Here is a 47463-nt window from a genome sequence, read left to right on the forward strand (position 1 = left end):
GGCGCAGCGGGCCCTGCTGCGCCCGCCGCCGGAACGGATCGGACCACTGCGGGTGGCCGTGCGGTACGCCGCCGCGGCGGCCGAGGCGCGGATCGGCGGGGACCTCTACGAGGTGGTGGACACCCCGCACGGGATCCGGATCCTGCTGGGGGACGTCCAGGGCCACGGGCTCCCGGCGGTGGAGACCGCCACGGACGTGCTGGGCGTGTTCCGGGAGGCCGCGCGGACCGAGCCCGACCTGGTCCGGGTGGCGGAGCGGCTGGACGCCGCGCTGTCCGAGCGCCGGGTCAACGAGCGCTTCGCGACCGCCTTCCTGCTGGACGTGGCCCCGGCCGGCGGGCCGGCCCGTTTCGTCAACTGCGGGCATCCGCACCCGCTGCTGCGCCGCGCCGGCCGGGTGACCGAGCTGGCTCCGCCGCTGCACGCCCCGCCGCTGGGCCTGCTCGGGCTGATCGGCGGGCACTACCGGGCGGGCGGCTTCGAGCCGCTCCCGGGGGACCTGCTGATCCTCTACACCGACGGCGTCTCGGAGGCCCGCGACACCGCGGACCGGTTCTACCCGCTGGCGGAGCGGCTCGCCGCGCTGCCGGCGACCGGCCCCGGGGACGTCCTGGACGCGCTGCTCGCCGAGGTCGGCGACTGGGCCGGCACCGCCGGGCCGACCGACGACGCGGCGCTCCTCGCCCTGCGCTGGGAGCAGTGAGCGCTGTCCCGGGAGCGGTGAGCCCCGGCCCGGGTACGGTGGATCACCGGCACCTTCGAGCTGTCGGTGGACGACGAGGGCGGCCACACCTACGCCCTGGAGTACGACCTGGGCTGACGGCACCGGGCGCGCACCGGCCCGGCCTCCGCGCGGCGCCCGACCGTTCACCCGGGCCGGCTGTCACGATGATGCGATCAGTGCACGATCGACATCGGAGGGTGACGCATGCCCGGTACGGCGGCCTCGGTGACGGGGGCGGGAGCAGGGGCACCGGCAACGAGGACGGTCGACGAGGTGCTCGGCCGGCTGCGGGCGATCGGGGCCGGACTGCCCCCGGACGACGGCGTGGCGGTGTTCAACCGGATGTACCTCACCGTCACGGACGCGGTGCGCCGCCGGCTGGCGCGCCCGGAGCGCTCACGCGGCGCCCCGGACCGCCCCGGCCGCCCGTACTTCGCCGACCCGGCCGGGATGGCCGAGCTGGACGTGGTCTTCGCCGGGCGCTACCTGCTGGCCCTGGACGCCGAGGCGGCCGGGCGGCCGGTACCGGCCTGCTGGCGGCCGCTCTTCGCCCTGCGGGCGCACCGGGGCGTGCACCCGCTGCAGTTCGCGCTGGCCGGGATGAACGCCCACATCCAGCACGACCTGCCGCTCGCCGTGCTCGACACCTGCCGGCGGCTCGGCTGCGGGCCCGAGCGGCTCGCCGGGGACTACCACCGGGTCAACGACCTGCTGGCCGGGGTGGAGACGGCCGTCCGGGAGCAGCTGATGCCCGGGCCGGACGCCCTGGAGCGGGCCGAGCCGCTGACGCACCTGCTGGGCACCTGGTCGGTCGACACCGCCCGCGAGGCGGCCTGGGCGACCGTCCGCGCGCTCTGGCAGCTGCGCGGCGTGCCGTCGGCCGCCGCGGCGCTCGCCGCCGCGCTGGACACCTCGGTCGGCCTGCTCGGCCGTGCCCTGCTCACGCCGCTCGGCCCGGACCGGCCCCGCGCCGGGGGCGCGGCACCCCCGGCGGACGGGCCGCTCGCTCCCGAGCGGCCGACGGCCGGCCGGCTCCCCGTGGCGAGGAACCGGCCGGCCGTCGGTTGACCGTGCGTCGGGCGCCTGGTCCCCACTCGGTCCGGACCGCCGCGATCAGGCCCAGCTGGAGTGCAGCGGCTTGCCCTCGGCGTAGCCGGCCGCGCTCTGGATGCCGACCACGGCCTTCTCGTGGAACTCCTCCAGGCTGGAGGCGCCCGCGTAGGTGCAGGAGCTGCGCACCCCGGCGACGATCGAGTCGATGAGGTCCTCGACGCCCGGGCGGGCCGGGTCGACGAACATCCGGGAGTGCGAGATGCCCTCCTCGAAGAGCGCCTTGCGGGCGCGGTCGTAGGAGGAGTCCTGCGAGGTGCGGTTGCTCACCGCGCGCGCCGAGGCCATCCCGAAGCTCTCCTTGTACTGGCGGCCGTCGGCGGTGGTCTGCAGGTCGCCCGGGGACTCGTACGTCCCGGCGAACCAGGAGCCGATCATCACGTTGGACGCGCCGGCGGCCAGCGCCATCGCGACGTCGCGCGGGTGGCGGACGCCGCCGTCGGCCCAGACGTGCTTGCCGAGCCGGCGGGCCTCGGCCGCGCACTCCAGGACGGCGGAGAACTGCGGCCGGCCGACGCCGGTCATCATCCGGGTGGTGCACATCGCGCCGGGGCCGACACCGACCTTGAGGATGTCGGCGCCCGCCTCGACCAGGTCGCGGACACCGTCGGCGGAGACCACGTTGCCGGCCACGATCGGGATCCGCGGGTCGAGCCCGCGCACCGCGCGCAGCGCGCTGATCATGGACTCCTGGTGGCCGTGCGCGGTGTCGACCACCAGCACGTCGGCGCCGGCCTCGATCAGCGCCTTGGCCTTGCCGGCCACGTCGCCGTTGATGCCGACGGTGGCGGCGACCCGCAGGTGGCCCCGCGCGTCGACGGCCGGGGTGTAGAGGGTGGCGCGCAGCGCGTTCTTGCGGGTCAGGATGCCGACCAGGCGGCCGTCGGCGTCGACCACCGGCGCGAGCTTGCGGTGCGCCTCGGTGAGCTTGTCGAAGGCGGCGCGCGGGTCGATGCCCTCCTCCAGCAGCAGCAGGTCGCGGGACATCACGTCGGCGAGGCCGGTGAAGCGGTCGACGCCCTGGCAGTCGGAGTCGGTGACCACGCCGATCGGCTTGCCGTCCTCGACCACGACCAGCGCGCCGTGGGCGCGCTTGTGCAGCAGCGAGAGGGCCTCGGCGACGGTGGCGCCCGGGGCCAGCGTGATGGCGGTGTCGTGCACCAGGTGGCGCTGCTTGACCCAGCCGATGACGTCGGCGATCACCTCGGTCGGGATGTCCTGCGGGATGGCGACCAGACCGCCGCGGCGGGCCACGGTCTCGGCCATCCGGCGGCCGGCGATGGCGGTCATGTTGGCCACCACCAGCGGGATGGTGGTGCCGGTGCCGTCGTTCGAGGAGAGGTCGACACCCTGCCGGGAGCCCACGGCGGAGCGGCTGGGGACCATGAAGACGTCGTCGTACGTGAGGTCGTACGAGGGCTTGAGGTCGTTCAGGAAGCGCATGAAGAAAGGGCTCTCTGGCTGGGAGAAGGTACACCTCGGGTGCGGTTGCGGCGAGGCCGCCGGGCGCACTCGGGCGCCCGGCACCCAACGTTCGATTCTCCGGTACGGGGCGGGCAAAAGCCAGTTCGACCCCGATCGCTGGCACAGTGCACAACACATGATCAGCAGCGCGGGCCATGCCTTGGAGCTTCCTCCAAGTGATCGCCTTTTCGCCCCGGCCAGGGCCGCTCCCGTAGCATTCACGCGGTAACGGCGAGGCAATCCAGGAAAGCGGCAGCGGGCATCATGACGGCGGGCGTGGACATCGAGCAGGGCATCGAGCAGGGCGGCGGCACGGAGGTCAGCACCGAGGAGGAGCTCGACTACGGTCCCGGCCTCGACCCCGAGCGGCTGCGGCTCTGCCTGGACGTGATCGCCGAGCTGGACCAGCTGCACGTCGACCACCCGGACGCGATCACCGTCCGCCAGGCCGTCGGCGGCATATTCCGCACGCTCAAGCAGCGCCGCCGCCAGGAGACCCGGGCCCGCAAGACCGCGAACGACCGCGCGGTCACCGCCCGCACCGCCACCGGCGCGCCCAGCCGGATCGACGACGAGACGGCCGGCGCGTTCGGCCTGACCACCGTCACCACCACCGAGATCGCCGGCATCCTGGAGCGCCCGCGCTCCTGCTACACCTGCAAGCAGCGCTACGTCGAGGTGGACGCGTTCTACCACAACCTCTGCCAGGCCTGCGCGGTGAAGAACCGCGCCCGCCGGGACGCCCGCGCCGACCTCACCGGCAAGCGCGCGCTGCTCACCGGCGGCCGGGCCAAGATCGGCATGTACATCGCGCTGATGCTGCTCCGCGACGGCGCGCACACCACCATCACCACCCGGTTCCCCAACGACGCCATCCGCCGCTTCACCGCGATGCCGGACAGCGCCGACTGGCTGCACCGCCTGAAGATCGTCGGCATCGACCTGCGCGACCCGGCCCAGGTCCTGGCACTGGCCGACGAGGTCGCCGCCGACGGCCCGCTGGACATCCTGATCAACAACGCCGCGCAGACGGTGCGCCGTCCGCCGGAGTCGTACCGCGAGCTGGTCAACGCCGAGTCCGCGCCGCTGCCGGCCGGCGAGCTGCCGCAGTCCACCACCATCGGCCGCTTCGGCAGCGGCAGCGTGGACCTGCCCGCGCTGCCCGCCCAGGCGACCGGCGGCGGCGAGCGGATCTCCGCCGAGGACGTCACCTCCCTCGCCCTGGTCACCGGCTCCGCCACGCCCGCCCGGATCGAGGCCGGCACCGCGATCGACGCCGGCGGGCTGGTGCCCGACCTCGCGCCCACCAACAGCTGGGTGCAGACCGTCAACGAGGTAGGCCCGGTGGAGCTGCTGGAGGTCCAGCTCTGCAACTCCACCGCGCCGTTCATCCTGATCAGCCGGCTGCGCCCGGCGATGGCCGCCTCGGCGTCCCGCCGCAAGTACGTGGTCAACGTCTCCGCGATGGAGGGCGTCTTCGCCCGCGGCTACAAGGGCGCCGGCCACCCGCACACCAACATGGCCAAGGCCGCGCTGAACATGCTCACCCGCACCAGCGCGCAGGAGATGTTCGAGTCCGACGGCATCCTGATGACCGCCGTCGACACCGGCTGGATCACCGACGAGCGCCCGCACCCGGACAAGATGCGGCTGGCCGACGAGGGCTTCCACGCCCCGCTCGACCTGGTCGACGGCGCGGCCCGGGTGTACGACCCGATCGTCCGCGGCGAGCAGGGCGAGGACCTCTACGGCTGCTTCCTGAAGGACTTCGACCGCGCCGCCTGGTAGGCCCCACCGTCCGGTGGCCCCCGCCGCCCGGTGGACCCCGCCGTCCGGTAGACCCCGCGAGGAGGACCGAGTTGACCACCGCACCGCTGATCGGCGCCGGCGTGATCGTGCCCACCGGTGACGGCCGGGTGCTGCTCGGCCACCGGATCACCGCCGGCGAGCCGCCCACCTGGAGCCTGCCGGGCGGCAAGGTGGACGACCCGGGCGAGTCCTTCGAGCAGGCCGCGGCGCGCGAACTCGCCGAGGAGACCGGCATCGTGCTGCCGGCCTCGGCGATGCGGGTGCTCGCCGTGCTGCTCGACCACGAGCTGGGCCGCCCCCGGCTGACCGCGGCCGTACTCGCCCCGCCGAGCCTGGCCGCGGCCCTGGTCACCGAGCCGCACGCCTGCGCGGGTTGGGAGCGCGTCGCGATCGACGCCCTGCCCGAGCCGATGTTCTACCCGTCGGCGCTGGTCCTCGGCAGCTGGCTGCCGCACCTCCCCCCGGTGATCCGGGCCGGGACGCACGCGTACCCCGTCGCCGGGTAGGGCGACGGGGCACCGCGGCCCGGGCGGGCCCTCCGCGGGCAGGTTCGGCGGTGAGCGGGTGAAGCCGTGGGCGGGTCGAGCCGTGGGCGGGCCGGCTGAGGGCGGGTCAGCCGTTGCGGGCCGCCTCCGGGCCGGTCAGCCGCCTCAGCAGCGGGAGCGTCGAGGCGATGATCCCGAGCGAGGCCGCCAGCCCGAGCGCCACCAGCGCGAAGTACACCGCCCCCGGTGACACCAGGTCGTAGTGCATCTGCGACGTGAGGAACATCGCCGCCGCCCCGAACCCGGTGCCGGTCGCGATCACCGACACCACCAGCAGCGGCAGCGCGCTCTCCAGCCCGACCACCCGTCGCAGCAGGCCGAGCGGCGCCCCGGTGAGCCGCAGCATCGCGAACGGGCGCCGACGGTCCGAGAGGCCCGCCACCACGCTGACCGCGAGGCTGCACCCGGCGATCGGCAGCGTGGTCAGCAGCACCACGTTGGCCAGCTGCCGCCAGCCGGCCAGCTGCTTCTGCTGGCTGGAGCCCCAGTCGCCGACCGTCCGCGCCCGGTACTGCGGGTACGCCTCGGTCAGCAGGGTGCGGGTCCGCTCCATGGCCGCGACGGAGCCGTCGGTGGACACGTAGACGTTGCGCACCGGGAGCGCGGCCGCCTCCTCGGCGGAGACCGGCGCGGCCGGCCACTCGTGCGCGGCATTGGACCTCAGGTCCAGGAAGGCCCACTGCGGGACACCCGCGACGCTCGCACCGGCCGGGCAGTGGCCGGCCACCGGGGTCTGCGCGAGGTCGCCGCAGAGCACCAGGCTCGGGGAGAAGCCGGGCCGCTCGCCCGGCTCGGCGCCGAGCGCCCGCGGGTTGTCGTGGCCCACCGTGAGGCCCCGGAACCCCGGCACCGCCCGGAGGTCCGCCAGCAGTCGCTCCGGCAGCGCGTCCGTCATCGGCGGCTCGTCGACCATCGCGCCGTGCTCCACCACGACCCGGGTCTGCGGATCCCCGCTGAGCGCGCCGCGGTTCTCGTTGATGGTGCCGATGATGCAGACCGTGGCCGTGGTGACGAAGAGGGCGAGGACGAGCCCGGCGACCGAGCGGAACCCGGTCCTGGGGTCGTCCGCGAGCCGCCGCACCGCGATCAGTGTGGCCGGGCGGCTGGTGCGGGCGGCGACGGCCCGGGCCGCGACCATGGTGAGCCAGGGCCCGGCGACCACCAGCCCGAGCATGATCAGGAGGAAGCCGGTCAGATAGGCCGCCGTCTGCTGGCCGGTGGTGTCCGGGCGGCGGTTCACGAAGAAGCCGAGCTCGGCGAGGCCGGCCAGCAGCGGGACCAGCCGCCAGTGGGTCGGCGGCTTGGGGGTGACCCGGCGGGTGACCCCCAGCGGGGAGACGGTGACCCGACGCAGCGCCAGCCGGGCCGCGACCGCCGCCGCCACCGGAACGCCGACGGCCACCGCCACCGCCTGGAGCGGGGTGAGCGTCAGGTCGTCGAGGAAGAACCGGTCACCGGTGAACGGGACGGTCGCCGCCAGCGGGCGCAGCGCCAGGTGGAGGCCGAAACCGAGGACCGTGCCGACGGCGGCGGCCACCGTGGACTCGACCGCCGAGATCAGCGAGATCTGCCCCGGGGTGGCGCCGACCAGCCGCATGGCCGCGTAGCGCTGCTCGCGGGTGGCGGCGGAGAGCCGGGTGGCGGTGCCGATGAAGACGACCACCGGGAAGATCAGCGCCCCGGCCACGACCGAGAGGATCAGCGTCATGGCGTCGCCGCGCGTGCCCGGCCCCGGGCAGTCGTTGTCGCAGGTGGGCGGCAGGGCGGTGGCGATGGTGGTGACCTCCCGCGCCCCCGGCACGGTCGAGATCTCCGCCGCCGTCCGGCCCGCGACCACGAACAGGGAGTCCGGGGAGGGCAGCGCCGCGTCGCCGAGGACGCCGGCCAGCCGGCCGGGGAAGCGGTCGCCCAGCTCGCCGGCCGGGGTCCTGCGCAGCAGTTCGGCCAGCGCGGGCGAGACGTAGTACTCCCCGGGCGCGGGCACCGCGTCGAGCCCCGGCGGGACGGGCGCCGTCGGCCCGGTGGCGGCGACGTCGACCCGCAGGATCTGCTCGCCGTCGTAGTAGTCCCCGTGGGCCCACCACCAGAGCGGGTCCACGGGGGCCGTCTCGGTCCGGCTCGCCGCGCCGGTGTTGGTCCACACGGCCCGGTCGTTGGCCTGGCCGACGGCGTTGATGCTCGCCAGCGTGGAGAGCAGCAGACCGACGCCGATCGCCACGGCGGCGGCGATGACGGCCAGCCGGGCCAGGGCCTCCCGCCCGCCGCTGACGGCGAGGCGCAGCGCGAAGGCGATCATCGGCCCACCGGGTCCGCCGAGAGCGAGGTGGCCCGGCCGTCGCGCACGATCGCCTCGCGGTCGGCGTAGGCGGCGACCCGGGGCTCGTGGGTGACCAGGATGACGGTGGTGCCCTGCTCGCGGGCCGCGCCGACCATCAGCTCCATCACCTGCTCACCGGTCAGCGAGTCCAGCGCGCCGGTCGGCTCGTCGGCGAACAGCACCCGGGGGCGCGCCACCAGGCCGCGGGCGAGCGCGACGCGCTGCGCCTGACCGCCCGACAGCTCACCGGAGCGGCGCTTCCCCAGGCCGTCCAGCCCCAGCCGGGCGAACCAGGGCCGGGCCTCGGCCAGCGCCGCCGCCCGCCGGGTGCCGCTCAGCAGCAGCGGCAGCGCGACGTTCTCCTCGGCGGTCAACTCGGGGACGAGCTGGCCGAACTGGAAGACGAAGCCGAACCGGTCGCGCCGCAGGGCGCTGCGCCCGGCCTCGTTCATGGTGTCGATCCGCTGCCCGTCGAACAGGACCTCGCCGGAGGACGGGGTGAGGATGCCGGCCAGGCAGTGCAGCAGCGTCGACTTGCCGGAGCCGCTGGGGCCCATGATCGCGAGCACCTCACCGGCGCCGACGGCCAGGCTCGCGCCGCGCAGGGCCGGGGTCTCGCCGTAGGCGAGCGTGATGTCGCGGGCCTCGATCAGCGACGTCATGACCGCACCGCCTCGGCGAGCGCGTCCAGGCGGGCGGTGGTCAGGTCGATCCAGCGCAGATCGGCCTCCAGGTGGAACAGCCCGTGGTCGGCGAGCAGGGCGTCGACCAGCTCGCCGCCCCGGCGCAGCTCGGTGAGTTCGCGCATCCGCCGCAGGTGGGCGGCGCGCTGGGTGTCGAGGTACACCTCGGCGTCGCGGCCGAGCATCAGGGCCAGCACCACCTTGGTGAAGAGCACCGTCTGCAGGCTGGGCTCGGGCGCGACGGGCTCGGTGAGCCAGTGCTCGAACTCCGTCACACCGGCCTCGGTGATCACGTAGCGCTTGCGCTCGGGGCCGTCGCCGGGCTCGGCCTCGCCGGGCACCACCTTGCCGTCCCGGGCCAGCCGGCCGAGCGTGGCGTAGACCTGGCCGTAGGGCAGGGGCTTGCCCCGGCCGAAGAAGGTGTCGTAGTCGCGCTTGAGGTCGTAGCCATGGCTCGGCTCTCGCTCCAGCAGCCCGAGAAGGGTCAGGGGAACACTCATGAGAGGACCATACACCCGACGTATACCCCGAGTGTATAGCTGGCGAGAATACGGCTCCGAGCTGCGAAGACGCTGATCCGTTGGAGGGAATTGGCCTCCCGGGAACCGGCGGGGCGGTGAGCGGGAGGCGGCCCCGCACCGCCTTCCGCGCCACACCGGCGGCCCGACCTGCCCCCACAGCGGGCCGGGCCGACCGCGTCCCGACACCTCTCGGACGCGGCACCCGCCAGCCTGCCCCGGCCACCCCACCGGCGCCGAGGGCCGAACGTCCCGGTCGCGCGGCGGGCCCCGGTCCTGACGGCCGGTCGGCGGGCGGGCGCCGCGGTACGAGCGCGCACGACTCTTGTGCCGCGGCCGGAGCGGAGGGAGATTGAGAGCCGGAGCCCGGCGGACGATCCCGGCCGGGCGCCCGAGCGCCGCTGCGACCTACCACCCGAGGAGCACGCATCGTGTCCAGCACCTCCGGCCCGGTCCGGCCCGCGTCGCTCCCGCGGCGGGCCGGACGGCAGCTGCGGCAGGCCCTCGGCAGCCACCGCTCCCCCCTGGTCCGGCCGCTGGACCGGTCCCGCGGCCGGGCCTGGTGCACGGCCGCGCTGGCGATCCTGCTCGCCCTGACCGCCGCCGTCGTCGGCGCGCTGCTCGGCTACCGGACCGTCGGGCGGGACGCCGACGCGGACCTGGCACGGCTGCGCCGGGTCGACGCCGTCGTGCTCTCCACCGACCGGCACGGAGCCGCCGTGGGAAGCCGCTCGGCGGGCGGCTACCAGGGCAGGGTGGCCGCCGAGGCCACCTGGACCGCGCCGAACGGGCAGTGGCGCACCGGCACCATCGAGGTGCACCGGACCGCCGTGGTCGGAACCACCGTCCCCGTCTGGGTGGACGAGGCCGGTCTGGTGACCGATCCCCCGACCACCCGGGCGGGCGTGGCGATCGAGGCGGTCTGCGTGGGCCTCGCGGGCTTCACCGTCGTCGGCGCGGGCGTCGTGGCCGCCCTCGCCCTGCGCCTGCGGACCCTCGACCGGCGGGCCGACCTCGCCTGGCAGCGGTCCTGGAGCAGGCTCGAACCGCTCTGGAGCGGCCGCGCGAGCCACAGCCCGGACGGAGCGCAGGGCGACTGACCCCGGCCGGGGCCGCCGGGCCGGCCCGGCGGCCCCCGAAGTCCGCCGCCCGGACCGGCTCCGGGTCCGGGGCCGGGGCCGGGTCCTTCGCCCGACCGTCGGCGCCTCAGGACCCGCCGTCCCACCCGGTCCAGGCCGGGGCGGGGAGGCCGGCGGACGCCCGGTGGGTGAGCACGGCGACGGCCACCAGGAGGGCCAGCGCCAGGGCGAGGGCGATCGGCACATCGGCGTTCAGGACCAGCGCGGCGCCCAGGACGGCACCGCCGAACATCCAGACCGCCGAGGCGAAGCGGCGGATCCCGGCCAGGTCGGCGGCCAGGCCGGTCAGGGTCATGGTGAGCACGGTGGTGGTGAGGTCGGGCACCTTGAGGGAGCGGACGACGGCGTTCTGCAGCCCCATCGCGAACCCGAGCAGACCGGTCAGCGCGTAGCGCGCGGGCTCGCCGGTGTGGCCGGCCAGCGCCGCCAGGGCGGTGCCGAGGGCCACCAGCACCGCCTGGACGGCGGCGGAGACGACCAGCAGCCGGCCCCGGTGGCCGGGCAGGCGTTCGCTGAGCCGGCCACCGGCGAGCGCGCCCGCCAGGAACGCGCCCAACGCGGTGAGCGAGGCGGTGGCGGAGAACCCGGCCGCGCCCGCCAGGGCGAAGCCCAGGAAGACCACGTTGCCCGTCATGTTGGCGACGAAGACGTGCCCGAGGGCGAGGTAACTCACCGCGTCCACCAGCCCGGTGACGACGGTGAGCAACAGCAGCATCGGCACCAGCGGGCCGTGCCGGGGGTCGCTCCACACAGCTGTCCTCCTCCGGTTCGCGCGCTCCGGTGGGCTCCGGCGCTCCGTCCGTTCTACGCCCGTCCGCCCGCCCGGGGCACGCCGAACCCCCGCCGGTGCCCGAACGGCTCCACCGCGCCCACCGGGAGAGCGCCGAACGGGCACCTCGGCCGCCGCCCGTACGATGGGCCGGTGGGCGGCCGGCCAGGGCGGCCGGGTGCGGATGGAAGGGGCGTTCGGGCGGTGTTGCGCGGGTTCGGCGATCTGGAGGCCGAGATCATGGACCGCCTCTGGTCCTGGGGCCGGGCGGCCACCGCCCGCGAGATCGTCGACGACCTGCTGCTGCGGCGGCCGCTCGCCTACACCACCGTCACCACCGTGGCCGACATCCTGCACACCAAGGGGTGGCTGCGCCGGGAGAAGGTCGGCCGGGCGTGGGTGTACGAGCCGACCTGCACCCGCGAGGCGTACACCGCCCAACTGATGCACCAGGCACTGGAGACCACCTCCGACCGGGCCGGGGCCCTGCTGCACTTCGTCGACCGGATGAGCGGGGACGAGGCCTCGGCCCTGCTGGCGGCCCTGGAGCAGGTGAAGGAGCGGGACACCCCGTGACGCTCGCGCTGCTGGCGCTCCACCTCGTCCTGGTCGGCGCCGTCCTCCCCCGGTGGCTGGCCGGTTCGCGCCGGCTCCAGGCCCGGCCGGCGGCGGGCGTCGCGGTCTGGCTGGCACTGATGGCCTCCTTCGGGACCGCGCTGCTGCTCGCGGCGCACCACCTGGCGGCGACGCTCGGCCACCGGCCGGCCGGGCTGGCCGGACTGCTCCCGCACGTCGAGGCCGGTCCGGCCACCGACCCGCACGCGCACGGCTGGTGGGCGCCGGCCGCGGTGGCGCTCGCCCTGGGCGGGGTCGCCGTGGCCCTCGGGACGCGGGCCGCGCGGCTGCGGAGCCGGCACCGGGCGGTGCTGGACGTGGTCGCGGTCCGCGACCGGCACCACCGCGCGCTGGTGCTCGACGACGCCCGGCCGGCCGTCTACTGCCTGCCCGGCCGCCGGGCCCGGGTGGTGGTGTCGCGCGGCGCGGTGGAGCTGCTCGACGAGCGCCGGCTGGCCGCCGCGGTCGCGCACGAGCGCGGGCACATCCGGGGGCGCCACCACCTGGCGCGGCTCGCGGTGGACACCTTCGCCCTGCCCCTCGGCCGGCTGCCGCTGGCCCGCACCGGCCGGGCGGAGCTGGCGCTGCTGCTGGAGATGGCCGCCGACGACGCCGCGCTGGCGACCGCGACGCGCTCCGAACTGGCCTCCGCCCTCTGCCTGCTGGCCACGGCCGGCCCGGCCGGCGGGCCCGCGTTCGCGGCGGCCGCCACCGGCGTCCTCGCCCGCGTCCAGCGCCTGGGCCGACCCGAGGTCACGCCCCGCCCCTGGGTCTCCGTCTGCCGCGTCGGCGCGGCCTCCGCCCCCCTGCTCCCCTACCTGCTGGCCTGCGCGCAGCACCCGTAGGGCTCCGGGGCCGGAGCGATCCGGCCATGTCCGGGTGCGGTCGGCGGGGCGGGAGTGGCGGCGCGGGAGTGCGTCCGGCCGCGCCGGCGACGCGGTGGTGATGACCTGCTCCGGGCGTGCCTGCCGGATCGTCGGTCGGGCGCTCCCCGCGGCATGCCCGGTCCCCGACACCTCCCTTCTTGCGGAGTGACTGTCAATATTTTGCGCATATCCATGGACTTCATGCAGAAACGCCCCTAGTGTTCCCCTCGCTCGGCCTCCCACCCACGCCAGTGAGGACGTCGCCCATGCCACCTCCCGCCTTCCGCCGTCTGCGCGCACCGCTCGCCGCGCTGACCGCCGCCGCCCTCTCCGCGGCCGCCCTGCTCACCGTCACCACCCAGCCCGCGCACGCCGCGGCCGTGCCGACCCTCTCGCCGCTGGACGTCCCCGACCGGGGCGCCGCCGTGAAGTTCAAGGAGCAGGAGGCCGAGTTCGCGGCCACCAACGGCACGGTGATCGGCCCCGAGCGCCGCTACGGCACACTCCCCTCGGAGGCCTCCGGCCGCCAGGCCGTCACGCTGTCCGCGACCGGCCAGTACGTCGAGTTCACGCTGACCGCCCCGGCCGACGCGATGAGCTTCCGCTACAGCCTGCCGGACAGCGCGGACGGCCGGGGCCGGGACGCCTCGATCGACCTCCTGGTCAACGGGTCGAAGCTGAAGTCCGTCCCGGTCACCTCGAAGTACGGCTGGTACTACGGGGGTTACCCCTTCAACAACAACCCCGGGGACACCGACCCGCACCACTTCTACGACGAGACCCGGACCATGTTCGGCTCCTCGCTGCCCGCCGGCACGAAGATCCGGCTGCAGGTGTCCTCGACCGCGCAGTCCCCCGCCTTCACCGTCGACCTGGCCGACTTCGAGCAGGTCGGCGCGCCGATCGGCAAGCCCGCCGGGTCGATCGACGTGGTGGCGGACTTCGGCGCCGACCCGACCGGGGCCGGCGACAACACCGCGCGGTTCCAGAGCGCGGTCGACGCCGGCCGGGCCCAGGGCCGGACGGTCTACATCCCGCCGGGCAGCTACACGCTGTACGACCACGTGGTGGTGGACGGCGTCACCCTGGCCGGGGCCGGGCCCTGGTACAGCGTTCTCGGCGGCCGCGACCCGGTCAACCGCAACCGGGCCGCCGGGATCTACGGCAAGTACGTGGCGGGCGGCGGCTACGGCGGGGCGGTCCGGCCGCAGGAGGCCAACGGCCCGAGCCGGAACGTCACCCTGCGGGACTTCGCCGTCATCGGCGACATCCGCGAGCGGGTGGACGACGACCAGGTGAACGCGCTCGGCGGGGCGATGAGCGACTCCACCGTGGACAACCTGTGGATCCAGCACACCAAGGTCGGCGCCTGGATGGACGGGCCGATGGACCGGTTCACCATCCGGAACAGCCGCATCCTGGACCAGACCGCGGACGGCGTGAACTTCCACACCGGGGTGACGAACTCGACGGTGACCAACACCTTCGTCCGCAACACCGGTGACGACGGCCTCGCCTCCTGGCCGGAGCGCGTCCCCAACGCGGGAGACAGCTTCACCCACAACACCGTGGTCGTCCCCGTGCTGGCCAACAACATCGTGACGTACGGGGGCCGGGACTTCACGATCTCCGACAACGTGATGGCGGACACCGTCAGCAACGGCGGCGGCCTGCACATCGCCAACCGGTACCCGGGGGTCGGCTCGGGCTGGGGGACCGCCGTCGCGGGCACCGTCAACGCGCTCCGGAACACCCTGATCCGGACCGGGAACAGCGACTACAACTGGAACTTCGGCGTCGGGGCGGTCTGGTTCAGCGGCCTCAACGAGCCGATCAGCGGAGCCGCGATCACCATCGGCGACACCGACATCCTGGACAGCTCCTACGAGGCGATCCAGACCATCGAGGGCTCGTCCAGCGGGATCGCCTTCACCGGCGTGACCATCGACGGCGCGGGTACCTACGCCATCCAGGCGCAGGCCGAGTCGACGATGCGGTTCACCGGTGTGAAGGCCCGCAACATCGCCCAGTCCGCCACCCCGACCCACAACTGCGTCGGCGCCGGCTTCCGGATCACCGACGGCGGCGGCAACTCCGGCTGGGCGGGCTCCACCTGCGGCGGCACCTGGCCGGCCCCGCAGTTCACCTACGGCGGCCGACCGGGCGGCGGCGGCCCGGGCACCCCGAGCCCGTCCGGCACCCCGAGCCCCTCGACCACACCCACCCCCACGCCCACCCCGTCGACCACGCCCACCCCGACCACGCCGCCCGGCACGGTGGACCTGCTGCACGGCAGGGCGATCGCGGCGAGCAGCTACACCGACGTCTACCCCCCGCAGCGGGCCGACGACGGCGACCGGGCCAGCTACTGGGAGAGCGCCAACAACGCCTTCCCGCAGTGGATCACGGGTGACCTCGGCAGCCCCGTCGCGGTCGGCCGACTGGTGCTCACCCTGCCGCCCGGCTGGGAGGCGCGGACCCAGACCCTGACCGTCCAGGCCTCCACCGACGGCGGCTCCTGGAGCACGGTCAAGCCCTCGGCCGGGTACCGCTTCGACCCGGCCACCGGGAACACCGTCACCGTCCAGGTGCCCGGGACGACCGCCCGCTACCTGCGGCTCACCTTCACCGGCAACACCGGCTGGCCGGCCGGCCAGCTCTCCGAGTTCCAGGTGTACGGCCCCTGACGGACCGGCACGCACGCAGGCCCCCGGAGACCGACACGGTCTCCGGGGGCCTGCCCGTCTCGGTCAGGACCGGGCGCGCGGCGGCGCCGTCGACCCCCGGACCACCAGTTCCGGCTCGAACAGCAGCTCGTCGTGGGTGATCCGGACTCCGCCGATCTCCCCCACCAGGAGGTCCACCGCGGCCCGGCCCATCGCCTCGATCGGCTGCCGGACGGTGGTCAGCGGCGGATCGGTGCAGGTCATGAAGGACGAGTCGTCGTAGCCGATCACCGACACGTCGTCCGGCACCGAGAGACCGGCCCGGCGGGCCGCCCTGATCGCACCGAGCGCCAGCGGGTCGCTGGCGCAGATGATCCCGGTGACGCCCTCGCGGAGCAGCCGGGTGGTGGCGGCCTGGCCGCCCTCCAGGGTGAACAGCGCCCGCTCGACCCGGCTCTCCGGGAGGTCGAGGCCGGCCTTCGCCGCCGCGGCCCGCGCGGCGGCCAGCTTGCGCCGGGACGGCACGTGGTCGGCCGGGCCGAGCACCAGCCCGATCCTGCGGTGGCCGAGCTGGCGCAGGTGCCCGACGGACTGCTCGACGGCGACCGCGTCGTCGCAGGACACCCGGGCGAAGTCGAGGCCCTCGATGGCCGCGTTCAGCAGCACCGTCGGCAGGCTGCGCTCGGCCAGCCGGTCGTAGTGGTCGTGGGCGGCGTCGGCCTGGGCGTAGAGGCCGCCGAAGAAGACCACTCCGGAGACCTGCTGGGAGAGCAGCAGGTCGACGTAGTCCGCCTCGGACACCCCGCCGGCGGTCTGGGTGCAGAGGACCGGGGTGAACCCCTGGCCGGCCAGCGCGCCGCCGACCGCCTCGGCGAAGGCCGGGAAGATCGGGTTCTGCAGCTCCGGCATGACCAGGCCCACCAGCCGGGCGCGTTCGCCGCGCAGCTGGGTGGGGCGCTCGTAGCCGAGCACGTCCAGGGCGGTCAGCACGGCGGCCCTGGTCGCCTCCGAGACGCCGGGCTTGTCGTTCAGCACCCGGCTGACGGTGGCCTCGCTGACCCCGACCTTCTGCGCCACCTGGGCAAGTCGTCGTGTCATGGGGGGAGTGTACGTCGTTCCTCGCAAGAATTTGCGTCTACTTGCGCTCTCTTGAACCGCCTTGCGCTCGCTCCCACCGCCCCGGAACGCGCCCGCCGGCGAGCGGCGGACAGCCCGAGGTGCCGCCGGGACGGGGGTCCGTCCCGGCGGCACCGGTGTCGGAGCGCTTCGGGGCTACGGGTTGACGGTGATGGTGAAGGTGGAGGTGGTGTTCCTGATGTCCTGGTCGTTGCCGGCCAGGCGCAGGTGGTTGAAGACCACCGAGCCGACCGCCGGGCCCTGCCCGGGCTCGGCCGACTCGTTCGCCCAGATCCCGAAGCCGGACCTGGCGTCGAAGGCGTCACCGCTGCGGCGCGCCCCGGTGATCGAGACGTTGCTGAAGACGGTGTCCTTGACCGGGAACTGCGGCTGCCCGCCGGAGTAGTTGGTCTGGAACATGATGCCGTGGTACGTCGGGTCGACGATGTCCACATCGCTCACCCGGATGCCCTGGAACACCTTGGAGGCCGAGAACACCCAGATCGCGGGGAAGGTCTGGGAGCCCCAGAAGTGGCCCCCGGCCCGGACGACCGAGATGTTCTGCAGGGCCGTCGGTTCGGTGCCGAAGCCGTTCATCGGGTACCCGAAGTCCAGCGAGCTGATGGTGACGCCCGAGTAGACCAGGGTGTCGGCGATGTAGATGTTGCGGAAGGTGTTGGCGTAGCCGCCGTACACGGCGACCCCGGCCGCCCGCCAGGTGAGGATCGAGGTCAGGTTCTCGAAGACGTTGTTCATCTCGTCCGCGCCGCCCGCGTCGATCGCGGAGAACAGCGCGAAGGAGTCGTCCCCGGTGGCCCGGGCCTCGTTGTTGGTGACCAGGTTGTCGGTGGAGCCGTTGGTCATGTTGACGCCGTCCGCGAAGGTGTCGCGGATCCGGCTGTTGCTGATGGTCATGAAGTCGGTGTTGGCCCCCCAGTAGAGGCAGACCATGTGCTCGGCCCAGATGTCGTCGATCACCATGTGGGCGACGTTGGCGAAGTCGAAGACCTTGCCGGGGCCGTCGATCCGGGAGGTGTAGTTGCCGAAGTAGGCGAACCCGGCGAAGGTCGAGCCGTTGGCCGTCGCCTCCGCGCGGAAGCCGACGTCGGTGTTGCTCTGGGTGGCGGGCGCCCGGAACCGGGTGAACCAGGGGCCCGCGCCGATCACCTTGACGGGCTTGCCGTAGACCTGGAACTTGCTCGCCGTCTGGTAGTCGCCCGCCGGCAGGTAGACGCCGACCAGGGTGCCGGTGGTGTCCATCCGCACCTTGTCCAGGGCGTTCTGCACGTCCTGGTGGGTGAAGCCGGCCGGGACGGCGTAGTGCGCCGGGTCCGGGTTCGGCGTCGCGGTGGCCTGCTCCAGGCTGACGAAGTCGATCGCGTAGCGGGAGGTGTCGCCGCCGTCCTTCTGCAGCCTGATTCGGCTGCCGGCCGGCACGGTGGTGCCGAGCAGGACGTTCGCCTCGTCGTAGACGTGCCGCGGGGCGCCCGCGCCGGGCGAGTTGCCCGGCGCGGTCTCGGCGCCGTACAGCCAGGCGTACTTGGAGGTCAGGTCGATCTTCTTGAGGAAGGTGCCGTCGACGTAGACGCTGAGCGTGGCGTCGGTGCCGTCGCCGCCGGCGGCGTCCGGGACGGAGAACCGGGTGACGAGCGTGTTGGTCGGCGCCCGGGTGGTGAACTCGACCGAGGCGCCGGTGGAGTTGAGCGTCACCGCGCGCCGGCCGCTGGCCTCGCCGGCGAGGTCCCCGACGACCCGGTTCGGCCCGACCAGGCCCGCGCCGCCGGCCAGCACGCCGTCCTCGGCCTCGTAGGTGTCGTAGGGCATGTTCGCGCCCCGGCCGACGTGGAGCGGCTGGGTGGAGGTGTTGTCGGTCTGCTTGGCCGGCGGCTCGTTGGCGTCCGCCGCGATCACCGTCTTCACGGTGTACCGGCCGTTCGCCGCCGTCCAGGTGCCGAGCGTCACCGGCGCGCTGGTCGCGCCGGGGGCGATCGTGCCGGTGTAGGCGCCGGACAGCGTCCTCACCACGGTGCCGGCGGCGTCGGCGACCGTCAGGGTGATGGCGTGGGCGCCGCCGGCCGAGGCCGTGGTGCCCTGGTTCTTCACCGCCACCGAGAAGGTGACGGTGTTCCCGGCGGCCGGGTTGGCCGGGGACCAGACGGTCGGGGCGGCGAGCAGGTCGGAGCCGGGGGCCCGGGTGACCACCAGGGGGGCCGGCGCGGTTGCGGTGTTGTTGGTCTCGTCCCGCTCGATCACCGCGTTGGCCTCGTCGACCTTGGCGGAGAGCTGGTAGCTGCCGGCCGCGCGCACGCCGGCGTCCAGCGTGACGGTGCCGGCGGCGCCGACGGCCAGCGGGCCGACCTGGGCGGTGCCGACCTTGGTCGAGCCCAGGTAGAAGCCGACGGCGGTCGCGGCCGAGGGCAGGGTGCCGAGGTTGCGGACCGTCGCGGAGAGCGTGACCGGGTCGGTCTCGACCGGCGCGGCCGGGGTGGCGGAGACGTCGGTGACGGTGAGGTCCGGGTTGGCCGCCGGGGCGCCGATCACCTGGAACTCGGCCACCTGGCCGCCGGTGGACCCGGTGTTGGCGGTGATCCGCAGCTGGACGTCGGCCGCGGTGGCGCCGACCGGGACGGTCACGGAGTTCCCGGCGGGCTGGACGAAGTCGTAGCCGCGGGCCGGTACCAGGGTGGTGAAGCCGGTACCGGACTGGTCCCGGCCGAGCACCTCGATCGTCTGGCTCCGGCTGGACCAGGCCGCGGCCGGGTTCAGCTTGACCACGACGGAGTCCACCGCCGCGTTGGAGCCCAGCGCCACCGTCAGGGTGTCGGGGTAGCTGTTGGCGTTGCCCTCCCAGTAGGTGGCGGTGTCGTTGTCGTTGGCGTTCGCCGCGACGAAGGTGTTGATCACCGAGGAGGCGCTGATCGGCTTGCCGGCCGCCAGGTTGGTCCCGCTCCCGCCGCTGCCGGCCCGCACCACGGTGTTGCTGCTCGCGGACTGGTTGCCGGCGGCGTCCCGGGCCTTCACGTAGTAGGAGACGGTGGCGCTGTCCGGCTGGCCGTCGGTGTAGCTCAGCACGGCGGCGGCCACGCTCGCCCGGAGCGCGCCGTTCGCGTAGACGTCGTAGCCGGTGACCCCGGTGTCGTCGGTCGAGGCCGACCAGGTCAGACGGATCCGGCCCGCCGCGGGCTGGTCGTAGCCGAGGGCGCCGGGCGCGGACGGCGCCTGGGTGTCGCCGCTCTGACCGGTCCTGGTCACCGTGTTGCTGCTCGGCGACTGGTTGCCGGCGGCGTCCCGGGCCTTCACGTAGTAGGAGACGGTGGCGCTGTCCGGGCGGCTGTCGGTGTAGCCCGGCACGGTGCCCGGCACGCTGGTCAGCAGCGCGCCGTTCGCGTAGACGTCGTAGCCGGTGACCCCGGTGTCGTCGGTCGAGGCCGACCAGGTCAGGTGGATCCGGCCGGGCGCGGGCCGGTCGTAGGCGAGGCCGCTCGGGGCGGTGGGCGCCCGGGTGTCGCCGGTGGCCGGGCCGTACACCTCCAGTTCGGCCAGTTGGGCGGCGGCCCAGCCGGTGTTGGCGGTCACTTCGACCCGCACGAACCGGGTGGTGGTGGCCCCCAGGTCGAGGACGACGGCGTTCCCGGTGGCCGGGTCGAAGACCCGGGCGGCCGAGGCGGCCAGGTCGGTGAAGGCGCTGCCGTCGGTGCTGCCGCGCACGGCGAGCGTCTGCGTCCGGCGCTCCCAGCCGGCGGGCAGCCGCAGCGCCACGCGGTTGACCGCCACGGCGGCGCCGAGGTCGACCTGGACCCACTGCGGCAGCGCGCCGTTGGCGCTCTCCCAGTAGCTGGCCGCGTTGCCGTCACCGGCGTTCGCCGGGGCGTAGGCCTGGCTCTGGCTTCCGGCGCTGAACGGCCGCCCGAGCGCCAGGTTCGCCCCGGCGGCGCCGGCCGCGCGCACCTCCAGCTCGGCGATCTGGGCGGCCGGCCAGCCGGTGTTGGCGGAGACCGCCAGCCGCAGGTAGCGGGTGCTCGCCGCCGGGAAGGCGATCCGCACGGTGTTGCCGGTACCGGGCGCGAAGGCGTAGCCGGCCGAGCCCACCAGGGTGGTGAAGCCGGTGCCGTCGGCGCTGCCCTGGACGGCGAGCGTCTCGGTGCGGCTCTCCCAGGACGCGGGGAGCTTCAGCACCACCTCGTCGACCGCGGCGGCGGCGCCGAGGTCGACCTGGACCCACTGCGGCAGCGCGCCGTTGGCGCTCTCCCAGTAGGTGGCGGCGTCGCCGTCGTTGACGGCGGTGACCGGCCGGCCGACGATGCTGCTGCTCGCGGCGGCGGGCCGGCCCGCCGCCAGGTCGGGGCCGCCGGCCGCGGCGGCGGTGGTGGCCGGCAGCAGCGGGCCGGCCAGGGCCAGCAGGCCGGTGGCGAGCGTGCCCGCCAGCCAGCGGAAGATCGGTGCTCGGGTTCTCACGGGGTCCTCTGTCTCGTCTCGTCCGAACGCGTGGATGGGGGTGGGGGGTGGGGCCCTGTCCGGCCGTCAGGACCGGGTGCGTGCGGGGGTGAGCGGGCCATCCGTGGCTCCGGGGGGCAGCGGCGGGCCGGGGCGGCGCCCGGTCCGGGGGCGGACCGGGCGGGGGGGTGTCCGCCCCGGGCGGTCAGGCGACGCGCAGCCAGACCGCGGTGTCGGGCGGGAGCAGCCCGCCCGCGGTGAGCGGGCCGCTGGCGAGCAGGACCGCGCGGTGCGCGGGCAGCGGATGCGGCGCGGCGCCGAGGTTCACCACGCACTGGAAGCCGGCGCCGCGGTGGAACGCCAGCACGTCGCCGGGAGCGGCGGTCCAGCCGAAGACCTCGCCGCGCAGGGCGTCCTCGGCGCGGCGCAGCCGCAGCGCGGCGCGGTAGAGCGCGAGCATCGAACCAGGGTCGGCCGACTGGGCCTCGACGGTGAGCGGGGCCCAGTCGGCCGGCTGCGGGAGCCAGGGCTCGGCCGGAGCCTGGCTGAACCCGTACGGGGGTCGGTCGCCCGACCAGGGGAGCGGTACCCGGCAGCCGTCGCGGCCCGGGTCGGTACCGCCGGAGCGCAGGTGCATCGGGTCCTGGAGGCGGTCCGGCGGCAGGTCCTCGACCTCGGGCAGGCCGAGTTCCTCGCCCTGGTAGAGGTAGACCGCGCCGGGCAGGGCCAGCGAGAGCAGCGCCGCCGCCCGGGCCCGGCGCCGGCCAAGCTCCGGGTCGGTCGGGGTGCCCCAGGCCTTGGCGGCGAAGTCGAACCGGGTGTCCCGGCGGCCGTAGCGGGTGACCGTCCGGGTGACGTCGTGGTTGGCGAGCACCCAGGTGGCCGGGGCGCCGACCGGGGCGTGCAGCCCCAGCGTGGTGTCGATCGACTCGCGCAGCGCGGCCGCCTCCCAGGGGCGGGCCAGGAAGTCGAAGTTGAAGGCGGTGTGCAGCTCGTTCGGGCGCAGGTACCGGGCGAAGCGCTCGGCGTCCGGCAGCCAGACCTCGCCGACCAGGATCCGGGTGTCCGGGTAGCTGTCGGCGATGGCCCGCCAGGAGCGGTAGACGCCGTGCAACTCCTCGCGGTCGGTGAACGGGTGCGGGTCCCGGCCCTTGACGAAGTCGGGCAGCGCCGGGTCCTTGGCCAGCAGCGCGGCGGAGTCGATCCGGACGCCGGCCGCGCCCCGGTCGAACCAGAAGCGCAGGATCTCCTCGTGCTCGGTGCGCACCCGGGGGTGGGCCCAGTTGAGGTCGGGCTGCTGGGCGGCGAACAGGTGGAGGTACCACGCGCCGTCCGCCGTCCTGGTCCACGGGCGGCCGCCGAACTCGGAGACCCAGTCGTTGGGCGGGAGTTCGCCGTCCGGGCCGCGCCCGGCGCGGAAGTGGAACAGTTCGCGCTCCGGACTGCCGGGGCCCGCCGCGAGCGCGGCCCGGAACCACGGGTGCTGGTCCGAGACGTGGTTCGGCACGATGTCCACGATGGTGCGGATGCCGTGGCCGAGCGCCTCCGCGATGAGCTGCTCGGCGTCCGCGAGGGTGCCGAACAGCGGGTCCACGCCCCGGTAGTCGGTGACGTCGTAGCCGCCGTCGGCCATCGGGGACGGGTACCAGGGGTTGAACCAGACGGCGTCGACGCCGAGGTCGGCCAGGTAGGGCAGCCTGCTGCGGACACCGGCGAGGTCCCCCGTGCCGTCGCCGTCGGCGTCGGCGAAGCTGCGCGGGTACACCTGGTAGATCACCGCGTCGCGCCACCAGTGCGGGGTCTCGAACGGGAGCCGGGATTGCTGTCCCACGGTGGGTCCTTTCGGATCGGCGCCCGGGCCGGTCAGCCTTTGAGTCCACCCGAGGTGAGCCCGGACATGATGTTGCGCTGGAAGATCAGGAAGAAGACGACGGTCGGCGCCGAGGCGATGGCCAGGGCGGCGATGACGACGTTCTGCGGCACGCCCGTGGAGAGCGACTTGATGCCGATGTTGAGGGTCTGCCGGGCCGGGTCCGGCTGGACGAGCATCGGCCAGAGGAAGTCCTTCCAGACGTTCACCACGGCGAAGATCGAGACCACGCCGAGGATCGGCCGGGACATCGGCAGCACGATGGAGCGCAGGGCGCGCAGCGGGGTGGCCCCGTCGATCGCGGCGGCCGCCATGAGGTCCTCCGGGATGGAGTCGAAGAACCGTTTCAGCAGGAAGATGTTGAAGGCGTTGGCCACCGTCGGCAACCAGATCGCCCAGGGCGTGTTGATCAGGTTGACGTGCAGCAGCGGCAGGTCCAGGACGGTCAGGTACTGCGGGACGACCAGCACCGCGGCCGGGATCATCAGGGTGGCCAGCATCATGCCGAGGATCAGATTGCCCAGGACGGGCCGCAGCTTGGACAGCGCGTAGGCCGCCGCCACGTCGAGGACCAGCTGGAAGGCGAGCGCGCCGAAGGCGTAGTACAGCGTGTTGAAGAGCAGCCGGCCGAGGCCGAGCCGGCTCCACGCGGTCGCGTAGGTGTCCGGGTGGAGCTCGGCGGGGAAGAGCGTGGGCGGGTTGCGGACCACCTCGGCGGTGGACTTCAGGCCGCCGGTCACCAGCCAGTACAGCGGGCCGAGGAAGACCAGGGTGAAGACCACGACGGTCGCCACCAGGGTCAGCCGGTAGAGCAGTCGGCCGCGTGGGCGGTCGAGTTGGGTCTGCGAGATCAGCGTCCGGGTCTGCGGCTGCACCGGGGCTCCCATGGGTCTGGTCGGGTGTGGTCCGGGACTGGACGGCCCCGGGTCAGTCGGCCCCGGGTCGGTCGGCCCCGGGTCAGTCGGCCCCGGGTCAGTCGGCCCCGGGTCAGTCGGCCTCGCGCGACAGCCGCGCGTACAGGGCGGAGAATCCGGCCAGCACCAGCAGCATGATCAGGCCGAGCGCCGAGGCGGCGCCGTAGTTGTTGAAGTTGAAGGCGTACTGGTAGACGAGGTGGACCACGGTGGTGGTGGAGCCCTGCGGCCCGTTGCCACCGGTCAGCAGGTAGGGCTCGACGAACACCTGCATGGTGGCGACGATCTGGAGCAGCAGCAGGAGCGAGAGCACCAGCCTGGTCTGCGGGACGGTCACGTGCCAGATCCGGCGCCACAGGCCGGCCCCGTCCAGTTCGGCCGCCTCGTAGAGCTCCCCCGGGATGCCCTGGAGGGCCGCCAGGTAGATCAGGGTGGCGCCGCCCATGTTCATCCAGGTGGAGGCGATGACCACCGAGAGCAGCGCGGTGTCGGGCGAGTCGAGCCAGGCCGAGGTCGGCAGGTGGAGCGCCCGCAGCACGCTGTTGAACAACCCGTGGTCCGGGTCGTAGAAGTACTTGAAGAGCAGCACGGAGGCCACCGGCGGCATCATCACCGGCAGGTAGACCAGCACCCGCAGGTAGGCCTTGGCGTGCCGCAGCTCGTTCAGCAGCACGGCGACCAGGAACGGCACCGCGAAGCCGAACACCAGCGCCAGCAGGGTGAACACCAGGGTGTTGCGCCAGGCCTGCCAGAACGCCGGGTCCTGGAGCAGCTGGTCGACGTTGTCCAGGCCGACCCAGCTGGTCCGGCCCCGCCTGGTCCGCTGGAAGCTCATGACGACTTCACGGACCATCGGGTACCAGGTGAAGAAGCCGAAACAGAGCAGTGCGCCGAGCAGGAAGCCGTGCGCGGTGAGGTTGCGCCGCAGCCCCCGCCCCAGCCGGCCGCGCCGCCGGGGCTCACTGGTGGGCCGGGCCGCCTTCCCGGCGACACTGATCGCTGCCATCCCTCGTTCTCCGCTTCGTCGCTGTCCGTCGCTGTCCGTCGCTGTTCACCGGTGGCCGTCGGTGGCCGGGGGTGGCCGGGTGCCGGCGGTGGCCGGGGGCGCGGGGCCGGCCCCGCCCGTTCGCTACTGAAGGCTGGCCAGTACCTGGTTGACCTGGGTCTCGGCGTCGTTCAACAGCTTGGCGACGTCGGCGCCATTGTCGGTCAGCACGGCCGACATCGCGTTGTCGAGCACCTTGTAGATCTGCTGCGCGTGGGCCGGCTCGGTGCGGCCCGGCACGGACGCGGCGAGGTAGGGCGCGTAGTTCTGGACCGGGACGGTGGCGCTGGCCGCCTTCGCCCGGTTGTCCTGCTCCAGCGAGGCGCCGGTGAGGAAGAAGGGCTGCGGGAGGCCGACCGGCAGGCCGTCCGCCTTGGTCCGGGCGTAGTCGAACTGGCCCTTGCCCTGGGTGAGGAACTTGAAGTTCACCCAGGCGACGGCCGCCCTGATCTGGTCCGGGCTGGAGCCCTTCTTGACCATGTAGTCGTTGCCGCCGAGCAGCGCGGCCTTGCCGCCGGGCATCGGCCCCATGCCGTAGTCGGCGTAGTCCCCGTTCAGGGTCTGCACCATGTAGGTGATGTCGTCCGGGGCGCCGATGTACATCCCGAGCCGGTCGGTGGACATCCGGGTCATCAGGTCGGGCCACTTGAGGCTCTGCGCGGAGCCCATCGAGTCGTCGGTCCAGCGCATGTCGTACAGGGTCTGCAGGACCTGCCGGCCCTCGGCGGTGTTGAACGCGGCCTTCCGGCCGTCCTCGCCGACCATCCGGCCGCCCAGCCCGTACAGCTCGGCGGTGAAGTGCCAGCCGCCCTGGTTGGTCGCGCTGTAGTCGCCGTAGCCGTTGACCCCGTTGCCGAGCGCGGCGATCCGCTTCGCGGCCTCGCGGATCTCCGGCCAGGTCGTGGGGGGCTTGTCCGGGTCGAGCCCGGCCTGCTTGAACAGCTTGCGGTTGTAGAGCAGGCCCAGCTTGTAGTTCGAGGTGGGCAGGCCGTAGAGCTTGTCGCCGTCCTTGAGCGTGGCGAGCACCGAGGGGTCGATGTCCTTCAGCGCCGGCACGGTCGTCTCGTCGACGTAGCCGGAGATGTCCTCGGCCGCGCCCTCGTCCAGCACCTGGTCGAGGTCGGTGAAGTAGGTGTAGAAGACGTCGGTCTGGGTCCGGCCCTTGAGCTGGGCGGTGAACGGCGCGGGCTCCTCGCAGGGCGAGGCGTCCTTGCTGGTGATCGTGACGTTCGGGTAGCGCTGGTGGAACGCCTCGACGTCCTCGACCCACTGCTTGCGCTCGGCGGCCTTGGTGACCGGGGGCTGGCAGTCGACGCTGATGCTGACCTTCGCGTTCGGGTCCAGGGTCGAGCCGGCGCCGCCCGACGGCGCCGCGACGGCTGCCCCGCTGTCGTCCGAACTGCCGCACGCGGCAAGGGAGAAGGCCAGTCCTGCGGCCACGGCGACGGCGGCGGTTCTCCGGCGGAGCCCGGTTCTGTTCATGGCGGACGGCCCTTCTGCAGGCATGGGTGGTGGGGGCGCCGCGGTGCTCGTCCGGCGGCTCCGCCACTTAACCACCGCGCAACAGAGGGCCACAAGATGTCGACAGGACTTTGCAAGAAATCGACTTCATGACGTCAGATCAACACCAGGGACGCCGAACGGCGAACGCCCCCGGTCGGAACCGGGGGCGTTCGGCAGGTCGGACGGCGGGTCGGTGCGGGGCGGGTGGGCGGGTCGGTGCGGGGCGGGTGGGCGGGTCGACGGCCCGCCGCTACAGGCGGACGGCGCCGACGTACGGCATCACGTCGATCGGCAGCACCTCGACGTTCTTGCCGGTGCGCGGCGCGTGGATCATCTTGCCCTCGCCGATGTAGAGGCCGACGTGGTGCAGGTCCGGGTAGAAGAAGACGAGGTCACCGGGCTGGAGGTCGCCGCGGGCGACCCGCAGGCCGGTCTTCCACTGGTCCTGGGAGATCCGGGGCAGCTTGACGTCGGCGGCCCGCCAGGCCGCGCCGGTCAGACCGGAGCAGTCGAAGCCGGCGGGTCCGGTGGCGCCCCAGACGTAGGGCTTGCCGAGCTGCGCGTAGGCGAACCGGAGGGCCGCCGCGGCCCGGCCGGTGGCCGGGCCGTCGTAGGCGGGGCGCGCGGTGGCCCGGGACGCCCGGCCGGCGGCGTCCTGGGCGTTGACCTTGGCCCGGTCGGCGGCACTGAGCCGGTTCAGCAGCGCCTGCGCCGCGGCGAGCTTCCCCTGGATCGCCTTCTTCTCCGCGGCCAGCGCGGTACCGGCCGCGTCGAGCTCGGCAAGGGTGGCGGCGGCCTCGGCGCGGTCCTGGTCGAGCCGGCGCTGCTCGCTGCGGGCCTGCGCGAGCAGCGCGGCCTGGGAGTCGAGGACCTGGTTCTGCGCCGAGGCCTTGGCCAGGTAGCCGCCCGGGTCGGAGTCGAGCATCAGCCGCACGGACGGGTCGATGCCGCCGGTGCGGTACTGCTCGGCGGCGACGGCGCCCAGCCGGGTGCGCAGCTCGTTCATCGCCTCCTGGCCCCGGACGACCTCGTCCTGGATCCGGTTGGCCTCGCCCTGGAGCCGCTGCTGCTTCTCCTGGAAGCCGTTGTGGCGCTCGATCGACTGTTCGGCCTCCTCGTTGAGGCGGTCGACCTGCTCCTTGACGGCGTCGGGCGTGGGCGCGGGCTCGGCCTGCGCGGTACCGGCCGCGAGCACCGCGCCGCCCGCCAGTGCCGTGCTCATGACCGCCATCCGGGCCCGACCGGGCGGGCTGGGCTTTCGGCGCTTTCCCATGGCGGTGGGCTCCTTCACGTGGCACGGCGGCACGACGGCGCGCCACCCCGGCCGGCGGGCCCCGCGAACGGGACCGGACGGGACAGGAGTGGGCAGGGCAGGGCGAAGCAGGCGAGGGGTACATCCCCGACGGCTTCTACTAAGCAACTTAATAGATAGCCGGCACGGTTCCGCAACCCGCCCGCCGTGGCGCGCCCCCGGCCCGGCCGCGCCACTGTCCACACCCTGAGAAACTCCCCGACAGGTTTCCCCCGCGGTTGGACGCCGCCGACCCCTCTGAAGTGCGAGGAAGCGGAAAGCGAGGGCAAGGTCACACCCTCGGCCTCTGCTGCGCCGACGCAAACGAGCGCTAACCTGCGGGGCATGACGGTCCCGCCCGAAGGGCTTCCCCTGGCCGCCGAATTCCCGGCCGCACACCGCGAGCAGTGGCAGCACCTCGTCGAGAGCGTGCTGCGAAAGTCGGGTGCGCAGCCCGCGGACGGCGCAGCGGCCGAGCAGGCGCTCACCACCGCACTCCAGGACGGGCTGCGCGCCCGCCCGCTGTACACCGCCGAGGACTCCCCGGCCGAGCCCGGCTACCCCGGCTTCCCGCCGTTCGTCCGCGGCGGCCGGCCGCAGGGCAGCACGGTCTCCGGCTGGGACGTCCGCCAGCGGCACACCGATCCGGACCCGCGCCGGGCCAACGAGGCCGTGCTGGCCGATCTGGAGAACGGCGGCAGCTCGCTCTGGCTGGAGCTGGGCGGCGACGCCCTGCCGGTCGCGGCCCTGCCCGACGTGCTGACCGGCGTCTACCTCGACCTGGCCGGCATCGTGCTCGACGCCGGCCCGGAATTCGCCGAAGCCGCCGAGCAGTTGTTCAAGCTCTACGAGGAGCGCGAGGTGTCCGCCGGCGCCGCCGCGGGCAACCTCGGCGCCGACCCGCTGGGCCTCCAGGCCCGCACCGGCCAGGCCGGGCGCACCGAGGCGCTGCTCACCGGGGCCACCGCCCTCGCGGCCCGCTGCGCCGCGGGCTTCCCGGGCCTGCGCGCCCTCGTCGTCGACGCCCTCCCCTACCACGAGGCCGGCGCCTCCCCCGCGCAGGAGCTCGGCTGCTCCCTCGCCACCGGCGTCGCCTACCTGCGGGCCCTCACCGCCGCCGGGCTGCCGGTCGACGCCGCGCTCGGCCAGCTGGAGTTCCGCTACGCGGCCGACGCCGACCAGTTCCTGACGATCGCCAAGTTCCGGGCCGCGCGCCGGCTCTGGGCCCGGGTGGCCGAGGTGTCGGGGGCCGCGCCGGAGGCCTCGGCGCAGCGCCAGCACGCCGTCACCTCCGCCGTGATGATGACCGAGCGCGACCCGTGGGTGAACATGCTGCGCACCACGGTGGCCTGCCTGGCCGCCGGGGTCGGCGGCGCGGACGCGGTGAGCGTCCAGCCGTTCGACAGCGCGGTCGGCCTCTCCGACGCCTTCGCCCGCCGGATCGCCCGCAACACCCAGGCGATCCTGCTGGAGGAGTCGCACCTGGCCCGGGTCGTCGACCCGGCCGGCGGCTCCTGGTACGTGGAGCGGCTGACCGACGAGCTCGCGCACGCCGCCTGGGCCTGGTTCCAGGAGATCGAGCGGGCCGGCGGCCAGCAGGCCGCCCTGGGCTCCGGCCTGGTCGGCGAGCGGATCGCCGCCACCTGGGCGGAGCGCTCGGTGGCGCTCGCCAAGCGGCGCGAACCCATCACCGGCGTCAGCGAGTTCCCGAACCTCGGCGAGCAGCCGCTGGTCCGCGAGCCGTCCCCGGCCGGGCCCGGCGGCGGTCTGCCGCGGGTGCGCCGGTCCGAGGCCTACGAGGCGCTGCGCGCCCGCTCGGACGCCCGGCTGGCCGCCACCGGGGCCCGGCCGGCGCTCTTCCTGGCCTCGCTCGGGACGGCCTCCGCGCACACCGCGCGGACCACCTTCGCGGCCAACCTGTTCCAGGCCGGCGGCATCGCGACCACCTCCGCCGAGACCGCGCTGACCGGGCCGGACGTCGCGGCCGCGGCCGCCGGGGCGTTCACCGCCTCCGGCGCCCGGGTGGCCTGCCTCTGCTCCAGCGACCAGGTGTACGGCGAGCACGCCGAGGCGGTGGCCGCGGCGCTCAAGGCCGCCGGCGCCCGGCGGGTGCTGCTGGCCGGCCGGCCCGGTGAGCGGCGCGAGGCGTACGAGCGGGCGGGCGTGGACGGGTTCGTCTTCGCGGGCAGCGACGCCGTCGCGGTCCTGACCTCGCTCCTGGACGAGATCACCGACGAAAGCGGAGTGGCCTGATGATCCCCGACTTCACCGGAATCGGGCTGGACGCGGACGGCCGCTCGGACGTCACCGGCGAGCAGTGGCGCGCCTCCTGGCGGCAGGCGACCGGCAAGGACGTCGACGAGCAGCTCTGGGACACCCCCGAGGGCATCGGCGTCAAGCCGCTCTACACCGCGGACGACCTGGCGGGCCTGGACTTCCTGGACACCTACCCCGGCATCGCCCCGTACCTGCGCGGCCCGTACCCGACGATGTACGTCAACCAGCCGTGGACGGTCCGGCAGTACGCCGGCTTCTCCACCGCCGAGGAGTCCAACGCCTTCTACCGCCGCAACCTGGCGGCCGGTCAGAAGGGCCTGTCGGTCGCGTTCGACCTGCCGACCCACCGCGGCTACGACAGCGACCACCCGCGGGTCACCGGCGACGTCGGCATGGCCGGCGTGGCGATCGACTCCATCTACGACATGCGCCAGCTCTTCGACGGCATCCCGCTGGACAAGATGTCGGTGTCGATGACCATGAACGGCGCGGTACTGCCCGTCCTGGCGCTGTACATCGTCGCGGCCGAGGAGCAGGGGGTGGCGCCCGAGAAGCTCGCGGGGACCATCCAGAACGACATCCTCAAGGAGTTCATGGTCCGCAACACCTACATCTACCCGCCGCAGCCGTCGATGCGGATCATCTCGGACATCTTCGCGTACACCTCGCAGAAGATGCCGCGGTACAACTCGATCTCCATCTCCGGCTACCACATCCAGGAGGCCGGGGCCACCGCCGACCTGGAGCTGGCCTACACCCTGGCCGACGGCGTGGAGTACCTGCGGGCGGGCCTGGACGTCGGGCTGGACGTGGACGCCTTCGCGCCACGCCTGTCGTTCTTCTGGGCGATCGGGATGAACTTCTTCATGGAGGTCGCCAAGCTGCGCGCGGCCCGGCTGCTCTGGGCCAAGCTGGTCAAGCAGTTCGACCCGAAGAACGCCAAGTCGCTGTCTCTGCGCACCCACTCGCAGACCTCCGGCTGGTCGCTGACCGCGCAGGACGTGTTCAACAACGTCACCCGCACCTGCGTCGAGGCGATGGCGGCCACCCAGGGCCACACCCAGTCGCTGCACACCAACGCGCTCGACGAGGCGCTGGCGCTGCCGACCGACTTCTCCGCCCGGATCGCCCGCAACACCCAGCTGCTGCTCCAGCAGGAGTCCGGCACCTGCCGGTCGATCGACCCGTGGGGCGGCTCCGCGTACGTCGAGAAGCTGACCCACGACCTGGCCCGCCGCGCCTGGCAGCACATCCAGGAGGTGGAGGCGGCCGGCGGCATGGCCAAGGCCATCGACGCGGGCATCCCCAAGCTGCGCGTGGAGGAGGCCGCCGCCCGCACCCAGGCCCGGATCGACTCCGGCCGCCAGCCGGTGATCGGCGTCAACAAGTACCGGGTGGACAGCGACGAGCAGATCGACGTGCTCAAGGTCGACAACTCCTCGGTGCGCACCCGCCAGATCGAGAAGCTGCGCCGGCTGCGCGAGGAGCGCGACGAGGCCGTCACCCAGGCCGCCCTGCACGCGCTCACCCGGGCCGCCGAGGCCGGTCCGCGGCGCGGCGGCGGCCTGGACGGCAACCTGCTCGCGCTGGCCGTGGACGCGGCCCGCGCCAAGGCCACCGTCGGCGAGATCTCGGACGCCCTGGAGAAGGTGTACGGCCGGCACTCGGGCCAGATCCGTACCATTTCTGGTGTGTACCGAGACGAAGCCGGGCCGTCGGCCCCCCTCCAGCGCACCCGTGACCTGGTCGAGCGGTTCGAGCGGGCCGAGGGCCGGCGTCCGCGCATCCTGGTCGCCAAGATGGGCCAGGACGGCCACGACCGCGGCCAGAAGGTGATCGCCACCGCCTTCGCCGACCTCGGCTTCACGGTCGACGTCGGTCCGCTGTTCCAGACCCCGGCGGAGGTCGCCCGCCAGGCCGTCGAGGCGGACGTGCACATCGTCGGCGTCTCCTCGCTGGCCGCCGGCCACCTCACCCTGGTGCCGGCGCTGCGCGCCGAACTCGCCGAGGCCGGCCGGGAGGACATCACCATCGTGGTCGGCGGGGTCATCCCCCCGGGCGACTTCGAGGCGCTCTACGAGGCCGGGGCGGCCGCCGTCTTCCCGCCCGGCACGGTGATCCCGGAGGCCGCCTTCGACCTGCTGAAGTCGCTCGCCGCCGACCTCGGCCACGAGTTGTGAGCCGCTGAACGATGGCGCCCCGGACGATCGACCTCGACCAGTACGCCCAAGGGGTGCGGGAGGGCTCGCGCGCGTTCATCGCGCGGGCCATCACCCTCGTGGAGTCCACCCGGCCCGACCACCGCGCGCTGGCGCAGCAGTTGCTCACCCGGCTGCTGCCGCACGCGGGCGGCGCGGTCCGGGTGGGCATCACCGGCGTCCCCGGTGTCGGCAAGTCGACCTTCATCGACGCCTTCGGCACCCGGCTCACCGCCCTCGGACACAAGGTCGCGGTACTCGCCGTCGACCCGACGTCCAGCCGGACCGGCGGCTCGATCCTGGGTGACAAGACCCGGATGGAGCGGCTCGCGGTCGACCCCGCGGCGTTCGTCCGCCCCTCCCCCACCTCCGGCACGCTGGGCGGGGTGGCCCGGGCCACCCGGGAGTCGATGGTGGTGATGGAGGCCGCCGGCTACGACGTGGTCCTCATCGAGACGGTCGGCGTCGGGCAGTCGGAGACCGCGGTCGCGGGCATGGTGGACTCCTTCCTGCTGCTCTCGCTGGCCCGCACCGGGGACCAGCTCCAGGGCATCAAGAAGGGCGTGCTGGAGCTCGCCGACGTGATCGCCGTCAACAAGGCGGACGGGCCGCACGAGACCGACGCCAAGGCCGCCGCGCGCGAACTCGCCGGCGCGCTGCGGCTGTTGCAGGCCCCGGACGCGCCGTGGACGCCGCCGGTGCTCACCTGCAGCGGCCGCGACGGCACCGGGCTGGACACCCTGTGGGAGCGGTTGCAGCAGCACCGCAAGGTCCTCGACGCGACCGGCGCGCTGGAGGCCAAGCGCCGCGACCAGCAGGTGGAGTGGACCTGGGCGATGGTGCACGACCAGCTCTACGCCCAGCTCCACGAACACCCCGAGGTCCGCCGCCTGGCCCCCGCCCTGGAACGCGAGGTCCGCGAGGGCACCATCCCGGCGAGCCTGGCGGCGCAGCGCCTCCTGGACGCCTTCCGCACCCCCTGACCAACGGCCGACGGCCCCGGACCGCACGCGGTCCGGGGCCGTCGCACTACCGCCCGCGCCGGGTCAGGCCGACCGGCTCCGCGTCGACACTCGGGCCACCGCCGCGCCCGCCCTCACTGGTCAGCGGTCCCACCCCACGCCGAACCCGGCCGTCACAACGGCGGAGAAGAAGAACCACCACACCAGGCGTGCGACGGTCGACCTGTCGAGGCCCGCCACTACGCCGCCTCGGGCAGCGCGCGAAGGCCGTACGCCGTGCCCCACCCGGGGGTGGGGCACGGCGATTCACGACTCTCCAGGAACTCGAACCAGACCACCTTGCCCGCGCCCACCGGCTGCCACCCCCAGGCGTGCGCCAACGCCTCCACCAACAACAGTCCGCGCCCACCGCACGATTCGGCGTCACGCTCCTGTCGCGGGAGCACCACGGACCCATCGGCGACCTCCACCCGCAACCGTCCGACACGACGCCGGACGGTCACCACGCAGCGCTCCGCGGTGTGCACCAGCGCGTTCGCGATCACCTCGCTCGCACAGAGTTCCACGTCCTGGAGCGCATCGGGTGGGAGCGGCACGCCCCAGTCACGCACGATCGCCATCACCATCCGCCGCGCCGCCGGTACCGCCTCCACCCCCGGCGGTACACCCCACTCCAACGGAACCGGAAACCGCGCGGTGCCGAGCGGACTGACGATCATGTTCCACCCCATTGCTCCTCCATCGCTCCGGGTGGATCGGAGCGCCTACGGCCCTCCGATCCACCCACGGGGTAGTGGCCACCGGTGGACGGCGGCGAAAAGGAACTCCACCAGTCGCACACAGCGACCGACACGCGACCCAAAGTAGTCGCAGGGAATCTGCGAGTCAAGAAGCTCTGCTACTCGCAGTCCTTCACCGAGTCGTGCGAGACTCAGCCGATACAGGAAGGGGAGTTCCATGGGATTCGGTCTTGTTGTGCGCTTCGTCGCTCGCGACGCGGCGGCGGCCCAGGCCTTCGACGAGCTGGCGGGGGAGGCGCTCGAAGGGATTCGTTCCGAGGAGCCCGGCACCCTCGTCTACGTCAACCACGCGGTGCCGGAGGAACCACACATTCGAGTCTTCTACGAGCTGTACGCCGACCGCGAAGCGTTCGAGGCGCATGAACGCCAACCGCACGTCCGCCGGTTCCTGGCAGAGCGTGGCCAGTACCTCGAATCGTTCGAGGTCACGTTCCTGGACGAGATCGCCGGCAAGGGCTCGTCCGGCGACCCGGCCGCCCGGTGAGCCCTGAGGAGCGGCGGGCCTTCGGCGCCCGGGTCGCCCAGCTCCGTAAGAGTCGCGGACTGAAGCAGGAACAACTCGCCGCTGCCATCAGCCGAACCGCCAGCTGGGTGTCGCAGGTCGAGCGGGGTGTTCAGCCGGTAGTCCGCCTCGACGTACTCCAGCTGCTGGCGAACGGCCTCGGCGTGTCCGTTCAGGCGCTGCGGCCCGAGGCACCCTCGCCCGCTGCACCCGCGCTCTCGACCGGGGAGCGGTCCAACGACCTTGACCTGGTGCGGCTGTCACTCTCGGGTCATCCAGCTCTCGATCTGCTGCTCGGTGAGAGCGTCCTGCCGGAAGATCCCGACCTCGACGAGCTCACCGTCGTCGTTCAGGACCTCTGGGACTTGACGCACAGTGCGCGATTCGCCGAGTTGAGCACCGCCATCGCCGATGCCCTGCCACGACTGGAAAGGGCATCACGGACCGCGGCCCCGGCAGCACGCCCAGCGGTCCACATCCTCCTCAGCCAGGCCTACCAGGCTGTCGCAGCCGCGTTCGTCCGCCAGGACGAAGTCGATGCGGCATGGGTGGCAGCCGATCGAGCCGTCCAAGCGGCCGAGAAGTCCGGGCAGCCCCTGCACGTGTTCGCCGGCATCTATCGGCTGGCCCACGCGTTCGTCCGGCTACAGCGACTGGACCAGGCAGAACACGCAGCCGGAGGTGCGGTGGCCGCCCTGCGGTCATACGTCTCGACAACCGACCCGCCGCCGGAGGCGCTCTCCGTACTCGGCGCTCTCCACCTGGTTCTCGCGTTGGCCGCGGCTCGCGCCGGCCAACGCGACCGGGCACGGAACGAACTCGACAATGCCCGCGCGGTCGCGGCCCGACTCGGCGAGGACCGCAACGACTTCCATCTGGAGTTCGGCCCCACCAATGTCGAGATCCAGGCCGTCTCGACGGCCGTCGACCTCGGCGACGCGGGCGAGGCCCTGGACCTGGGCCACCGCATCGACGCCGGGCGACTATCGCCCGAGCGGAGGTCCAGGCTCCTGATCGACCTCGGAAGGGCGCACGCGCAGAGGCGCCACCTCGGCGAGGCCCTCGACTGCCTGCTGCGCGCCGAGGAGCTGGCCCCGGAGAACGTCCGGGCCCACGTGGCGGCTCGGGAGACCATCCGTGAACTCATCCTCGTCGCAGGCCGAAGCGCACCACCGGAGCTGGTGAAGCTCGCCAAACGCACGAACGCGGCGGGGTGACGGGATCACGGGCCATCGCGGGCTGACCATCGAGGTCGAGGATCCGGTCCGGCGGCTGCCGGCGGACGCGCACTCGACGGGTGATCCGAGCCGGCTGACCGTCGCCTCCCGCATCGCGGACGGCGCCCGCAGATGAACGGCCGACGGCCCCGGACCGCACGCGGTCCGGGGCCGTCGCACTACCGCACGCGCCGGGTCAGGCCGCGGTGGCCGCCGCGAAGCGGGTCGAGACGTCCTGCCAGTTGACGACGTCCCAGAGCTTGGTGACGTAGTCCGGGCGGACGTTGCGGTACTGCAGGTAGTACGCGTGCTCCCAGGCGTCGAAGGCCAGCAGCGGGGTGGTGCCCTGGCCGACGTTGCCGTGGTGGTCGTAGACCTGCTCGACGATCAGGCGCTTGCCGAGCGGTTCCCAGGAGAGGATGCCCCAACCGGAGCCCTGGACGCCGGTGGTGGCGGTGGTGAGCTGCTTCTTGAAGGCCTCGAAGCCGCCGAAGTGCTCGGTGATGGCGTCGGCCAGCGCGCCCTCGGGGCGGTCGCCGCCCTCCGGGGAGAGGTTCTCCCAGAACAGCGAGTGCAGCACGTGGCCGGAGAGGTGGAAGGCGAAGGTCTTCTGCAGGCCGACGAGACCGCCGAACTGCTCCTTGTCGCGCGCCTCGGCGAGCTGCTCCAGGGTGTCGTTGGCGCCCTTGACGTACGCCGCGTGGTGCTTCGAGTGGTGCAGCTCCAGGATCTCGGCGGACATCGCCCGCTCCAGCGCGGAGTAGTCGTACGGCAGGTCGGGAAGCGAGTAGGTGCTCATCAGGAGACGGGCCCTTTCAGCGAGTTCAGCGGTGGTGATCGTGCCGGGACCACACTATTGCGTATTGGTTGCAGGAACGAAGGGTGGGCTCCTGCATATTCCCCGTGTCTCGTCATGCACAATGGACGCTCAGATGTAATGATCGGCAAGGGTGAGTGACCATGACCGGATCGCCGGTGGTGCTGGGGATCGAGTCGTCCTGCGACGAGACCGGTGCCGGCCTCGTCCAGGACGGGCGACTGCTCGGTCAGGCGGTGGCGTCCAGCATGGACGAGCACGCCCGCTTCGGCGGCGTGGTGCCCGAGATCGCCGCCCGCGCGCACGTGCACGCGATGGCGCCGGTGGTCCGCGAGGCGCTCGACCGGGCCGGGCTCACCCTCGCCGACGTCGGCGCCGTCGCCGTGACGGCCGGCCCCGGGCTCTCCGGCGCGCTCCAGGTCGGCGTGGCCGCCGCCAAGGGGTACGCCTTCTCGCTCGGCGTCCCGCTCTACGGGGTCCACCACCTGGCCGGGCACGTCGCCGCCGCGACACTGGACGGCGGGCCGCTGCCGAACCCCTGCGTGGTGCTGATCGTCTCCGGCGGCCACACCTCCCTGCTGCTGGTCCGCGACCTCGCCCGGGACCGGATCGTCCACCTCGGCGACACGCTGGACGACGCGGCCGGCGAGTGCTTCGACAAGGTCGCCCGGATCCTCGGCCTGCCCTACCCCGGCGGCCCCGCCATCGACCGCGCCGCCCGCGACGGCGACCCGCGCGCCGTCCGGCTGCCGCGCCCGCTCACCGGGCCGCATGACGATCCGTACGCGTTCTCCTTCTCCGGCCTCAAGACCGCCGCCGCCCGCTGGGTCGAGGTGCGGCGCGCCACCGGCGGCGAGCCGAACGTCCCCGACGCGGCCGCCGCGCTCCAGGAGGCGATCGCCGACGTGCTGACCCGCAAGGCCGTCCGCGCCTGCACCGACCACGGCATCACCACCCTGGTGGTGGTCGGCGGCGTCGCGGCCAACTCCCGCGTCCGGGAGCTGGCCGAGCGGCGCTGCTCCTCGGCCGGGATCACCCTGCGGGTGCCGCCGCTGCGGCTGTGCACCGACAACGGCGCGATGGTCGCCGCCATCGGCGACCTGCTGGTGCGGGCGGGCGCCGAGCCGGCGCCGGCCGACCTCTCGATCGACCCGTCCGCCCCGCTGGAGTTCGCGGCGCTCACCCCGCTCGCCGCGCCCCGGGCCGCCTGACCCGCTCCCTCCGCGCCAACCCTGCCCGGAACGCCTCCTGACAACGTTTCGGTTGCGGCGGGGGCCAATCCGATCCGGGGTCTTCCCGTCGCCGTGCGACATGTGCCATTTTACATGTCACACATCGGCGGTCGCGTCCCCAACAACGCGGCCACGAACGGCCCCGGAGGCCCCCACAGATGCGTCCCTCCCGGATATCCAAGGCCACCCTGCGCAGAGTGCCCGCACTCGGCGCGGCCTTCTTCCTCGCGCTCGGCCTGTTCGCCCCCCAGAGCCACGCCGCCCCGGTCGGCCCGGCCGCGCCCGCCAAGGCCGCCACCGGAGCCACCCCGGCGGCCGCGCCGAAGGCGATCCCGGTGCCCAAGTCCCCCGACGCGAGCACCGGCGACCGCCCGCTCGCCGCCGAGAGCACCGGAAGGGCGAGCACCGCCCACCCGGCCACCGAGGCCGCGCCGGCGGCCGACAGCAAGGGCGGCAAGAACGCCAAGCAGTTCTCCGCGGCTCCGGCGGCCGTCGACTGCAACCTCTCCGGCGTGCTCGGCGCCTCGGGCGGCGCACTGGTCCAGCAGCTCACCGCGCTCCCCGACGTGACCTGCACCTACCCGCTGTTCAACCTCACCGGTGCGGACGCGGGCAAGGTCTTCCGCGAGGCCCAGATGGTGACCGTCGCCGACGCGCTGCGCACCGCCTCGGCCGGCTACGCGGGCAACAACAGCGCCTCGATCGGCCAGCTGGTGATGTTCCTGCGCGCCGGCTACTACGTGCAGGAGAACAACGCCGCCTCCGTCGGCGGCTACGGCGCCCCGCTGCAGACCTCGATCCGCGGCGCGCTGGACGCCTTCTTCGCCGCCCCGCACAGCCAGGACGTCACCGAGGCCAACGGCGCCACCCTCAACGAGGCCGTCACGCTGATCGACAGCTCGCACGAGAACGGCCGGTACGCCGGCGTCGTCAAGCGGCTGCTCGCCGGCTACAACAGCACCTGGCCGGCCTCGATGGACCTCGCCGTGCAGCACGTCGAGTGGGTCATCGAGAGCGGCTTCGACCTGGAGCACGGCGACCGCGGCTTCGTCGCCGCCCTCCAGGCCGACCCGTCCATCGCCACCGCCTGGGCCGGCTTCGTCACCCGCAACGGCGCGATGCTCAACGGCGGCGACGTCGTCACCCGGATCGGCATGCAGCTCGGCAACCTGGTCGCCGTGGACGGCCTCCGGGCCCAGGGCCGCCCCCTGGTCAAGGACCTGATCAACCGCTACCCGCTGGTCGGCGCCACCGGCCCGCTCACCATGAACCTGGTCTGGTTCACCGAGAAGAAGGACGCCGGCAACTGCACCGTCTACGGCACCTGTGACCTGCCGAAGCGGCTCGTCCCGCTGGTGCTCACCGTCGACCACACCTGCAACGCCAACCTGCGCATCCGCGCCCAGGACATGACGGCCCAGCAGCTGGCCGACACCTGCACCAGCCTGGTCAACGAGGACGCCGCCTTCCACAAGGTCATCAAGGACAACGGCCCGATCCCCGGCGACCTGAACACCAGCCTGGAGGTCGTCGCCTTCGACGACTACTACAACTACTCGCTGTACGCCTGGCTCATGTACAACATCGCGGTCGACAACGGCGGCATGTACGAGGAGGGCAACCCGGCCGCGGCCGGCAACCAGGCCCGCTTCATCGCCCACGAGGCCGACTGGCTGCGCCCCGCCTTCCAGATCTGGAACCTCAACCACGAGTACACCCACTACCTCGACGGCCGCTACAACATGGCCGGTGACTTCGAGGCCGGGATGACCACCCCGACCATCTGGTGGGTCGAGGGCATCGCCGAGTACATCTCGTACAGCTACCGCGGCGAGCGCTACGCCGCCGCCATCACCGAGGCGGGCAAGGGCACCTACAAGCTGAGCACCCTCTTCGACACCACCTACGACAACGCCGACTCGACCCGGATCTACAACTGGGGCTACCTGGCCGTCCGGTACATGCTCCAGTCGCACCCGCAGGACGTCGACGCGCTGCTCGCCAGGTACCGGGTCGGCGACTGGGCCGGCGCCCGCACCCTGCTCACCTCCACCATCGGCACCCGGTACGACGCCGACTTCGCGAGCTGGCTGACCGCCTGCGCGGCCGACAACTGCGGCACCCTGCCCGCCGACCAGGCCCCGCTCTGCGGCGCCGCCGACACCCGCCAGTTCGACAAGAACTGCCGCCGGGACAACGTCGCCGCCGCCACCGGCAACTACAGCTACAGCTTCCTGTACCTGCCCGCCGGCGTGAAGCAGCTGACCGTCACCACCACCGGCGGCTCCGGCAACGCCGACCTGTACTACAACGGCGGCAGCTGGGCCACCACCGGCTCCTACCTGGCGAAGTCCGCCAACGCCGGGAACGGCGAGACGCTGACGATCACCAACCCGCCCTCCGGCTGGGTCTACTTCAGCCTCTACGCCCAGCAGGGCTTCAACGGCGCCACCGTCACCACCCGGTACCAGTAGGCACCGAGCAGTACCGGTAGGCACCACGCAGTACCGGCAGCACCACGCAGTAGGCACCGCTCGCACCCGGCACGGCCGGCGAAGGGCCCCGCTCCCGGCGGGGCCCTTCGCCACGTCCCGGCACCGGCCGTCACTCTCCGGCCCCGGCCGGCCCGGCGGACCAGGCGACCAGCGGCGGCCGGACGGCGGCGCAGAGCGGGTGCCCCTTGACGTCGGTCAGCCCGAGCCGGGCCACCAGGGTGCCGCCGCGCACGGCCGCGTCGGCGGTGTCCGGATCGACCGCCGCCAGCATCAGCTTGGCCCGACGGAACATCGTGAAGCCCTCCGGCCCGGCCGCGACCCCGTCCGTGCGGCCGCTCGCGATCCAGGAGAGGTAGACGAACCGCGCCCCCGGACCGCCCTGGACGTAGGGGCCGAGCAGGTCCACTCCCGACGGGAGCGGCTTCGCGGTGCACTCCAGGGTCCAGGCCGCCCGGGCCGCGTCGCCCGGCTGCGGGTCGAGCAACTCGCCCGGCCGGCCGCGCCGTTGCACGGCGACATGGATGTCCTGGTAGCCCGGGAACCCCGGCGCCGCGGGGCAGCTGCGCCCCGGGAGGTCGGTCGCCTCGATCCTGATCCGCACGCTCGTGTTCGCCATGGGCACCATCCTCGCGCGCCGGACCGGCCCGGCGTCCGCACCGGGGCGGGGGCCGCGGGGACTCCCGCATTCCTGTGGCAGGCCCGCCCGCCCGCCGTCAGGATGGGAGGCCAGGGAACACAGCCCCGACCCGATCGGACCGCGATGACCGACCAGCACAACGTCGTCCTGCTCACCTTCCCGGACCCGTCCGCCTGCCGGCCCGCGTTCGAGGAGGCCGAGCACCTGCCCGGCCTCCGGCAGGCCGCCGTCCTGGAGCGCTCCGCCGACGGCCTGCTGGAGACCAAGGACGGCTACGCGCGCGGGGCCGGGGTGGCCACGGTGGGGTCGGGCGTGGTCGGCGGCCTGATCGGGCTGCTCGGCGGGCCGATCGGCTCGCTGCTCGGGTTCGCGGCCGGCGCGGCGCTCGGCAACGCCGCCGAGGAGGGCCGCGCCGCCACCGGCGGGGCCGGGCTGATCGTGCTCTCGCCGCGGGTGCCCGACGGAGCGGCGGTGCTGGTGCTGGACATCCGCGAGGCGTCCCCGGCCGCCGCCGACGAGTTCGCCGCCCGGCACGGGGCGACGGTCGAGCGGATCGACGCGGAGGACTTCGCCGGGCAGGTCCGCGCCGCCGAGGAGCGCGCCGAGACCCCGGCGGACGACGGGCCGGACGGCCCCGACACGGACGGTGGGCCGGGCGCGGCGGACGGGCCGCAGCGGACGGACGGCGCCGGGGCCTGACGGCGGCCCGCGCTACGGCGCGGGGCGGACGATCCGCCGGACCAGCTCCGCCGTCCACTCCACGTACTCGATCTCGGCGCCGTCGGCGTGCCGGGCGTAGAGGAAGCGGCCGGTCGGCGCGGGCGTCTCGGGGGTGGTGATCACCGCCCCGGCGGCCAGCAGGGTGGCCCTGAGCTCGTCCAGGTCGCTGACCACGACGGTCGCGGTGGCGTGCGCGTACCGGGCGCGCTCCCCGGCCGTACCGGCGATCACCAGGAAGTCCCCGACGGCCGCCAACTCGACGGCCTCGAAGCCCAGTCGCAGGTCGGGCTCGGCGCCGGTGAGCGTCCGCAGCAGCGGCAGGGCCTCGTCGAGGCTGTCCACCCAGAGGCGGGCGTAGGTCTTCAGGATGGCCATGGGTGCTCCGAATCGTCCGGACCGCGGCGGCACTCGCCGCCGATCGCCCGCTCACCCTAGGCACGGGAGGCGCGGGCGGAGAAGAACGCACTTTCCGGTGACCGGGGCACCTTCCGGTGACCGACCCCCCGTCACGGACCGGGCGGGCGCGGGGCCACGGCCGCCGGGTGCGGCGGCTCAGTCGTGCTGCCCTCAGTCGTGCGGCGGCTCAGTCGTGCGGCGGCTCAGCCATGCGGCGGCTCAGTCATGCGGCGGCAGCCCGCTGATCTGGTGGTCGGCGACGTTGAGCGCCTCGTTGACCAGCCGGCGCAGATGCCCGTGCCGCAGGGCGTAGACCACTCGCCGCCCGTCCTTGCGGGTGGTGACCAGGCCCGCCAGCCGGAGCTTGCCCAGGTGCTGGCTGACCGACGGCCGCGCCGCACCGCACGCCTCGGTCAGCGTGGTCACGTCGGCCTCGCCCTCGCCCAGGCGCTGCAGCAGCGCGAGCCGGGTGCGGTCGGCGAGCAGCGCGAGGACGGCGGCGGCGGTCTCCAGCCGCTCGTCGCCGGGCGGGCGCTTCGCGTCGTCCGGCGACGGCCCGCCGACCGGCTGTTGCGACCGATGTGCACCTGACAGCCGCACGCTCCCGCTCATGGCCACATCGTAGAGCGCTCACCCGTTCGCGCGCGGCGCGGGACGACGGCACGGGCGGCTGTGCGGACGGCGGCGCCCTCGGGGCCGCCGGCGGGCTCACCGCTCCCGCAGGTCCACCACCCGGCGGATCTTCCCCACCGAACGCTCCAGGGTGTACGGCTCCACCACGTCGACCTCCACGGTGACGCCGACGCCGTCCTTCACGCCCCGGGCGATCGCCGCGGCGGCGGCCTCGCGCTGCTCGGGCGCGGCGTCCGGGCGGGCCTCGACCCGGACCGCCATCCGGTCCAGCCGGCCCTGCCGGGTGAGCCGGAGCTGGAAGTGCGGTGCCACCGCGGGGGTGCGCAGCAGGATCTCCTCGATCTGGGTCGGGAAGACGTTCACCCCGCGCAGGATGATCATGTCGTCGCAGCGGCCGGTGACCTTCGCCATCCGCCGGAAGGCGGGCCGGGCCGTCCCCGGCAGCAGCCGGGTGAGGTCGCCGGTGCGGTACCGGACGACCGGCAGCGCCTCCTTGGTCAGCGAGGTGAACACGATCTCGCCGCTCTCGCCGTCGGGCAGCACCCGGTCGGTGAGCGGGTCGACCACCTCCGGGTAGAAGTGGTCCTCCCAGATGTGCAGCCCGTCCTTGGTCTCCACGCACTCCTGGGCGATGCCCGGGCCCATCACCTCGGAGAGGCCGTAGATGTCGACGGCGTGGATGTCCATCCGCTCCTCGATCTCGTGGCGCATCGCCTCCGTCCACGGCTCGGCGCCGAAGATGCCGACCCGCAGCGAGGTGCTCCGCGGATCGACGCCCTGCTTCTCGAACTCGTCGAGCAGGGTGAGCAGGTAGGAGGGGGTGACCATGATGATCTCGGGCCGGAAGTCCTGGATGATCTGCACCTGCCGGGCCGTCATCCCGCCCGAGGCGGGGATCACCGTGCAGCCCGCCCGCTCGGCGCCGTAGTGGGCGCCGAGACCGCCGGTGAACAGCCCGTACCCGTAGGCGACGTGCACCTTGTGGCCGCGCCGGCCGCCGGCCGCCCGGATGGAGCGGGCCACCACGTCGGCCCAGACCGAGAGGTCGTGCTCGGTGTACCCGACCACGGTGGGCCGGCCGGTGGTGCCGCTGGACGCGTGGATCCGGCGGACCTCCTCCACCGGGACGGCGAACATCCCGAAGGGGTAGCTCTCCCGCAGGTCGGCCTTGGTGGTGAAGGGGAACCGGGCGAGGTCACCGAGCGTGCGGCAGTCCTCGGGGGCCACCCCGGCCGCGTCGAACTTGCGCCGGTACAGCTCGACGTGGTCGTACGCGTGGCGCAGGGTGGCCCGCAGGTGCCGCAGCTGGTGCTCGGCCAGCTCCCCGGCGGTCATCCGCTCCCCGGCGTCGAGCAGCTCGGCCGGGAGCGGCTCCCCCCGGCGCCCGCCCGGCGGGTTCGGGTCGGTCGTTCCTGCGCTCATCGCGTCTCCTCCGCCGTCTCCGCCCAGCTCAGCCGCCGACCGATCATTCGGTCAGTGTTCGACGGGCCAAGTAATCCAGCACCCGAACCGGCTGTCAAGGGACGCGGCCCCGGGCGGCCGGCGATCGCTCACCAGGTGCGGGCGGCCGCCAGCAGGTGGTCCCGGACCCGGGCCACCCGGCCGTCCGGGTCGGCGCCGGGGCGTTCCACGAGGTAACCGGTGTTGATCGGCGGGTCCTCCGGGTCGTCCAGCAGCACCAGCCGGCCGTCGGCCAGCCGGTCCGCGCAGAGGTAGCGCGGGACGACCGCGAAGCCCGCGCCGGCGGCCACCGCGGCGACCACCCCGCGCAGGTCGGGCACGGTCAGGGCGGCCCGGCAGGCGAGCCGGCGGCCGAACACGTGGCGCCAGTAGCGGCGGACGATCGGCAGGTCCTCGGCGTAGGCGACCAGCGGTACCCCGTGCAGGGCGGCCGGGCCCTCGGCCGCGAGCCGCCCGCCCAGGCGCTCGGCCCAGACCGGCGCGGCGACCAGGACGAACTCCTCGTCGCCCATCGGCACGGCCGACAGGGCGCGCCCGCGCGGTCTGCTCGTCGCGATGACCAGGTCGTGGCGGCCCGCGCGCAGCTCCTCCAGCAGCGGCTCGGTCAGGCCCGCGGTCACCCGCAGCCGGACGCCCCCGGCGACCAGCGGGGCGAGCGCGGGCAGGACGAGTGTGCCGAGTAGTTCGGCGGGCCCGGCCAGGTGGACCGGCTCGCCCTCGGCCTCGGGGCGCGCGCCGGGGCCGGTGGCGGCGGCGAGCGCGTCCAGCGGACCGGCGATCCGGGCGGCGAGTTCGTCGGCGGCCGGCGTCGGGGCCACCCCGCGCGGCAGCCGCTCGAACAGCTCGCGCCCGCCCTGGCGCTCCAGCGCCCGGATCTGGGTGGTCACCGTGGGCTGGGAGAGGCCCAGCACCTGGGCGGCGGCCGTGAACGACCCGGCCCGGTGGACGGCCAGGAAGGTGCGCAGCAGGTTGAGGTCGGCGGGCCCGGCCGGCAGCGGTGACGGCACCGGTGGCACGGCGGACTCCTCGGCGTCGGGGCGGTTCACCCGGCAAGCCTATTCCTCGGCACCCATTGGAATGCCTATGGCAGCCATCGGATCAGCCATTGGTGACACCCGGGAGACCCGGCCTATCGTCGGGTCCATCGCCGAACTGACGGTCCGGACCGGAAACGTCAGTGCATCCAGGGCGTCAGACCGTACACCGGGCCCGACGGCCCCTCCCGCAGAGAAGAGCCCCCAGCATGTCGAAGATCCTCTTCGTCCTCACCGGCGCCACCTACTGGACGCTGGCCGACGGCACCCAGCACCCCACCGGCTTCTGGGCCGACGAGGCCGTCGCCCCGTACGAGGCGTTCCGGGCCGCGGGCCACACGGTCACCGTCGCCACCCCGGGCGGGGTGATCCCGACCGTCGACTCGGGCAGCCTGGCCCCCGAGTTCAACGGCGGCGAGGAGGGCGCCGCGAAGGTCGCGGCCGCGCTGGACACCTTCGTGGAGCTGCGCCACCCCGTGCGGCTGGAGGACGTGGACCTCGCCGACTACGACGCCGTCTTCTACCCGGGCGGCCACGGCCCGATGGAGGACCTCGCCGTCGACCCCGTCTCCGGCCGGCTGCTGGTCGCCGCCCTGGCGTCCGGCAAGCCGCTCGGCGTGGTCTGCCACGGACCGGCCGCGCTGCTGGCCGCCGGGCTGCCGGACGGCTCCAACGCCTTCGCCGGCTACCGGCTGACCGGCTTCACCAATGCCGAGGAGACCCAGGCCGGCCTGGCCGGCAACGCGAAGTGGCTGCTCCAGGACCGCCTGGTCGCGGCGGGCGTGGACTTCCAGGAGGGCGAGCCGTGGGCCCCGAAGGTGGTCGTCGACCGCAACCTGGTCACCGGTCAGAACCCGGCCTCCGCCGCCCCGCTCGCCGTCGAGCTGCTGAAGAAGCTGGCCTGACGGCCGTGGCCGCCGACCGGCTGGACGAAGTCCTCGACGCCGCCTACGCCTGCCTCACCCGGTACGGCGTGCGGCGCACCACGATGGACGACATCGCCGGTGCCATGGGCGTGTCCCGATCGGCGGTCCACCAGTACGTCCGGGGCGAGGACGACGCCTTCCGCCGGCTCGCCGAGCGCCTGCACCGGCAGGCGCTCGCGCGGGCCCGGCGGGCCGCCGCCGCGCCGGACGCCCCCACGCCGAGCGCGTCCGCGGCGTGCTCGCCGCCAAGTTCGACCTCGCCCTGACGCTTGCCGGGGACTCCCCGCACACCGCCGAACTCCTGGACGGCGGGGCCAGGTTGTTCGCCCCGCCTGTGCCGCCTTCGGCGCCGAGCCGCGCGGCCTGCTCACCGGGCTGTTCACCGAGTCGTTCGCCGAGTCGTTCGCCGAGGCCGGGCTGGCCGCCGACGCCGCCGCGCCCGCCGGTCCGGGCCGGTCCGCGCGGGTGGGGCCGGCCGAGGCCGCCGAGATCGGCCTCGCCCTGGTGCGCGGCCTGGAGTCCGCGCCGAACGCCCGGCACCTCCACGGCCAGGGGCTCAGGCGGCCGGGGCGCTCAGGCGACGACCGGGGGGCCGAACTCGCGGACGGCGTCGGCCACGATGGCGTCGAGCGTCGCGTGGTGGGCGCCCCGCCAGTAGGCCTGCCCGCAGTCGGTGCACTGCGCGAACGCGTCGTACGACCGCTCGGTGCCGTCCCGGAGCTGGTCCTGCACCGAGGTCTTGGCGACGGTGCGCAGCGTCCCGTTGCAGGTGGTGCACCTGCTCCAGGGGGCGAGCGGGGGCGCGAAACGCGAGAGCACGTCCCGCAGCTGGTCGGCGGGCCGGTGGCTGTAGACGTAGGCGCCCGCCCAGAGTTCGCGGCGGCGCAGCAGACCGCGGTCGCGCGAGAGCATCACACGCTGTTCGGCGGCCGAGCGGGCCGCCAGCGCGGCGTCGCCGATGTCCGGGTTCTCGTAGGCGGCGTCGACGCCCAGCAGCCGCAGCCGGCGCGCGAGCGTCCCGAGGTGGACGTCGAGCAGGAACCGGGGCGGCTCGGCCGATGCCTGCGGCCTCCGGACGGCCCGCACCGAGACCTGCTCGCCGGCCCCGGGGATGTGCGCGGCGGCCACCGGCCGCCCGTCCACGAGCAGTTCGCCGACCTCGGTGAGCGGGACGCCGAGTGACTCCACCACGTGTCCGAGCGTCGCGGCCCCGTCGGTCCGCAGCGCGGACCGCTCCGCCCGCCGCCCGGCGGGGAGGAAGACGTGCAGGTCGGGGGCGAAGCTCAGCCAGATCTCCGGTCTCTCCACCCCGCCAGCATGCCAGCGGGCGGGCGGTGGCGGCCAGCACTTTTCGACGGCCGCGGCGGGGCCGCCGCGCCGCCGGCCCCGGCCCGCTCCCGAAGATGCCCGGCCGCTCCCCACCCGTCGGGGGTGGGGAGCGGCCGGGCGGTGCGGGCGGGCGTCAGCGGAAGGTCCGGAGCCGGAGGCTGTTGCCCACCACGAAGACGGAGGAGAAGGCCATGGTGGCGCCGGCGATCATGGGGTTCAGGAGGCCGGTGGCGGCGAGGGGGAGGGCGGCGAGGTTGTAGCCGAAGGCCCAGGCGAGGTTGCCCTTGATGGTGGTGAGGGTGGTGCGGGCGAGGCGGATGGCGTCGGGGGCGGCGGTGAGGTCGCCGCTGACGAGGGTGAGGTCGGCGGCCTGGATGGCGGCGTCGGTGCCGGTGCCGAGGGCGAGGCCGAGGTCGGCGGTGGCGAGGG

38 protein-coding genes and 1 pseudogene (1 of these 39 cut by a window edge) are annotated in these 47463 nt (G+C 74.0%); 18 read left to right on the plus strand and 21 right to left on the minus strand.

The window, feature by feature from the left end; translation table 11 throughout:
• Positions 1-703: the 3' portion of a PP2C family protein-serine/threonine phosphatase gene (locus ACZ34W_RS17645; protein WP_465605087.1), read on the plus strand. Its footprint begins 389 nt before the window's first position; 703 of the gene's 1092 nt are visible here — the last part of the coding sequence; its start codon lies beyond the left edge, outside the window; the stop codon is at positions 701-703.
• A 225-nt stretch (positions 704-928) separates the two neighbouring features.
• Entirely contained in the window at positions 929-1792 is an 864-nt protein-coding gene (locus ACZ34W_RS17650; RefSeq protein ID WP_465605090.1) for a DUF5995 family protein, read from the plus strand.
• Between the two features lie 45 nt (positions 1793-1837).
• Here the strand turns inward: ACZ34W_RS17650 and ACZ34W_RS17655 are convergent, their stop codons facing one another.
• Complete coding sequence (locus tag ACZ34W_RS17655; RefSeq protein ID WP_329486545.1) at positions 1838-3277, minus strand: GuaB1 family IMP dehydrogenase-related protein; 1440 nt, start codon at positions 3275-3277, stop codon at positions 1838-1840.
• 285 nt (positions 3278-3562) lie between these two features.
• Between ACZ34W_RS17655 and ACZ34W_RS17660 the strand changes: the two genes are divergently transcribed.
• Positions 3563-5086: an SDR family NAD(P)-dependent oxidoreductase gene (locus tag ACZ34W_RS17660; RefSeq protein WP_465605094.1), complete on the plus strand. Its 1524-nt coding sequence runs from the start codon at positions 3563-3565 to the stop codon at positions 5084-5086.
• A 71-nt stretch (positions 5087-5157) separates the two neighbouring features.
• On the plus strand, positions 5158-5613 hold the full coding sequence (locus ACZ34W_RS17665) for a nucleotide triphosphate diphosphatase NUDT15 (protein WP_329486546.1): 456 nt from the start codon (positions 5158-5160) through the stop codon (positions 5611-5613).
• A 106-nt stretch (positions 5614-5719) separates the two neighbouring features.
• Here ACZ34W_RS17665 and ACZ34W_RS17670 read toward each other — a convergent pair whose 3' ends face one another.
• From ACZ34W_RS17670 to ACZ34W_RS17680, 3 genes are read right to left on the minus strand one after another with little or no spacing between them, the layout of a single operon-like run.
• A complete protein-coding gene (locus ACZ34W_RS17670) occupies positions 5720-7948 on the minus strand; it encodes an FtsX-like permease family protein (RefSeq protein WP_465605097.1) in 2229 nt (742 codons plus the stop codon).
• Positions 7945-8631 (minus strand): ABC transporter ATP-binding protein, encoded by a 687-nt coding sequence (locus ACZ34W_RS17675; RefSeq protein WP_465605100.1) that lies wholly within the window; start codon positions 8629-8631, stop codon positions 7945-7947. The genes ACZ34W_RS17670 and ACZ34W_RS17675 overlap by 4 nt, the downstream gene beginning before the upstream one ends.
• Positions 8628-9152: a PadR family transcriptional regulator gene (locus ACZ34W_RS17680; RefSeq protein WP_329486549.1), complete on the minus strand. Its 525-nt coding sequence runs from the start codon at positions 9150-9152 to the stop codon at positions 8628-8630. Before ACZ34W_RS17680 ends, ACZ34W_RS17675 begins: the two co-directional genes overlap by 4 nt.
• Positions 9153-9601: 449 nt before the next feature.
• On the opposite strand from ACZ34W_RS17680, the gene ACZ34W_RS17685 reads away from it, so the two are divergent.
• Positions 9602-10270 carry an Rv1733c family protein gene (locus tag ACZ34W_RS17685; protein WP_329486550.1) on the plus strand — a complete coding sequence of 223 codons (669 nt, stop codon included), beginning with the start codon at positions 9602-9604 and terminating at the stop codon, positions 10268-10270.
• A gap of 106 nt (positions 10271-10376) precedes the next feature.
• On the opposite strand, the gene ACZ34W_RS17690 is transcribed toward ACZ34W_RS17685, so the two are convergent.
• Positions 10377-11024: a YoaK family protein gene (locus tag ACZ34W_RS17690; RefSeq protein WP_329492037.1), complete on the minus strand. Its 648-nt coding sequence runs from the start codon at positions 11022-11024 to the stop codon at positions 10377-10379.
• A 261-nt stretch (positions 11025-11285) separates the two neighbouring features.
• On the opposite strand from ACZ34W_RS17690, the gene ACZ34W_RS17695 reads away from it, so the two are divergent.
• From ACZ34W_RS17695 to ACZ34W_RS17705, 3 genes are all read left to right on the plus strand, one after another.
• Entirely contained in the window at positions 11286-11654 is a 369-nt protein-coding gene (locus ACZ34W_RS17695) for a BlaI/MecI/CopY family transcriptional regulator (RefSeq protein ID WP_329492038.1), read from the plus strand.
• Positions 11651-12538, plus strand: a complete 888-nt coding sequence (locus ACZ34W_RS17700) for a M56 family metallopeptidase (RefSeq protein ID WP_465605105.1) — start codon at positions 11651-11653, stop codon at positions 12536-12538. The genes ACZ34W_RS17695 and ACZ34W_RS17700 overlap by 4 nt, the downstream gene beginning before the upstream one ends.
• Positions 12539-12825: 287 nt before the next feature.
• A complete protein-coding gene (locus ACZ34W_RS17705; RefSeq protein WP_465605108.1) occupies positions 12826-15246 on the plus strand; it encodes a galactose-binding domain-containing protein in 2421 nt (806 codons plus the stop codon).
• 63 nt (positions 15247-15309) lie between these two features.
• On the opposite strand, the gene ACZ34W_RS17710 is transcribed toward ACZ34W_RS17705, so the two are convergent.
• The 7 genes from ACZ34W_RS17710 to ACZ34W_RS17740 form a co-directional block, all read right to left on the minus strand.
• Positions 15310-16323 (minus strand): LacI family DNA-binding transcriptional regulator, encoded by a 1014-nt coding sequence (locus ACZ34W_RS17710; protein WP_465605111.1) that lies wholly within the window; start codon positions 16321-16323, stop codon positions 15310-15312.
• 174 nt (positions 16324-16497) lie between these two features.
• Complete coding sequence (locus tag ACZ34W_RS17715; RefSeq protein ID WP_465605114.1) at positions 16498-20796, minus strand: galactose-binding domain-containing protein; 4299 nt, start codon at positions 20794-20796, stop codon at positions 16498-16500.
• Between the two features lie 184 nt (positions 20797-20980).
• Positions 20981-22606 carry a glycoside hydrolase family 13 protein gene (locus ACZ34W_RS17720; RefSeq protein ID WP_465605117.1) on the minus strand — a complete coding sequence of 542 codons (1626 nt, stop codon included), beginning with the start codon at positions 22604-22606 and terminating at the stop codon, positions 20981-20983.
• A gap of 32 nt (positions 22607-22638) precedes the next feature.
• Positions 22639-23532 carry a carbohydrate ABC transporter permease gene (locus ACZ34W_RS17725; RefSeq protein ID WP_329486555.1) on the minus strand — a complete coding sequence of 298 codons (894 nt, stop codon included), beginning with the start codon at positions 23530-23532 and terminating at the stop codon, positions 22639-22641.
• A 100-nt stretch (positions 23533-23632) separates the two neighbouring features.
• Positions 23633-24565, minus strand: a complete 933-nt coding sequence (locus ACZ34W_RS17730; RefSeq protein ID WP_359808120.1) for a carbohydrate ABC transporter permease — start codon at positions 24563-24565, stop codon at positions 23633-23635.
• Positions 24566-24688: 123 nt separating this feature from the next.
• On the minus strand, positions 24689-26086 hold the full coding sequence (locus ACZ34W_RS17735; RefSeq protein WP_465605122.1) for an ABC transporter substrate-binding protein: 1398 nt from the start codon (positions 26084-26086) through the stop codon (positions 24689-24691).
• A 271-nt stretch (positions 26087-26357) separates the two neighbouring features.
• Positions 26358-27380, minus strand: coding sequence for a C40 family peptidase (locus ACZ34W_RS17740; protein ID WP_465605125.1), 1023 nt, complete (start codon positions 27378-27380; stop codon positions 26358-26360).
• Positions 27381-27743: 363 nt separating this feature from the next.
• Between ACZ34W_RS17740 and ACZ34W_RS17745 the strand changes: the two genes are divergently transcribed.
• The 3 genes from ACZ34W_RS17745 to meaB are packed head-to-tail and all read left to right on the plus strand — an operon-like array spanning position 27744 to position 32856.
• Complete coding sequence (locus tag ACZ34W_RS17745; protein ID WP_465605128.1) at positions 27744-29651, plus strand: methylmalonyl-CoA mutase family protein; 1908 nt, start codon at positions 27744-27746, stop codon at positions 29649-29651.
• Entirely contained in the window at positions 29651-31855 is a 2205-nt protein-coding gene (scpA, locus tag ACZ34W_RS17750; RefSeq protein WP_465605131.1) for a methylmalonyl-CoA mutase, read from the plus strand. The genes ACZ34W_RS17745 and scpA overlap by 1 nt, the downstream gene beginning before the upstream one ends.
• Positions 31856-31866: 11 nt before the next feature.
• Positions 31867-32856 (plus strand): methylmalonyl Co-A mutase-associated GTPase MeaB, encoded by a 990-nt coding sequence (gene meaB / locus ACZ34W_RS17755; RefSeq protein ID WP_465605134.1) that lies wholly within the window; start codon positions 31867-31869, stop codon positions 32854-32856.
• Between the two features lie 218 nt (positions 32857-33074).
• On the opposite strand, the gene ACZ34W_RS17760 is transcribed toward meaB, so the two are convergent.
• Positions 33075-33566 (minus strand): ATP-binding protein, encoded by a 492-nt coding sequence (locus ACZ34W_RS17760; protein ID WP_465605137.1) that lies wholly within the window; start codon positions 33564-33566, stop codon positions 33075-33077.
• Between the two features lie 226 nt (positions 33567-33792).
• On the opposite strand from ACZ34W_RS17760, the gene ACZ34W_RS17765 reads away from it, so the two are divergent.
• Together ACZ34W_RS17765 and ACZ34W_RS17770 are read left to right on the plus strand one after the other, a co-directional pair.
• Positions 33793-34119, plus strand: a complete 327-nt coding sequence (locus tag ACZ34W_RS17765; protein WP_329486563.1) for a putative quinol monooxygenase — start codon at positions 33793-33795, stop codon at positions 34117-34119.
• On the plus strand, positions 34116-35354 hold the full coding sequence (locus ACZ34W_RS17770) for a helix-turn-helix domain-containing protein (RefSeq protein ID WP_465605141.1): 1239 nt from the start codon (positions 34116-34118) through the stop codon (positions 35352-35354). The genes ACZ34W_RS17765 and ACZ34W_RS17770 overlap by 4 nt, the downstream gene beginning before the upstream one ends.
• 196 nt (positions 35355-35550) lie before the next feature.
• Here the strand turns inward: ACZ34W_RS17770 and ACZ34W_RS17775 are convergent, their stop codons facing one another.
• Positions 35551-36153 (minus strand): superoxide dismutase, encoded by a 603-nt coding sequence (locus ACZ34W_RS17775; protein WP_329486565.1) that lies wholly within the window; start codon positions 36151-36153, stop codon positions 35551-35553.
• A 161-nt stretch (positions 36154-36314) separates the two neighbouring features.
• Here ACZ34W_RS17775 and tsaD point away from each other — a divergent pair, with 161 nt between their 5' ends.
• Complete coding sequence (tsaD, locus tag ACZ34W_RS17780) at positions 36315-37382, plus strand: tRNA (adenosine(37)-N6)-threonylcarbamoyltransferase complex transferase subunit TsaD (RefSeq protein WP_465605145.1); 1068 nt, start codon at positions 36315-36317, stop codon at positions 37380-37382.
• Between the two features lie 179 nt (positions 37383-37561).
• The gene (locus ACZ34W_RS17785; protein WP_465605148.1) at positions 37562-39877 is read left to right on the plus strand and encodes a M9 family metallopeptidase; all 2316 of its coding nucleotides are present in this window, start codon (positions 37562-37564) and stop codon (positions 39875-39877) included.
• A gap of 130 nt (positions 39878-40007) precedes the next feature.
• Here the strand turns inward: ACZ34W_RS17785 and ACZ34W_RS17790 are convergent, their stop codons facing one another.
• Positions 40008-40514, minus strand: a complete 507-nt coding sequence (locus ACZ34W_RS17790; protein ID WP_465605151.1) for a DUF5990 family protein — start codon at positions 40512-40514, stop codon at positions 40008-40010.
• 144 nt (positions 40515-40658) lie between these two features.
• On the opposite strand from ACZ34W_RS17790, the gene ACZ34W_RS17795 reads away from it, so the two are divergent.
• Complete coding sequence (locus ACZ34W_RS17795; RefSeq protein WP_465605154.1) at positions 40659-41234, plus strand: histidine kinase; 576 nt, start codon at positions 40659-40661, stop codon at positions 41232-41234.
• Positions 41235-41246: 12 nt separating this feature from the next.
• Here the strand turns inward: ACZ34W_RS17795 and ACZ34W_RS17800 are convergent, their stop codons facing one another.
• The 4 genes from ACZ34W_RS17800 to ACZ34W_RS17815 form a co-directional block, all read right to left on the minus strand.
• Positions 41247-41630 (minus strand): VOC family protein, encoded by a 384-nt coding sequence (locus ACZ34W_RS17800; protein ID WP_329486570.1) that lies wholly within the window; start codon positions 41628-41630, stop codon positions 41247-41249.
• A gap of 240 nt (positions 41631-41870) precedes the next feature.
• Complete coding sequence (locus ACZ34W_RS17805) at positions 41871-42263, minus strand: ArsR/SmtB family transcription factor (RefSeq protein WP_329486571.1); 393 nt, start codon at positions 42261-42263, stop codon at positions 41871-41873.
• Between the two features lie 96 nt (positions 42264-42359).
• Positions 42360-43706: a phenylacetate--CoA ligase PaaK gene (gene paaK, locus ACZ34W_RS17810; RefSeq protein WP_465605159.1), complete on the minus strand. Its 1347-nt coding sequence runs from the start codon at positions 43704-43706 to the stop codon at positions 42360-42362.
• A 128-nt stretch (positions 43707-43834) separates the two neighbouring features.
• A complete protein-coding gene (locus tag ACZ34W_RS17815; protein WP_465605177.1) occupies positions 43835-44740 on the minus strand; it encodes a LysR family transcriptional regulator in 906 nt (301 codons plus the stop codon).
• 248 nt (positions 44741-44988) lie between these two features.
• On the opposite strand from ACZ34W_RS17815, the gene ACZ34W_RS17820 reads away from it, so the two are divergent.
• Positions 44989-45684, plus strand: a complete 696-nt coding sequence (locus ACZ34W_RS17820; RefSeq protein ID WP_329486573.1) for a type 1 glutamine amidotransferase domain-containing protein — start codon at positions 44989-44991, stop codon at positions 45682-45684.
• Between the two features lie 5 nt (positions 45685-45689).
• Positions 45690-45971, plus strand: coding sequence for a TetR/AcrR family transcriptional regulator (locus ACZ34W_RS17825; protein WP_465605162.1), 282 nt, complete (start codon positions 45690-45692; stop codon positions 45969-45971).
• A gap of 307 nt (positions 45972-46278) precedes the next feature.
• Here ACZ34W_RS17825 and ACZ34W_RS17830 read toward each other — a convergent pair whose 3' ends face one another.
• Both ACZ34W_RS17830 and ACZ34W_RS17835 read right to left on the minus strand, forming a co-directional pair.
• On the minus strand, positions 46279-47013 hold the full coding sequence (locus ACZ34W_RS17830; protein ID WP_329486575.1) for a Mut7-C RNAse domain-containing protein: 735 nt from the start codon (positions 47011-47013) through the stop codon (positions 46279-46281).
• 154 nt (positions 47014-47167) lie between these two features.
• Positions 47168-47463: pseudogene (locus ACZ34W_RS17835) on the minus strand (heavy metal translocating P-type ATPase); the annotation flags it as partial.

The organism is Kitasatospora sp. NPDC022856, from assembly GCF_055561235.1.

Excerpts from the sequence above, each read along its gene's own strand:
- scpA (WP_465605131.1), top strand. The coding sequence starts at position 29,651 with ATGATCCCCGACTTCACCGGAATCGGGCTGGACGCGGACGGCCGCTCG.
- ACZ34W_RS17765 (WP_329486563.1), top strand. The coding sequence starts at position 33,793 with ATGGGATTCGGTCTTGTTGTGCGCTTCGTCGCTCGCGACGCGGCGGCG.
- ACZ34W_RS17725 (WP_329486555.1), bottom strand. The coding sequence starts at position 23,532 with ATGGGAGCCCCGGTGCAGCCGCAGACCCGGACGCTGATCTCGCAGACC.
- ACZ34W_RS17675 (WP_465605100.1), bottom strand. The coding sequence starts at position 8,631 with ATGACGTCGCTGATCGAGGCCCGCGACATCACGCTCGCCTACGGCGAG.
- ACZ34W_RS17760 (WP_465605137.1), bottom strand. The coding sequence starts at position 33,566 with ATGGGGTGGAACATGATCGTCAGTCCGCTCGGCACCGCGCGGTTTCCG.
- ACZ34W_RS17785 (WP_465605148.1), top strand. The coding sequence starts at position 37,562 with ATGCGTCCCTCCCGGATATCCAAGGCCACCCTGCGCAGAGTGCCCGCA.
- ACZ34W_RS17740 (WP_465605125.1), bottom strand. The coding sequence starts at position 27,380 with ATGGGAAAGCGCCGAAAGCCCAGCCCGCCCGGTCGGGCCCGGATGGCG.
- ACZ34W_RS17680 (WP_329486549.1), bottom strand. The coding sequence starts at position 9,152 with ATGAGTGTTCCCCTGACCCTTCTCGGGCTGCTGGAGCGAGAGCCGAGC.
- ACZ34W_RS17735 (WP_465605122.1), bottom strand. The coding sequence starts at position 26,086 with ATGAACAGAACCGGGCTCCGCCGGAGAACCGCCGCCGTCGCCGTGGCC.
- ACZ34W_RS17710 (WP_465605111.1), bottom strand. The coding sequence starts at position 16,323 with ATGACACGACGACTTGCCCAGGTGGCGCAGAAGGTCGGGGTCAGCGAG.
- ACZ34W_RS17690 (WP_329492037.1), bottom strand. The coding sequence starts at position 11,024 with ATGCTGCTGTTGCTCACCGTCGTCACCGGGCTGGTGGACGCGGTGAGT.
- paaK (WP_465605159.1), bottom strand. The coding sequence starts at position 43,706 with ATGAGCGCAGGAACGACCGACCCGAACCCGCCGGGCGGGCGCCGGGGG.
- ACZ34W_RS17820 (WP_329486573.1), top strand. The coding sequence starts at position 44,989 with ATGTCGAAGATCCTCTTCGTCCTCACCGGCGCCACCTACTGGACGCTG.
- ACZ34W_RS17775 (WP_329486565.1), bottom strand. The coding sequence starts at position 36,153 with ATGAGCACCTACTCGCTTCCCGACCTGCCGTACGACTACTCCGCGCTG.
- ACZ34W_RS17660 (WP_465605094.1), top strand. The coding sequence starts at position 3,563 with ATGACGGCGGGCGTGGACATCGAGCAGGGCATCGAGCAGGGCGGCGGC.
- ACZ34W_RS17790 (WP_465605151.1), bottom strand. The coding sequence starts at position 40,514 with ATGGCGAACACGAGCGTGCGGATCAGGATCGAGGCGACCGACCTCCCG.
- ACZ34W_RS17800 (WP_329486570.1), bottom strand. The coding sequence starts at position 41,630 with ATGGCCATCCTGAAGACCTACGCCCGCCTCTGGGTGGACAGCCTCGAC.
- ACZ34W_RS17805 (WP_329486571.1), bottom strand. The coding sequence starts at position 42,263 with ATGAGCGGGAGCGTGCGGCTGTCAGGTGCACATCGGTCGCAACAGCCG.
- ACZ34W_RS17705 (WP_465605108.1), top strand. The coding sequence starts at position 12,826 with ATGCCACCTCCCGCCTTCCGCCGTCTGCGCGCACCGCTCGCCGCGCTG.
- ACZ34W_RS17650 (WP_465605090.1), top strand. The coding sequence starts at position 929 with ATGCCCGGTACGGCGGCCTCGGTGACGGGGGCGGGAGCAGGGGCACCG.
- ACZ34W_RS17670 (WP_465605097.1), bottom strand. The coding sequence starts at position 7,948 with ATGATCGCCTTCGCGCTGCGCCTCGCCGTCAGCGGCGGGCGGGAGGCC.
- meaB (WP_465605134.1), top strand. The coding sequence starts at position 31,867 with ATGGCGCCCCGGACGATCGACCTCGACCAGTACGCCCAAGGGGTGCGG.
- ACZ34W_RS17730 (WP_359808120.1), bottom strand. The coding sequence starts at position 24,565 with ATGGCAGCGATCAGTGTCGCCGGGAAGGCGGCCCGGCCCACCAGTGAG.
- tsaD (WP_465605145.1), top strand. The coding sequence starts at position 36,315 with ATGACCGGATCGCCGGTGGTGCTGGGGATCGAGTCGTCCTGCGACGAG.
- ACZ34W_RS17795 (WP_465605154.1), top strand. The coding sequence starts at position 40,659 with ATGACCGACCAGCACAACGTCGTCCTGCTCACCTTCCCGGACCCGTCC.
- ACZ34W_RS17655 (WP_329486545.1), bottom strand. The coding sequence starts at position 3,277 with ATGCGCTTCCTGAACGACCTCAAGCCCTCGTACGACCTCACGTACGAC.
- ACZ34W_RS17745 (WP_465605128.1), top strand. The coding sequence starts at position 27,744 with ATGACGGTCCCGCCCGAAGGGCTTCCCCTGGCCGCCGAATTCCCGGCC.